At 59.7% G+C, this 54489-nt stretch carries 54 protein-coding genes and 4 pseudogenes (1 of these 58 only partly in view); 44 read left to right on the top strand and 14 right to left on the bottom strand.

Annotated features, from left to right (window positions below):
- Positions 1 to 2072: the 5' portion of a phenylalanine--tRNA ligase subunit beta gene (gene pheT, locus ACW9UQ_RS04950; RefSeq protein WP_458929891.1), read on the bottom strand. It extends 334 nt beyond the left edge of the window; the window shows 2072 of its 2406 coding nt (coding positions 1-2072); the start codon lies at positions 2070 to 2072; its stop codon lies beyond the left edge, outside the window.
- A gap of 245 nt (positions 2073 to 2317) precedes the next feature.
- On the opposite strand from pheT, the gene ACW9UQ_RS04945 reads away from it, so the two are divergent.
- Positions 2318 to 2509, top strand: coding sequence for a hypothetical protein (locus tag ACW9UQ_RS04945; RefSeq protein WP_458929890.1), 192 nt, complete (start codon positions 2318 to 2320; stop codon positions 2507 to 2509).
- 224 nt (positions 2510 to 2733) lie between these two features.
- On the opposite strand, the gene pheS is transcribed toward ACW9UQ_RS04945, so the two are convergent.
- A complete protein-coding gene (gene pheS, locus ACW9UQ_RS04940) occupies positions 2734 to 3807 on the bottom strand; it encodes a phenylalanine--tRNA ligase subunit alpha (RefSeq protein WP_458929889.1) in 1074 nt (357 codons plus the stop codon).
- A gap of 130 nt (positions 3808 to 3937) precedes the next feature.
- Here pheS and ACW9UQ_RS04935 point away from each other — a divergent pair, with 130 nt between their 5' ends.
- From ACW9UQ_RS04935 to mscL, 3 genes are all read left to right on the top strand, one after another.
- Complete coding sequence (locus ACW9UQ_RS04935) at positions 3938 to 4567, top strand: hypothetical protein (RefSeq protein WP_458929888.1); 630 nt, start codon at positions 3938 to 3940, stop codon at positions 4565 to 4567.
- A 42-nt stretch (positions 4568 to 4609) separates the two neighbouring features.
- Positions 4610 to 5065: a YtoQ family protein gene (locus tag ACW9UQ_RS04930; RefSeq protein WP_458929887.1), complete on the top strand. Its 456-nt coding sequence runs from the start codon at positions 4610 to 4612 to the stop codon at positions 5063 to 5065.
- A gap of 586 nt (positions 5066 to 5651) precedes the next feature.
- Positions 5652 to 6080 carry a large conductance mechanosensitive channel protein MscL gene (gene mscL, locus ACW9UQ_RS04925; protein WP_458929886.1) on the top strand — a complete coding sequence of 143 codons (429 nt, stop codon included), beginning with the start codon at positions 5652 to 5654 and terminating at the stop codon, positions 6078 to 6080.
- Positions 6081 to 6384: 304 nt separating this feature from the next.
- On the opposite strand, the gene ACW9UQ_RS04920 is transcribed toward mscL, so the two are convergent.
- Both ACW9UQ_RS04920 and ACW9UQ_RS04915 read right to left on the bottom strand, forming a co-directional pair.
- The gene (locus ACW9UQ_RS04920) at positions 6385 to 6708 is read right to left on the bottom strand and encodes an AzlD domain-containing protein (protein ID WP_458929885.1); all 324 of its coding nucleotides are present in this window, start codon (positions 6706 to 6708) and stop codon (positions 6385 to 6387) included.
- Positions 6705 to 7415 carry an AzlC family ABC transporter permease gene (locus ACW9UQ_RS04915; RefSeq protein ID WP_458929884.1) on the bottom strand — a complete coding sequence of 237 codons (711 nt, stop codon included), beginning with the start codon at positions 7413 to 7415 and terminating at the stop codon, positions 6705 to 6707. Before ACW9UQ_RS04915 ends, ACW9UQ_RS04920 begins: the two co-directional genes overlap by 4 nt.
- Before the next feature lie 102 nt (positions 7416 to 7517).
- Between ACW9UQ_RS04915 and ACW9UQ_RS04910 the strand changes: the two genes are divergently transcribed.
- From ACW9UQ_RS04910 to ACW9UQ_RS04885, 6 genes are all read left to right on the top strand, one after another.
- On the top strand, positions 7518 to 8384 hold the full coding sequence (locus ACW9UQ_RS04910) for a formate dehydrogenase accessory sulfurtransferase FdhD (protein ID WP_458929883.1): 867 nt from the start codon (positions 7518 to 7520) through the stop codon (positions 8382 to 8384).
- A complete protein-coding gene (locus ACW9UQ_RS04905) occupies positions 8377 to 8904 on the top strand; it encodes a hypothetical protein (protein ID WP_458929882.1) in 528 nt (175 codons plus the stop codon). Before ACW9UQ_RS04910 ends, ACW9UQ_RS04905 begins: the two co-directional genes overlap by 8 nt.
- Before the next feature lie 76 nt (positions 8905 to 8980).
- The gene (locus tag ACW9UQ_RS04900; RefSeq protein ID WP_458929881.1) at positions 8981 to 9475 is read left to right on the top strand and encodes a hypothetical protein; all 495 of its coding nucleotides are present in this window, start codon (positions 8981 to 8983) and stop codon (positions 9473 to 9475) included.
- Positions 9472 to 10074 (top strand): molybdenum cofactor guanylyltransferase MobA, encoded by a 603-nt coding sequence (gene mobA / locus ACW9UQ_RS04895; RefSeq protein ID WP_458929880.1) that lies wholly within the window; start codon positions 9472 to 9474, stop codon positions 10072 to 10074. The genes ACW9UQ_RS04900 and mobA overlap by 4 nt, the downstream gene beginning before the upstream one ends.
- Positions 10071 to 10562, top strand: coding sequence for a molybdopterin-guanine dinucleotide biosynthesis protein B (gene mobB / locus ACW9UQ_RS04890; RefSeq protein ID WP_458929879.1), 492 nt, complete (start codon positions 10071 to 10073; stop codon positions 10560 to 10562). The genes mobA and mobB overlap by 4 nt, the downstream gene beginning before the upstream one ends.
- The gene (locus ACW9UQ_RS04885) at positions 10559 to 11809 is read left to right on the top strand and encodes a molybdenum cofactor synthesis domain-containing protein (RefSeq protein WP_458929878.1); all 1251 of its coding nucleotides are present in this window, start codon (positions 10559 to 10561) and stop codon (positions 11807 to 11809) included. Before mobB ends, ACW9UQ_RS04885 begins: the two co-directional genes overlap by 4 nt.
- Before the next feature lie 227 nt (positions 11810 to 12036).
- Here the strand turns inward: ACW9UQ_RS04885 and ACW9UQ_RS04880 are convergent, their stop codons facing one another.
- The 5 genes from ACW9UQ_RS04880 to ACW9UQ_RS04860 form a co-directional block, all read right to left on the bottom strand.
- Positions 12037 to 13014 carry a hypothetical protein gene (locus ACW9UQ_RS04880; RefSeq protein ID WP_458929877.1) on the bottom strand — a complete coding sequence of 326 codons (978 nt, stop codon included), beginning with the start codon at positions 13012 to 13014 and terminating at the stop codon, positions 12037 to 12039.
- Between the two features lie 21 nt (positions 13015 to 13035).
- Positions 13036 to 13506, bottom strand: coding sequence for a transcription elongation factor GreA (gene greA, locus ACW9UQ_RS04875; protein ID WP_458929876.1), 471 nt, complete (start codon positions 13504 to 13506; stop codon positions 13036 to 13038).
- A 113-nt stretch (positions 13507 to 13619) separates the two neighbouring features.
- Entirely contained in the window at positions 13620 to 14582 is a 963-nt protein-coding gene (locus ACW9UQ_RS04870; protein ID WP_458929875.1) for an HpcH/HpaI aldolase/citrate lyase family protein, read from the bottom strand.
- Positions 14583 to 14699: 117 nt separating this feature from the next.
- On the bottom strand, positions 14700 to 15926 hold the full coding sequence (locus ACW9UQ_RS04865) for a multidrug effflux MFS transporter (protein WP_458929874.1): 1227 nt from the start codon (positions 15924 to 15926) through the stop codon (positions 14700 to 14702).
- Between the two features lie 78 nt (positions 15927 to 16004).
- Positions 16005 to 17180 carry a MalY/PatB family protein gene (locus ACW9UQ_RS04860; RefSeq protein WP_458929873.1) on the bottom strand — a complete coding sequence of 392 codons (1176 nt, stop codon included), beginning with the start codon at positions 17178 to 17180 and terminating at the stop codon, positions 16005 to 16007.
- A 106-nt stretch (positions 17181 to 17286) separates the two neighbouring features.
- Between ACW9UQ_RS04860 and def (ACW9UQ_RS04855) the strand changes: the two genes are divergently transcribed.
- Genes def (ACW9UQ_RS04855) through ACW9UQ_RS04840 form a run of 4 tightly spaced genes read left to right on the top strand, consistent with a single transcriptional unit; the run spans position 17287 to position 19522 of the window.
- Positions 17287 to 17805: a peptide deformylase gene (def, locus tag ACW9UQ_RS04855; protein WP_458929872.1), complete on the top strand. Its 519-nt coding sequence runs from the start codon at positions 17287 to 17289 to the stop codon at positions 17803 to 17805.
- A gap of 55 nt (positions 17806 to 17860) precedes the next feature.
- A complete protein-coding gene (gene def, locus ACW9UQ_RS04850) occupies positions 17861 to 18364 on the top strand; it encodes a peptide deformylase (RefSeq protein ID WP_458929871.1) in 504 nt (167 codons plus the stop codon).
- On the top strand, positions 18364 to 19266 hold the full coding sequence (gene fmt / locus ACW9UQ_RS04845) for a methionyl-tRNA formyltransferase (protein ID WP_458929870.1): 903 nt from the start codon (positions 18364 to 18366) through the stop codon (positions 19264 to 19266). Before def (ACW9UQ_RS04850) ends, fmt begins: the two co-directional genes overlap by 1 nt.
- A gap of 25 nt (positions 19267 to 19291) precedes the next feature.
- Entirely contained in the window at positions 19292 to 19522 is a 231-nt protein-coding gene (locus ACW9UQ_RS04840) for a GlsB/YeaQ/YmgE family stress response membrane protein (RefSeq protein WP_458929869.1), read from the top strand.
- Between the two features lie 42 nt (positions 19523 to 19564).
- Here ACW9UQ_RS04840 and ACW9UQ_RS04835 read toward each other — a convergent pair whose 3' ends face one another.
- Positions 19565 to 20152, bottom strand: coding sequence for a DUF1285 domain-containing protein (locus ACW9UQ_RS04835; RefSeq protein WP_458929868.1), 588 nt, complete (start codon positions 20150 to 20152; stop codon positions 19565 to 19567).
- 108 nt (positions 20153 to 20260) lie between these two features.
- On the opposite strand from ACW9UQ_RS04835, the gene ACW9UQ_RS04830 reads away from it, so the two are divergent.
- The 14 genes and pseudogenes from ACW9UQ_RS04830 to ACW9UQ_RS04765 all read left to right on the top strand — a co-directional run.
- Entirely contained in the window at positions 20261 to 21265 is a 1005-nt protein-coding gene (locus tag ACW9UQ_RS04830; protein WP_458929867.1) for an AAA family ATPase, read from the top strand.
- Entirely contained in the window at positions 21262 to 22167 is a 906-nt protein-coding gene (locus ACW9UQ_RS04825; protein ID WP_458929866.1) for a DUF58 domain-containing protein, read from the top strand. Before ACW9UQ_RS04830 ends, ACW9UQ_RS04825 begins: the two co-directional genes overlap by 4 nt.
- The gene (locus ACW9UQ_RS04820) at positions 22168 to 24999 is read left to right on the top strand and encodes a DUF4159 domain-containing protein (protein WP_458929865.1); all 2832 of its coding nucleotides are present in this window, start codon (positions 22168 to 22170) and stop codon (positions 24997 to 24999) included.
- A gap of 1 nt (position 25000) precedes the next feature.
- Positions 25001 to 27097, top strand: a complete 2097-nt coding sequence (locus ACW9UQ_RS04815) for a hypothetical protein (protein ID WP_458929864.1) — start codon at positions 25001 to 25003, stop codon at positions 27095 to 27097.
- Complete coding sequence (locus ACW9UQ_RS04810; RefSeq protein WP_458929863.1) at positions 27097 to 27762, top strand: thioredoxin family protein; 666 nt, start codon at positions 27097 to 27099, stop codon at positions 27760 to 27762. Before ACW9UQ_RS04815 ends, ACW9UQ_RS04810 begins: the two co-directional genes overlap by 1 nt.
- 99 nt (positions 27763 to 27861) lie before the next feature.
- A complete protein-coding gene (locus ACW9UQ_RS04805; RefSeq protein WP_458929862.1) occupies positions 27862 to 29295 on the top strand; it encodes an FAD-linked oxidase C-terminal domain-containing protein in 1434 nt (477 codons plus the stop codon).
- Entirely contained in the window at positions 29292 to 30410 is a 1119-nt protein-coding gene (gene glcE / locus ACW9UQ_RS04800; RefSeq protein ID WP_458929861.1) for a glycolate oxidase subunit GlcE, read from the top strand. The genes ACW9UQ_RS04805 and glcE overlap by 4 nt, the downstream gene beginning before the upstream one ends.
- A gap of 18 nt (positions 30411 to 30428) precedes the next feature.
- Positions 30429 to 30800, top strand: coding sequence for a hypothetical protein (locus tag ACW9UQ_RS04795; RefSeq protein ID WP_458929860.1), 372 nt, complete (start codon positions 30429 to 30431; stop codon positions 30798 to 30800).
- Positions 30731 to 31201 (top strand): hypothetical protein, encoded by a 471-nt coding sequence (locus ACW9UQ_RS04790; RefSeq protein ID WP_458929859.1) that lies wholly within the window; start codon positions 30731 to 30733, stop codon positions 31199 to 31201. Before ACW9UQ_RS04795 ends, ACW9UQ_RS04790 begins: the two co-directional genes overlap by 70 nt.
- A gap of 46 nt (positions 31202 to 31247) precedes the next feature.
- Positions 31248 to 32540 carry a glycolate oxidase subunit GlcF gene (gene glcF, locus ACW9UQ_RS04785; RefSeq protein ID WP_458929858.1) on the top strand — a complete coding sequence of 431 codons (1293 nt, stop codon included), beginning with the start codon at positions 31248 to 31250 and terminating at the stop codon, positions 32538 to 32540.
- 214 nt (positions 32541 to 32754) lie between these two features.
- Positions 32755 to 33573, top strand: coding sequence for a trypsin-like serine peptidase (locus tag ACW9UQ_RS04780; RefSeq protein ID WP_458929857.1), 819 nt, complete (start codon positions 32755 to 32757; stop codon positions 33571 to 33573).
- 61 nt (positions 33574 to 33634) lie between these two features.
- Positions 33635 to 34477 carry a trypsin-like serine peptidase gene (locus ACW9UQ_RS04775; protein ID WP_458929856.1) on the top strand — a complete coding sequence of 281 codons (843 nt, stop codon included), beginning with the start codon at positions 33635 to 33637 and terminating at the stop codon, positions 34475 to 34477.
- 130 nt (positions 34478 to 34607) lie between these two features.
- The gene (locus tag ACW9UQ_RS04770) at positions 34608 to 35060 is read left to right on the top strand and encodes an Hsp20 family protein (RefSeq protein WP_458929855.1); all 453 of its coding nucleotides are present in this window, start codon (positions 34608 to 34610) and stop codon (positions 35058 to 35060) included.
- Between the two features lie 153 nt (positions 35061 to 35213).
- A pseudogene (locus ACW9UQ_RS04765) lies at positions 35214 to 35597 on the top strand (dimethylarginine dimethylaminohydrolase); the annotation flags it as partial.
- A 146-nt stretch (positions 35598 to 35743) separates the two neighbouring features.
- On the opposite strand, the pseudogene ACW9UQ_RS04760 reads toward ACW9UQ_RS04765, so the two are convergent.
- Positions 35744 to 37336 (bottom strand): annotated as a pseudogene (locus tag ACW9UQ_RS04760) (vWA domain-containing protein); the annotation flags it as partial.
- Between the two features lie 1439 nt (positions 37337 to 38775).
- On the bottom strand, positions 38776 to 39318 hold the full coding sequence (locus tag ACW9UQ_RS04755; protein ID WP_458929854.1) for an RNA polymerase sigma factor: 543 nt from the start codon (positions 39316 to 39318) through the stop codon (positions 38776 to 38778).
- A gap of 184 nt (positions 39319 to 39502) precedes the next feature.
- Here ACW9UQ_RS04755 and ACW9UQ_RS04750 point away from each other — a divergent pair, with 184 nt between their 5' ends.
- From ACW9UQ_RS04750 to ACW9UQ_RS04680, 15 genes are all read left to right on the top strand, one after another.
- Entirely contained in the window at positions 39503 to 40000 is a 498-nt protein-coding gene (locus ACW9UQ_RS04750) for a hypothetical protein (protein WP_458929853.1), read from the top strand.
- Between the two features lie 176 nt (positions 40001 to 40176).
- Positions 40177 to 40713 carry a DUF2799 domain-containing protein gene (locus tag ACW9UQ_RS04745; RefSeq protein WP_458929852.1) on the top strand — a complete coding sequence of 179 codons (537 nt, stop codon included), beginning with the start codon at positions 40177 to 40179 and terminating at the stop codon, positions 40711 to 40713.
- 99 nt (positions 40714 to 40812) lie between these two features.
- On the top strand, positions 40813 to 42768 hold the full coding sequence (locus tag ACW9UQ_RS04740) for an AMP-binding protein (RefSeq protein ID WP_458929851.1): 1956 nt from the start codon (positions 40813 to 40815) through the stop codon (positions 42766 to 42768).
- Entirely contained in the window at positions 42765 to 43388 is a 624-nt protein-coding gene (locus tag ACW9UQ_RS04735) for a hypothetical protein (protein WP_458929850.1), read from the top strand. Before ACW9UQ_RS04740 ends, ACW9UQ_RS04735 begins: the two co-directional genes overlap by 4 nt.
- A gap of 174 nt (positions 43389 to 43562) precedes the next feature.
- The gene (locus ACW9UQ_RS04730; protein WP_458929849.1) at positions 43563 to 44360 is read left to right on the top strand and encodes an ABC transporter ATP-binding protein; all 798 of its coding nucleotides are present in this window, start codon (positions 43563 to 43565) and stop codon (positions 44358 to 44360) included.
- A complete protein-coding gene (locus tag ACW9UQ_RS04725) occupies positions 44353 to 44997 on the top strand; it encodes a hypothetical protein (RefSeq protein ID WP_458929848.1) in 645 nt (214 codons plus the stop codon). The genes ACW9UQ_RS04730 and ACW9UQ_RS04725 overlap by 8 nt, the downstream gene beginning before the upstream one ends.
- Entirely contained in the window at positions 44998 to 45999 is a 1002-nt protein-coding gene (locus tag ACW9UQ_RS04720) for a branched-chain amino acid ABC transporter permease (protein WP_458929847.1), read from the top strand. It begins immediately after the preceding gene.
- Between the two features lie 44 nt (positions 46000 to 46043).
- Entirely contained in the window at positions 46044 to 46277 is a 234-nt protein-coding gene (locus ACW9UQ_RS04715) for a hypothetical protein (protein WP_458929846.1), read from the top strand.
- 113 nt (positions 46278 to 46390) lie between these two features.
- Positions 46391 to 46741: a hypothetical protein gene (locus tag ACW9UQ_RS04710; RefSeq protein ID WP_458929845.1), complete on the top strand. Its 351-nt coding sequence runs from the start codon at positions 46391 to 46393 to the stop codon at positions 46739 to 46741.
- A gap of 6 nt (positions 46742 to 46747) precedes the next feature.
- On the top strand, positions 46748 to 47914 hold the full coding sequence (locus ACW9UQ_RS04705; RefSeq protein WP_458929844.1) for a branched-chain amino acid ABC transporter permease: 1167 nt from the start codon (positions 46748 to 46750) through the stop codon (positions 47912 to 47914).
- Positions 47915 to 47964: 50 nt separating this feature from the next.
- Positions 47965 to 49248: an ABC transporter substrate-binding protein gene (locus ACW9UQ_RS04700; protein WP_458929843.1), complete on the top strand. Its 1284-nt coding sequence runs from the start codon at positions 47965 to 47967 to the stop codon at positions 49246 to 49248.
- Positions 49249 to 49307: 59 nt separating this feature from the next.
- On the top strand, positions 49308 to 50126 hold the full coding sequence (locus ACW9UQ_RS04695) for an ABC transporter ATP-binding protein (RefSeq protein ID WP_458929842.1): 819 nt from the start codon (positions 49308 to 49310) through the stop codon (positions 50124 to 50126).
- Between the two features lie 235 nt (positions 50127 to 50361).
- Positions 50362 to 50625: a hypothetical protein gene (locus ACW9UQ_RS04690; RefSeq protein ID WP_458929841.1), complete on the top strand. Its 264-nt coding sequence runs from the start codon at positions 50362 to 50364 to the stop codon at positions 50623 to 50625.
- The gene (locus ACW9UQ_RS04685; protein WP_458929840.1) at positions 50603 to 51817 is read left to right on the top strand and encodes a phenylacetate--CoA ligase family protein; all 1215 of its coding nucleotides are present in this window, start codon (positions 50603 to 50605) and stop codon (positions 51815 to 51817) included. Before ACW9UQ_RS04690 ends, ACW9UQ_RS04685 begins: the two co-directional genes overlap by 23 nt.
- A gap of 95 nt (positions 51818 to 51912) precedes the next feature.
- Positions 51913 to 53490, top strand: a complete 1578-nt coding sequence (locus ACW9UQ_RS04680; RefSeq protein WP_458929839.1) for a peptidoglycan-binding domain-containing protein — start codon at positions 51913 to 51915, stop codon at positions 53488 to 53490.
- Between the two features lie 48 nt (positions 53491 to 53538).
- On the opposite strand, the pseudogene ACW9UQ_RS04675 reads toward ACW9UQ_RS04680, so the two are convergent.
- Positions 53539 to 53844, bottom strand: a pseudogene (locus ACW9UQ_RS04675) (transposase); the annotation flags it as partial.
- A 16-nt stretch (positions 53845 to 53860) separates the two neighbouring features.
- The gene (locus ACW9UQ_RS04670; RefSeq protein WP_458929838.1) at positions 53861 to 54130 is read right to left on the bottom strand and encodes a hypothetical protein; all 270 of its coding nucleotides are present in this window, start codon (positions 54128 to 54130) and stop codon (positions 53861 to 53863) included.
- Positions 54131 to 54371: 241 nt separating this feature from the next.
- On the opposite strand from ACW9UQ_RS04670, the pseudogene ACW9UQ_RS04665 reads away from it, so the two are divergent.
- Positions 54372 to 54489 (top strand): annotated as a pseudogene (locus ACW9UQ_RS04665) (IS91 family transposase); the annotation flags it as partial.

Raw genomic sequence — 54489 nt, 5'->3', positions numbered from 1 at the left:
TTCGGCTGCGGCACGGCGTCGGGGAAGACGGTGAAGGCCACGGCGGTTCCCTTGACCCCCATGGCTTTCAGGACCTTTGGGTGAACCTCGCCAAAGGCGGCCAGCGGGTTTTTCGGGCCAAGGCTGAGCACGCCGGAGCGGCCCGGGTGGAACCAGCCGGGGGCGGTGCGCAGGGTCATGAGTTTGGCCGGGGCCCCGATGGCGGCAAGTGCGGCTTCGGCATCGGCTTTGGCATCATAGAGGTCCACGGCGCGGCGGCTGCCATGAGGGTCGCGCGCGCTGGTGTGGCCGATGCAAAGACCGGTGACGTTCAGGCTTTGATCGTCAGGCTCGCCCCCGGCCCAGATCGGGCCAAGCTCGAACAAGGACAGGTCGCCGAAGCCGCGTGCCTGATTGCGGGCGGCTGCGGAGAGCAGGCCGGGCAGCAGGGATGGGCGCATATGGCTCATATCGGCGCTGATCGGATTGGCAAGGCGCACCGTATCGTCATCGTCGCCGAATAGTGCTGCGGCTTTCTGGTCGATGAAGGAATAGGTGACGCATTCGTTATAGCCCAGCGCGGCAATGGTGCGGCGGATGGTGGACTGGCGCTTTTGCGTTGTGGTCAGCACCGGTTTGGCAACCCCTGCGGGGCGCGGCATCGGTTTGCCCTCAAGCTTGGTCAGGGAGGCGACGCGCGCCACCTCTTCCACGAGGTCAGCCTCGCCCAGAACATCCGGGCGCCAGGAGGGCACGGCGACGTCGAACACATCGCCTTTTGTGACGCTGAAGCCGAGGGTTTCGAGGATGCGAGCTTGTTCGTCTGCCGGGATGTCCATCCCAACCAGCGAGACGACCCGCGCCGGGGTCAGCTGATAGCTGCGGGCGGTGTCGGGGACGGATCCGGCCGTGACCATGTCAGAAACCTCGCCGCCGCAAAGCTCCAGTATCATCGCGACGGCCATGTCCAGCCCTTGCGGGGTGAAGGCCGGATCAACGCCGCGTTCAAAGCGATAGCGCGCGTCGGAGTTGATCTTTAGCTTGCGCCCGGTTTGGGCGATCATGATTGGGTCCCAATAGGCGCTTTCGACAAAGACATTGACGGTGTCGTCGGTGCAGCCGGTATCCAGCCCGCCCATGATACCAGCGATGGATTCAGGGCCGTTGTCGTCCGTGATCACCATCATGCCGGGGGTGAGGGTATAGTCGTTCTCATCCAGTGCGGTCAGCGTTTCGCCGCCTTCGGCGAAGCCGACACGCAGATCGCCCTTTACCTTGTCGGCGTCGAACACATGCAGCGGGCGGTTGCAGTCGTAGGTGAAGTAGTTGGTGACATCGACAAGGGCCGAGATCGGGCGTAGGCCGATGGCCTTTAGCTGGTCCTGAAGCCATTGCGGCGATGGGCCGTTTTTGACGCCTTTGATCAGGCGGCCGCAAAATAGCGGGCAGCCTTTGGCCTGAGTTTCCGGGGCGATGGTGACGTTGATCGAGGTTTTGAAGGAACCGGCGATATCGGCCGCTGGCAGCGGCTTGAGCGTGCCAAGGCCGCGGGCCGCCAGATCCCGGGCGATGCCGTGAATGCCGAGCGCGTCGGGCCGGTTCGGGGTGATCGCAATCTCGATCACCGGGTCGTTTTTGCCCGCATAGTCGATATAGCGGTCACCGACCTGTGCGTCGTCGCCCAGTTCTATGATGCCGTCATGTTCGTCGGAAAGTTCCAGTTCCCGCTCGGAACACATCATGCCGTAGCTGTCGACGCCGCGAATCGTTCCGACCTGAATTGTGGTGTCGATCCCCGGCACATAGTCGCCGGGACGGGCAACAACCACGCGAATCCCCTGCCGCGCGTTGGGCGCGCCGCAGATGATTTGCTGGTCTCCGTCGGCGGTTTCGACGGTGCAGACGCGCAATTTGTCGGCATCCGGGTGCTTCTCCGCCGCCTTAATATATCCAATTTTAAACACGCCCAGCCGCTCTGCCGGGTCCTCGACGCCTTCGACCTCGAGGCCCAGATCGGTCAGCGCGTAGACGATTTCCTCAAGCGAAGCCTCTGTCTCGAGGTGCTTTTTCAGCCAGGACAGCGTGAATTTCATCGGTCATTTCCGTGTTTTACGTGGTCGGAGATGCTTTTAGAGGATGATGCGGCGCAGTGAAAGGGCGCATCTTGCGCGGCCTTGGCCAAGGCCGCGGTCGACGCTTGCAAACAACTAATTATTTGAATGTATTGGATAAATTTACCTGACGGAAAGCTTTTGATCGGACCCTAATCACAATCTTGCCGCTTTTATCCGTAAGGATAGTCGGGAATGCGACAGTAGGTCTTGGAGGTGCTTTCGCTATGTTGGGAAAGCTAAAGTTAAAACTCGCCGACGAAAGTGGTGCCGTCACCGTTGATTGGGTTGTTCTGACTGCGTCTATCGTCGCGATCAACGTCGTTGTGATGATCGGCTGGTTTCAGGGCGCTATGGAAGAAGCTGGTGAGCATGTCGGAAGCCAGGCCGCCAAGGCGGTTGACGGTGTTGATGAGTAGTTTTCTACTCTGACGCTCGGCTAAAGCGTTTCGGGACAAATCCGAAACGCATCGTGCTTCAAAATTTAATAGATGCTGATATGTAGCGAGCGCTGCGGCTTTGCTTATAGCATCTCGCGAAATACCCGAGACATAACGCATCATCTAATGCGTTGAAATCGAAACGAAGTGAAGTTTCCCGAGATAACCCAGGTTTAAGTTGACCTGCGACGTTTCAGACAGTTTTACCCAGCATACCTTGTCGGCACCCGCAGCGCTGAAAAGCCGTAGTGGCGCAGCCATCGCAGATCGGATTCGAAAAATGCCCGCAGGTCGGGGATGCCGTATTTGAGCATCGCAATGCGATCAATGCCCATGCCGAAGGCAAAGCCCTGCCATTTTTCCGGATCAACGCCTGCTGCGGCCAGCACCTTTGGATGCACCATGCCGGAGCCGAGGATTTCCATCCAGTCATCGCCCTCGCCGATCTTCAGTTGGCCGTCCTGCCAGGAGCAGCGCAAATCCACCTCGGCGGAGGGTTCGGTGAAGGGGAAGTGGGAGGCGCGGAAGCGCAGTTCGACCTGATCAACCTCGAAGAATGTCCGGCAGAATTCTTCCAGCGTCCATTTCAGGTTGGCCATGGAGATATCGCGGTCAATCGCCAGCCCTTCGACCTGATGGAACATCGGCGTGTGGGTCTGGTCGTAGTCGGCACGATAGACGCGGCCGGGCGCGATGATCCGGCAGGGCGCGCCATGCGCTTCCATATGGCGGATCTGCACCGGTGAGGTATGGGTGCGCAGCACATGCGGCGGTTCATTATCGCCATCGGGCCGGTGCATGTAGAACGTGTCATGTTCCTGCCGGGCGGGATGTTCCGGCGGGATATTGAGCGCGTCGAAATTGTAGAAATCCGTTTCGATCTGCGGGCCTTCGGCCACCGCATATCCCAGATCGGCAAAGATCGAGATCACCTCTTCGGTGACCTGGCTGACCGGGTGGATCGAGCCTTGGGCGCGGGGGCGGCCCGGCAGGGTCACATCGGCCCATTCGCCAGCAAGGCGGGCATCAAGGGCGGCATCGGCGATGGCCTCTTTGCGGGCGTTGAGGGCGTCGTTCAGTTCCGTTTTCAGCGCGTTTAGCGCGGGCCCGGCGACCTGCCGTTCCTCGGGGCTCATCTTGCCCAGCTCGCGCATTTTCAGGCTGACCTCGCCCTTTTTGCCAAGGGCGGTCAGGCGCACCTCTTCCAAGGCGGCTTCATCACCGGCACTTTCGATTTGTGCCAGATATGTCTGCTTGATGCGATCCAGATCGTCCATGTTCCCAGCGCCTCAGTCCGTACCGGTCGCGAGACGTAGCACAGCGCCGGAGGAATGCAAACGCTGACCTTAAACTAGTCTTAACCAAAACCGGTCAGGAAAGACGGATCATCAGGAGCAGGAGGCCGGAATGCCCAACATCATCGCCGATATCGCAGGCACCAATCTGATGCGCGGCAAGCCCGGCGCGGATGTTTTTGATTTGTTGCGCGACGGCTTCAAGGACTACATTCGGAATTTTCAGGATGGTGTGGATCGCATTGATCTGACGCGGTTTGATGTGACATGGGACTCGGTGATGGTGCAGCAGATCAGCGTGACGGAGTACAAGGTTTTTGTGCGGGACGAGTTTGTTCGGGTCACGTTTGAGATGCCTGCCGTGGTGCCGCCCGGCGGCAGCCTGCTGGACGAGACGGATTTCATCTTTGACACAGGTCGGCCCGAACCGCCTGTGCAGTCGATCTTCGAAGACACACCGGGCTTGGTTGAGGTGCTGCGGGGCACGCCGCTGCCGGATGTGTTTATCCTGCAGCAGGACATGACCCGCGACAATATCGAAGGGTTCGAGCCGGGCAAGGACCGGATCGATTTGAGCGATTACAATGTCTCGTTCGGAGAGTTGCGGATACAGCAGCGGGCCAATGGCAAGGTCGGGATCGTGATCATTGACGAGATGGGCCAAAGGGATGCGCTGGTGGTGCGCAACCCGGATAAGGACCTGACAGTGGCGGATATCACGGCGGATATGTTCATCTTCTGATCCCGGTTGTCGGGGCGGCGTCGGCGCGCTATGTCCCAAGGCATGACACTGACCCTTTATCTTTCCGGTGAGATACACACCGATTGGCGCGACCAGATTGCGCACGGCATTGCAAAGGCCGGTCTGGATGTGACGGTGACGGCACCTGTTACGGATCATGCGGCCTCGGACGATTGCGGTGTGCGGATCATGGGGGCTGAAACAGATAAGTTCTGGCATGACCATAAGGGCGCAAAGCTGAACGCCATTCGGACCCGGCGCGGGATCGAGGCGGCCGATATCGTCGTGGTGCGGTTTGGCGATCAGTACAAGCAGTGGAACGCCGCGTTTGATGCGGGTTTTGCGGCAGCCTTGGGCAAATCGCTGATCGTGATGCATGGCGCGGATCATCAGCATGCGCTGAAAGAGGTGGATGCCGCGGCCCTTGCGGTGGTGGAAACACCTGATCAGGTTGTGCAGATTCTGGATTATGTGCTGAACGGTCGGTTGCCTGTCTAAGGGCGAGACCCGGAGGTAGGTGGCTGAGGGGCTCTGGATTGCTGCTCGCAATGCCGTTTCTGACCGGTCCGGTTTGGTGACTTGGCGTCAGATTTCTTGAAATTTAGCGGATTTTTCGTGTCCTTTTCGTAGGAAATTGCCGCCTTGTCGGGCGAAAACTGAGAAAAAGTGCATCAATCTGTGGGTTTTTGCCGGGTTGAAAACGGCGGCGGGAATTGCCTGTCAGGCGGGTGCTTCGGAGCATTTGGACATTTTGGTACTGATGATATGCATCCAGGAGCTTAGATTTAAGTATTTGAAAATGTGGCTAATTCTAGGCTAAAGGCGCGGTGGTGATGCGGACAAGAGCCGATAGGACGAGATTGGTCAAACTGGCAGGAACGCGCCGTCAATCCGTGATCGCTCTGGTATCAAAAAACACGCATAAACGGCGCGATTGCACCACATGTTGCACAAAGCGCGCGGTTTGGGGCCTGATCTGGTTTCAGCTTGCCTGAGAGACCCGTTTTGCGCGCACACTCGTGTTACGTCGCGCGATCTGGCAAGGTGGCGCTGCATACATGGGGCTGAAAAAGGAGTAACCGCGATGATAAAAGAGTTTCGCGACTTTATTGCCAAAGGCAATGTAATGGATATGGCAGTCGGCATTATCGTCGGCGCCGCGTTTACCGCAATTGTCACCTCATTGGTGGGTGATTTGATTCAGCCGATTATCGGCCTGATCCTGGGCGGTGTAGATTTCTCGAACTACTTCATCACGCTTGATGGTGGCGAGTACACGACGCTGGCAGCTGCGCAGGACGCCGGTGCGGCCACGTTTAACTACGGTAACTTTATCACCGCGCTGATCAACTTCCTGATTATCGCCTTCGTTGTGTTCCTGTTGGTCAAGATGGTGAACCGGGTCAAGGATGCGGCCACGAAGAAAGAGGAAGAAGAGGCGTCTGATGAGCCGCCAGCACCGACCGATGTCGATCTGCTGACAGAAATCCGCGATCTTCTGGCGAAAAACTGACTCTATTGCGCCCCGGCTATCATTGCCGGGGCGCATTTCGGTGCGTTAGCGCACAGCGCCCCACCTGACGGGGACACTACAATCCCTTTGGCCCACTTCACCAAAGGAGATTGTTCTCACTGAAACACTTAGGCTCGATATTGCGAATGACACCTGGCAGGGATTGGCCCGCCGGAACGATATCACCTGAAGCATCATGCGAAAAAACTGAATATCCAACGCGGCCTGAAATCAGAGATTTCAATGCGCCCGATGATACCTGATGTCTCAGGTATTTCATGTGATGCTATAGGCCAGCGTCAAGCTAAAGCAGGGCTTGGGTCAGGTACAGCGTTGCCATGCCGCCAAAGATGGCGCCAAGGACAGAGCGCGTTATGACACCGATCCCAAGTGCGACACAGGCGGCGGCCAGCCGGGGGGTATCTGGCACGCCGCCTGTGGCGTCAGGCCAGACCACCATAGGGGCCACCAGTCCGGGCAGTACTGCAACCGGCACGTAGCGCAGCAGCCGCAGGGCCCATTGTGGCAAGTCGCGATCCCCGATAATTCCGATGAACGAAAACCGGATCAGATAGGTGCCGATGCCCAACAGGACGATCACCGGCCAGATCAGCGTGTCGGGGATCATGTGCGCCGCCTTTCCAGCCAAAGTTCAACACAAGCACCGGTTGCCATGGCCAGTGCGGCGGCGACCAGAAGTCCCGTTTTGTATGGCATCCAGGCAAAGAGCAGGGCAGCGGTGACGCTGACAAAGGCCGCCGCGATATGTGGCAGGGATTTCAGCCAGGGCGCGATCAATGCGATAAAGGTGATCGGCACGGCGAAATCCAGGGCATATTCCGGCGGAATGGCCGAGCCGACCAGCGCGCCGATCAAAGTCATTACGTACCAAAGCGGACAGACGGCGAAGGCCACGCCGAAGAAATAGGTGATTTTTTGCGCAGCGGTCAGGCTGACGTCTTCCTGAAAGCGTTGGACCGCCACGCCATAGGATTGATCCACCAGCAGATAAGCGGCCAGCGCCCGTTTCCACAGGGGTGCCGATCCGATATGCGGCGCGAGCGAGGCGGAATACATCGCCATACGCAGGTTAACCGCCAGCGAGGTGCCCAGCACGATCAGGATCGGTGTGTTTTCCTGCATCAGCGAAATGGCTGTAAACTGCGCGGCCCCGGCGATGACAAGAAAGCTCATCGACATGGTTTGCAGCAGGTCCAAGCCGGCCTCGGTCGCGACGACGCCGAACAGCAGCGCAAACGGTGCCACCACCAGAATAAAGGGGGACCCGGCCTTAACGCCTTGCCAGAATATGTGTGAGGAGCGCCGCTGTGTCATTCCCACTGACCTAACCCGGGCCATGATCAAGGTAAATCGACTTTTCGCGATCTTGCGTTTCACCGATTGGAATGGTTTCGTCCGGAGTGAAAGGTGCCTTGCATGACAAAACCCATCCTTCCTGATCCGGCCAACCCGAAATTGACCCGCCGTGTTGATGCGGTGGACCAGCATGGCGGGGTGCAGAGCATTGCTGTGGTCGAGGAACGGCCGCTGACCATCTATCTGAACCGGCAGGAAATCGTCACGGCGATGACCATTGGGGATTACCCGGATTATCTGGCTGTGGGGTACCTGATGAACCAGGGTATGCTGCGGTCCGATGACCAGATCACGGCCGTCGATTTCGATGAGGAAATCGAAACGGTGGTGGTGCGCACCGCGCGGGAGACGGATTACGAGGATAAGCTGCAGAAAAAGACCCGCACCTCGGGCTGCGCGGTCGGCACTGTCTTTGGCGACATGATTGAGGGGTTGGAGGGGCTGGAGCTGCCCCCCACCCCGGTTCGGACCAGCGACCTTTATGCCTTGGCGCATAAGATCAACACCATGCCCAGCCTGTATCTGGAGGCCGGTGCCATCCATGGCACGGTGCTGTGCCGGGGGGCGGAGCCGCTGATCTATATGGAGGATGTCGGGCGTCATAACGCTGTCGACAAGATCGCAGGCTGGATGCGGATGGAGGGTATGGGGCCAGAGGATAAGCTGCTCTATACGACGGGGCGTCTGACCTCGGAAATGGTGATCAAGACGGCGTTGATGGGCATCCCGGTGCTGGCCAGCCGATCCGGCTTTACCGCCTGGGGGGCAGAGATCGCCCGGCAGGTCGGTCTGACCCTGATCGGGCGTATGCGGGGCCAGCGGTTCTTGTGCCTGAGCGGGGACGAACGGGTGATCCGTGATGCTGATCTGTCAGCGGTGCGGGATGAGCCGAGGGCGGCGCGACGGAAGGGGGCAGGGGATGTTTGAGGAAATCCGCTACGACCTGACAATGGATCGCGAAATCGTCGATCGTTTTGGCGAGGTGTCCGATCCTGAGTCACTGGCCGTGGTCGTGATTGTTGTCGGGTTTATTCTGGTGCTCGGGCTTGGATATGCGCTGCTGTATTTCTGGGCCGGGACTTATGAGGCTGAAATGGCCGTGCGCGCTGCGCGAAGCTCTGGCCCCGTGGGGCTGGTCATCGGCCTGGTTGGGGCGGTTGGTGTCGCTGTCGCGGTTTCCTTTAGCACGGCCAAGACGATAGATGGCGCGATGCAAAACATCGGAAAGATGGCGGTGACGATTGATCAATACGGGATCAAGCTGCGCTCAGCACATGCTGATGTCGTGTATCGATGGGGGGCGGTGCAAAAGGTTGCGAGTATGGAAACCGGTATCGGTATCAACCTTTACGGCAGTAACTTTCTGGCTTTGCCGAATGAGTGCCTGCCTGAGGGGCTTGGCCATGACAGGGCGCTGGACCTGATCAACCGGTGGCGTGCGGCATGAAACAGTTGGTCGTTGTTGGCGGACAGGCGACACGAAGGACAGGGGGAGTCCAGTGAGGTCAGAGATAGACTGCAAGATGCGATGGTCGCGGGAGCTGTCGCGTATCTATTGGGTAGAGGTTGCGAAGTTCAGAAAGGGGATAGCGGGAGAGGATAGCTACGTCGGTCTTCTTACGTTCATTGCATCACTTGCCTTGTTCATCACGGCAGTGAGTTTTAGCCAAGTGACGTCGTTGGCGATGAGCCCGGCATTATGGGTGGTGATGGGGTATGCCCTATGCTTTGTGCCCAGCTATCTGAACGCTAAGGTGTTTCGCCGGAAATTCGACCAATATTTGTGCACGCGTCCCTTGGTCGAGGGTTGTTTTTCCAAGGATGGAATCCTCGCGATCACTGAGGCGGGAAGGTATGAGTATTCCTGGACGAATGTTCGAAATATTGTAGCCTCAGACACTGGTTTTGTTGTGTTGTTGCTTGGTGACGCTATGTTGCCTGTCCTTGCCGAGGATTTGCCGGAGGGTCTGACGCAGCAAGAGGCATTGGAACTCATTAGTGAATGGCGCGCGGCATGAAACCGCTTGGGGTGATTCTGGCTGGCGGGCAGGCGACGCGGATGGGCGGGGGTGACAAGTGTTTGCTGGCGCTTGGGTTGCGGACTTTGCTGGAGATCATTGTGGAGCGGTTGGGGCCGCAATGCGATGGGCTGGTCTTGAATGCCAATGGGGATCCGGCGCGATTCGGGGCGTTTGATCTGCCGGTTGTGCCGGACAGCATTTCCGGCTTTGCCGGGCCTTTGGCCGGGGTGCTGGCGGGGATAGATTATGCGGCGGCGCAAGGGGCGGAGGTGATTGTGACGGCTGCGGGGGATACGCCGATGCTGCCGCTTGATCTGGTTGCGCGATTGCAGGAGGCGCGGGCAGAGGCGGGCGTGCCCTTGGCGATGGCCATGACGCCGGATCCGGAGCGGGGATTGGCGCGGCATCCGACATTTGGTCTGTGGCCCGTCAGCCTGCGGGAGGATTTGCGCGCGGCGCTGGGTGCTGGCATCTCCAAAGTTGTCGCATGGACAGAGCCGCATGGCTGCGCCAAGGCGGTGTTTGAGGGCTCTCCGGACCCATTTTTCAATGTTAACACGCCAGAGGATCTGGCGGAACTCAGGGCAGGTTTATGAAGGTTTACGGGATCACCGGCTGGAAGGATCAGGGCAAGACGACGCTGGTGGCGGGGTTGGTGGCGCATTTCACGGGGCAGGGCCTGACGGTGTCCACCATTAAGCATGCGCATCATGCGTTTGACGTCGATCAGGAAGGGCGCGACAGCCATAAGCACCGCGTCGCGGGGGCGTCGGAGGTGATGCTTGCCTCGCGCAATCGCTTTGCCCTGATGCATGAATTGCGCGACGAGGATGAGTGGGAGTTGGAGCAGCTGTTGCCCAAGATGACCCCGGTCGATCTGGTGCTGGTCGAAGGCTACAAGAACAACGCTCATCCCAAGATCGAGGTGTTTCGGGAGGCCAAGGGGCGCGAGCCGCTGGCGCTGAGCATGCCGTCGATCCGCGCGGTGGCGGGCAACCCGGAGGGGTTTGCGGTGACGCAGCCGGTGCTGCCGCTGGATGATATCCCGGCGATTGCCGCGTTTATCCTGAAGGATCTGGGATGAAGAAGCTGGCCAATGACTGTTTCGCTTTGCCGCCCGGTGTTGACTGGACCCCGGTGGATGAGGCGCTCGCGCGGCTGCGGGATGGGCTGACCTGCATTGCAGGGGCGGAAACTGTGCCGGTGGGGCAAGCGGATGGGCGTATCTTGGCAGAGGCAGCTGTCGCGGCGCGGTCCAACCCGCCTTATGCCAATTCGGCCGTTGATGGCTATGGCTTTGCCGCCGACAGCCTGCCCGGAGGGGCGGAGATTTCGCTGCCGCTGATGCAGGGGCGCGCGGCTGCCGGGGTGCCGTTTGAGGGCAGCTTGCCTGCTGGGCAGGCGCTGCGAATTCTGACCGGGGCCATGTTGCCCGAGGGTGTCGATACCGTGCTGTTGCAGGAGGATGCGGAGGTTGACGGCGCGGTATTGCGGTTTGCGGCGGGCCTGAAGCCTTTCGCCAATACCCGTAAGGCGGGCGAGGATGTTCTGGAAGGGGTAGAGGTTCTGCCCGCCGGGCACAGGCTGCGGCCTGCTGATCTGGCTTTGCTGACAGCCTTGGGCTGTTCGACGGTTTCGGTGCGCACACCGCTGCGCATCGGTGTTATGTCCACTGGTGACGAGTTGGTGCAGGCGGGCGAGGTGCCGCTGGCGCATCAGATATTCGATGCCAACCGTCCGATGCTGTCGGCGCTGATCGGGCGCTGGGGCTTTGATCTGGTCGATCTGGGGCAGGCCCCGGACCGGGCCGAGGCGGTGACCGGGATGCTGGCCGATGCGGCCACGCGCTGTGATGCGATCCTGACCTCCGGCGGGGCGTCGGCAGGTGATGAGGATCATGTCTCTGCCGCCCTGAAGGCGCATGGTGCGATTGAGACCTGGCGTATTGCGGTCAAACCGGGCCGTCCGCTGGCGCTGGGCGTTTGGGACGGCACACCAGTTTTTGGTCTGCCGGGCAATCCGGTTGCGGCCTTTGTCTGTGCGTTGATCTTTGTGCGGCCCGCGCTTTGTCTGATGTCCGGGCAGGGTTGGTGTGAAGCGACCGCGCAGACCCTGCCTGCGGCGTTTGCGAAATCCAAGAAGCCGGGGCGGCGGGAATACTTGCGGGCGCGCCGTGTGGCAGGCGGGGTCGAGGTGTTTCAATCCGAAGGCTCGGGCCGGATTTCGGGTCTGAGCTGGGCGGATGGGCTGGTAGAGTTGCCCGATGATGCGCTGGATGTGCAGCCGGGAATGCCGGTGCGGTTTCTGCCTTATGAGGGGTTTGGGATTTAGGGATGCCGTTCCAGCGCGGAACAAAGGCCTAAGGCCGCCGCGCATCGCCGAGCCGTCCCGGCGGCACGGCGATTGGGGTGGTCTTGGTGCCTTGAGCGGGTGAAGCGCGCTGGTGCTGGGATAAAGCGATCTGAATAGCTGGTGCATCGCCGCACCACGGCTCGGCGATGCGCGGCTCAGCACTTTGCGGGTGTCGTCACTGCAGATGATTTACACAGCGGAACATATCAATCCAGCGACCCGTTGACCTGTGCAAACAGGACAAAGGCGCGGCCGGTACGGGTGTTCATCAGGTCGAGCAACTCGCTGTCATCGGCCTCGGCCGCGAAGACGGACAGGAAGTCGTCGAAGCGGCGTTGCAGCACCAGGGCGGTGTCGCGAAAGATCGGGTCGGCGCGCATGCGGGTGCGGACCTGGGCGAGCGCCTCTTCGTCGCGAATGCCCTGCATGGGCAGCAGCGAGGCGCGGGCCCGGCCGCCTTTGGCAAAGGCGCGCCAGTCATCGGCAGAGGCCGGGGCGATCAGCAGATCGTCCATATAGAGGGCGTCTTGCGACAGGAAATTCAGGCAATCCTCGGCCGCCTGCAAAAGCTGGGCGAGATGGCGGCTGGCCAGCGCCTGACGCAGCACAGCAAACCCGTCCGTATCTGCGGCATCCTGCGGGAAGTTCAGGGCGCGCACGATCTGGGGGCGCGACAGGGTGACATCGCCGGGCGGCTCGAAGATCGGCAATTCGGGCTGAGGGTCCGGCGATTTTGACGGTTGAGGCGGGGTTTTTGGTGTGACCTCATCAGGTGCTGCGGGCAGGCCTGGCTGCGGCGCAGGGGCCAGGCGGGGCAGGGCGGCGAGCTCTGCGACCTGTTTCTCCAGCGCCTCCAGCTTGTTGACACGCTTGCCCAGTTCCTCGACCGGGCGCATGTCGGGCAGCGCGGGTTTGACACCGGCGCGCTGGCGGATCTCGGCGTCCAGTGCCATCAGCTTGGCGTTGGTCTGGGCCAGCGAGCTGGCCAGACGTTCCACCCCCCAAATGGCGGCGATGGGGACGATCAGGACGACCAGCATCGCCAAAAGGGTCATCATGACCGAGACGATGCCCCCGCCCAGATGGCCAAAGCCATAGCCCAGCACAATCGCGGCCCAAAGCAGGCTGAGTACGATGGCGGCCTTGCGATAGATCGCTGGCGGTTGTGGTTCGTGCAGTTGCATCCTGCCCCCCGATGCTCTGCCTTAGACGTATTTCACCGACAGAATTTCATAGTCTTTCTGACCGCGCGGTGTGTTCACCTCGACCACGTCGCCCTCTTCCTTGCCGATCAGGGCGCGGGCGAGGGGGGATTTGATGTTCAGAAGACCGGCTTCGATATCAGCCTCGGCCTCACCGACGATCTGATAGGTGATTTTCTTGTCGGTGTCGCAATCGACAATCTCGACCGTTGCGCCGAACTTGATGGAGCCGGACATCTTGGTCGCATCAATCACATCGGCCAGCCCGATGATGCCTTCGAGTTCCTTTATGCGGCCCTCGATATGGCTCTGCTGTTCGCGGGCGGCGTGGTATTCGGCGTTTTCCGATAGGTCGCCGTGTTCGCGCGCCTCTGCGATGGCCCGGATCACATTCGGGCGGGCCTCGGATTTCAGCTGCTTCAGCTCTGCATCAAGCTTGTCGTAGCCCCGTTTTGTAAGGGGTATCTTTTCCAAATCTCTTCTCCGTGGATCGACTGTCCTGCTGGACCTTGGAACGATAGGCGCGCGGGCGCGCCAGTTCAAGCGCTGGCGACGCGTGGTGTGAGATTGGGCAAAGGTCGGGCGGTTTATCTGGCGGCGATCATCTCGGCCTGGCGGACGATCACCTCGGCTTGCCGGATTGAGGCCAGATCGACGAGGCGGCCCTTGTAAACGGCGGCACCCTGGCCGGAGGCTTTGGCATCCTCCATCGCGGTCAGAATTTCGCGGGCTTCGGCGACCTGATCGTCCGAGGGGGTAAAGACCTGATTGGCCAGCGCCACCTGTTTGGGATGGATGGCCCATTTGCCGACCATACCAAGTGTGGCGGAGCGCAGGGCCTGCGCGGTGAAGCCTTCATCGTCGGAAAAATCGCCGAATGGTCCGTCGACCGGCAGCACGCCATGGGTGCGGCAGGCGGCGACGATGGCGACGGTGACGGCATGCCACGGGTCGGCCCAGTGCTGACTGCCATCGGGGGCACGCATGAAATAGTTTTCCTGTGTCCCGCCGATCCCGGTGGTGGCCATGCCCATCGACGCAGCATAATCGGCGGCCCCAAGGCTCATCGCAGCAAGGCGCGGGGTGGCGGCGGCGATGTCGTTGACATGGGCAAGGCCTGCTGCGGTTTCGATGATGACCTCGAAATCGATTTTTTTCGACCGGCCTTTTGCGGTTTCCGCTGCGGTGACCAGCGCATCGACGGCATAGATGTCTGCGGCATTGCCGACCTTGGGGATCATGATCTGGTCCAGCCGCTCGCCCGTCTGTTCCATCAGATCGACGACGTCGCGATACCAATAGGGCGTGTCCAGACCGTTGATCTGCACGCTGAGGGTTTTCTGGCCCCAGTCGATATCGCCAATCGCCTGAATGACATTTTTGCGTGCCTCTGGCTTGTCATCGGGGGCAACGCTGTCCTCAAGGTCCAGGTTGATCACATCCGCGTCCGAGGCGGCCATCTTTTCAAAGATGGCCGGGCGGGAGCCGGGGCCGAACAGCTGGCAGCGATTGGGGCGCGGGCGGGGGCTGGGCTGGACCTTGAAGCTCATGGTAATCCTTGGGGTAATTTTATTACACTTTGATGGGCGTTGAGATCACAATATTACGCGTATATGTCAAGCCGAAAATGCTGCGACTGCGAAAAGGTCAATCGCTGATATTAAAGGTCAATCGCTGATATTGCTGGATCGGACCATGACATAGATCGCGGCGATTATGCTGAGCGCGGAGGACAGGCTGATCATGCCCAGTAGCGCGTAGGCCCCGGTTTCCTTGGTCAACAGCGCGCCGGTGACGGCGGCCAGTATGGCCCCACCGCCAATGGTCATTGCCCCACCAAGGCCCGAGGCGCTGCCCGCCAGCTTGGGTCGGACCGAGACGATCCCTGCATTGGCCGAGGGCAGGGTCAGACCGTTGCCGACCCCAAGAAATGCGACCGGTCCAAACAGCGAAAGTGGATGCACGATCCCGGCGGCAAACAGCATCAGGCCGATCAGTCCCGCCACCGTGGCGACAATGGCACCGGCCAACATCAGTTTGTTCATGCCCAGATGTTCGGCTGTGCGGCCGGATATGTAGTTACCCAAGATATAGCCAATCGCAATCATCGCGAAATAGAGGCCGACCCGGTCCTGAGAGATGCCAAGAATTTCGTTGGCAACCCAGGGCGCGCCACCCAGAAAGGCGAAAAAACCGCCGGAGGAAAAGGTTGCGACAAGGGTGTAGCCCCAGAAACGGCGGGAGCGGATCAGCTCGGGATAGCTGCGGAACTGGCTTGATAGGGACGAGGATTGCGATTGGTTGGTCTCGCCCAGATCCAGCCAGACCAAAACGATCACCATCAATCCGACCACGAATGTGAGCCAGAATGATGCCTGCCAGCCCAGATGTGCGCCAAGATATCCGCCTATCGTTGGCCCGATCATCGGGATCACCGCCATGCCCATGGTGACATAGGCAATCATCGAGGCTGCTTTATGCGATTCCACCATATCGCGCACCACAGCACGGGACAGGACCATACCGGCGGCAGCACTGGCCTGCAGCATGCGGCAGGCCAGGAACATCCAGATATTGGTGGACAGCGCACAGCCCAGCGAGGCGAGGATAAAGATGCCCAATCCCGCCAGCACCACCGGGCGGCGGCCAAACCGGTCAGAGAGCGGCCCGATAATCAGTTGCAGCGCCCCGGTCATCGCCAGATAGCCCGAGACCGCCAGCTGCACCAGCGCATAGTCGGTCTCGAAATAAGTTGCCATGGCGGGCAGCGAGGGCAGCAGGATGTTCATGGCCAGCGGCCCCATACCCGCCATCAGCACCATCGTCGCCAGATGCGGCGGCGACGTGCGCTGAAGCCAGACGCGGTCTGGCAGCGGGGCGGGTTTGGACGTCATGAAAGACCTCGTAACGGGACGTGGTTAACTTCAAATAAAACAAACGAGCCCCGGGACCAGTCATCCCGGGGGTAAAACCTATTGCAGGTCGGAAAACGCATCCTGCAGTCTGGAAATTGCTTCGCGCAGGCGGGGGCGCGGGGTGGCGAAATTGAACCGCAGGAACGTCTCGCCGCCCTTGCCGAAGGTCGGGCCGTGGTTTGGCACAACCCGGGCTTTGCCCTGCACACGCTCCAGCACGTCATCAAGGCTCATGCCGGTATCGGCGAAATCGACCCAGGCCAGATAGGTGGAGGCCATTTCCATGGATTTGACGCCGGGGATCGCATTGATGCCTTCGTCAAACAGTTTGCGATTGTCGTTGAGGTATCGCAGCAGGGCCTCTAGCCAGTCCTCGCCATAGGCATAGGCGGCGGTGGTCATCATGAAGCCGAACAGGTTGCCGCCATGGCCCAGACTGTCATTCACCTTGCGGAATTTTTCGCGCAGGGTGGGATCAGAAATGATCACATTGCCGGTCTGTCCGCCCGCAAGGTTGAAGGTCTTGGACGCGGCGGTCAGCATGATGATGCGGTCCATATGCTCGGGCGCGGCATTGGGCAGGACGGTGTGGCCGTGGCCGTCAAAGACCAGATCGTGGTGGATTTCATCCGAGAGTAGCAAAAGCTTATGCTCGGCGCAGAAATCGGCCAGTTTGCGCAATTCATCCACCGACCAGATCCGGCCTGACGGGTTATGCGGCGAACACAGGATCACCATCTTGTCGCGCTTGGTCAGTTTGGCGGCCAGCGCGTCGAGGTCCATTTCATAACGGCCGTCATTATTGACCAGTTCGGATTCTACGATCTTGCGGCCATTGGCTTTCAGAACCTTGGAAAAGGCATGATAGACTGGGGTGAACAGGATAACGCCATCGCCAGGTTTGGTGAAGGCCTGCACACAGATGGCCGTGCCATTGACCAGGCCGTGGGTGGTTTCGATCCAGTCCGGCTCGAGCCGCCAGTCCTGGCGGCGGCGCATCCAGTCGATGATGGAGGCTTTATAGGCGCGGTCATCGCCGAAATAGCCGTAAAGCCCGTGTTCGGCCATGTTTTTCAGCGTCTGTGTCACTGCGGGCGGGGCGCGGAAATCCATATCCGCCACCCACATGGCAATGCCATCCTCGGGCGAGACGCCGTAGATTTTCTCCAGCATATCCCATTTGACGCTGTTGGTTTTGCGTCGGTCGATCAGGGTGTCGAAATTGAAGTTCATGCCACCTACCTCACACGATTTGGTCCCAAGCTAGCCGCTGGGGCACCGGGCGCAAGTCCGAAAGCGCTGGTTGCGGCCCATCAGCGGATCGCCTAAATCCGGGGATATGACAGTACGGCCCATCATCCTGCACCCCGATCCCCGCCTGAAAAAGCCATGTGCGCCGGTAGAGGAGGTTGACGCATCCATTCGCCGCCTGGCGGATGATATGCTGGAAACCATGTATGATGCACCGGGTGTCGGGCTGGCCGGGCCGCAGATCAGGGTGATGCAGCGGATTTTCGTGATGGACTGCCATCGCGAGGAGCAGGGCAAGGAGCCGACGATCTGTATCAATCCCGAGATCATCCGTGCCTCGGACGAGGTGGTGACGGCGGAAGAGGGCTGTTTGTCGATCCCGGATATCTATGATGATGTGACCCGGCCCGCAGCCGTGACGCTGCGCTATCTGGATCAGGACGGCAAGCTGCAGGAGCGCGAGTGCGATGAGTTATGGGCGGTTTGTGCGCAGCATGAGCTGGATCATCTGAACGGGCGGTTGTTCATTGATTATCTGAGTGCGATGAAGCGCAGGATGATCACCAACAAGATGAAAAAGCTGAAGAAGGCACAGATGCGGGCGTGAGCGCCTGATTTTATGCCTCCGGCGGGGATATTTTGAGAACAATGAAGGGGCGGGGATGGCGCGGTCTTTTCTGATGTGGCCGGACCCCCGGCTGAAGCGGGTGGCCGAACCGGTGGATTCGGTTGATGATGCGGTCCGTGCGCTTTGGGAGGAGATGCTTGAAGCGATGTATGCCATGCCCGGTGTCGGCTTGGCGGCCCCGCAGCTTGGCGTGGCGCGCCGGGTGATTGTGGTGGATGCGGGGGCGGATCATGCGCCGTTGCGGATGGCCAATCCTGAGGTTTTGCATGCTTCGGTCAAATTGCGGGAGCATGAAGAGGCCAGCCCGAATTTGCCCGGATTTTCGGCGGTTGTTGCGCGTCCGCGGGCGGTGACGGTGCGGTATCTGGATCAGGATGGGCAAGTGGCCGAGACGGATCTGGTGGGGCTTTGGGCGACCTCGGTCCAGCATCAGATTGATCATCTGGACGGCAAGCTGTTTTTCGACCGGCTGAAGCCCGTGAAGCGGCGGATGCTGCTGGAGAAATACGCCAAGCGGCAGAAACGGGAGGCGCGTTGATGCGGATTGTTTTCATGGGCACGCCGGAGTTTTCGGTTCCTGTGCTGAAGGCACTGGTTGCAGCCGGGCATGATGTGGCGGCGGTTTATTGCCAGCCGCCGCGCCGGGCCGGGCGGGGCAAGCAGGAGCGGCCTTCACCGGTGCAGGCGCGGGCGGAGGCTTTGGAGCTGGAGGTGCGGCATCCGCTGAATTTCAAGGATGCGGCGGAGCGCGCGGCTTTTGCGGAGCTGGGAGCGGATGTGGCGGTGGTGGTGGCCTATGGGCTGATCCTCCCGCAGGCGGTGCTGGATGCGCCGAAATTGGGATGTCTGAATATTCATGCCTCGTTACTGCCGCGCTGGCGCGGGGCGGCGCCGATCCATCGGGCGATCATGGCGGGCGATGATCGGACCGGCGTGTGTATCATGCAGATGGAGGCGGGGCTGGATACCGGGCCGGTGCTGCGCTGTGCTGAGACGGAGATTGCGGCATCTGACACGACGGCCGTTTTGCATGATCGGTTGTCTGCGATGGGGGCGGATCTGATTGTGGATGTGCTGGCGGCGTTGCCTTTGCCTGCGGCAGCGCAGCTCGAAGAGGGCGCGACCTATGCGGCCAAGATCGACAAGGAGGAGGCGCGGCTGGATTTCAGCCGGTCGGCGGTTGATCTGGATCGGCATATCCGGGGCCTGTCGCCGTTTCCCGGAGCGTGGTTCGAGGTGCAGGGCGAGCGGATCAAGGTTTTGCAGTCGGAGATGGCTGAGGGCGCGGGCGCGCCGGGCACTGTGTTGCGCGGGACCACTATTGCTTGCGGGGCTGGGGCGATCCGGTTGCTGCGGTTGCAGCGGGCGGGTAAGGGGCCGATGGCGGCGGAGGATTTTCTGCGGGGCTTTGCACTGGAACCGGGGGTCTGCCTTTCCTAAGTTATAAGGGGAAAGGGGGCACGCCATGGGACTTATTTGGCTTTTGATTGTCGGTGCGGCAGCTGGATTTCTGGCGACGCGGGCGATGGGTATGGAATTGCCTGTGCCTCATACTGTTGCGCTGGGGGTTATTGGCGCATTGTTCGGGGGGATCGTGGTGCGGCTGCTTTTGGGCCTGTTCGGCGGGTTCCTTGGGGCTTTTATCGGGGTGATTCTGCTGATCTGGGGCTACAAGACCTTTATTGAGGGGCGTTAGCGGTCTTGGTGAATGGTGTTTGCGCGGCACCAGGCGCGGCGCTTAGCCGAGTTGATCGCTGGGGATCATTGGAAAGAAGGTTTTGTTGCTGGTGATGCCGAACCAGCTTTGATTGTCTTGTTGGCGATGCTCTCCCAGTTCTACCAGCCGATAGAAGCTTTTGCGGTCGATTAGCGCCTCTAGATTGCTGCGGATCAGGATATAGGGGCTGGGCTCACCCGTCTTTGGCGCAATTGCGACGCGGATCGGGTGGTCCGGGCTGGCGGTCACGGCATCGCCGACATTGGTGGTGAAGCGCAGGCCGTCCGGGGTGACATCAAAATCCACTGCGACAAAAGGCGCGTCATCTACGGTGATGCCGACTTTTTCTACAGGTGTGACAAGAAAATACTTGTCCCCCTCGCGTTTCAGGATGGTGGAGAACAGCCGCACCATCGGCGCGCGGCCAATCGGTGTGCCCTGATAGAACCAGGTGCCATCGCGCGTGATGCGCATGTCCAGATCGCCGCAAAAGGGCGGATTCCACAGATGCACCGGGGCCGGGCCGCGGGCTGAGGCCTGTTTTGCAGCCGCTGCCAGCGCGCCTGCATCGGGCATCACGGAGTTCTGATCAGGGGTGTTTTTGGTCATGTCCAGTTTGTCCTTCGCTATCGTGACAATAGTTTGCTAGAGTATTTGGTCAAAGCAGTTAGGAATTGGCGGCCGGTGATCCGGCGCGCCCCAGAACAGGATGGCCTTATGAGCACTGAAGACCTGGTCAGCGAAATGGAAAAAACCGCCGAGGCGCTGGTCAAGGCGCGCCAGATGGTGGGCCGTCGGGTCATCGGGCAGCAGACGGTTGTTGATCTGACGTTGAATGCGTTGCTGTGTGGTGGGCACGGCCTGCTGGTGGGCGCGCCCGGGCTGGCCAAAACCCGGCTGGTGGAGGCTTTGGGCACGGTGATGGGGCTGGATGCCAACCGGGTGCAGTTCACGCCGGATCTGATGCCCTCGGACATTCTGGGGGCCGAGGTGCTGGAGACCGGTCCCGATGGCAGCCGGACCTTCAAATTCATTCAGGGGCCGATTTTCTGCCAGTTGCTGATGGCCGATGAGATCAACCGTGCCAGCCCGCGAACCCAGTCGGCGCTGTTGCAGGCGATGCAGGAGCATGAGGTGACGATTGCAGGCGAACACCGCCCGCTGCCGCGCCCGTTCCACGTTCTGGCGACCCAGAACCCGATTGAGCAGGAAGGGACCTATCCCCTGCCCGAAGCGCAGCTTGACCGGTTCCTGGTGCAGATTGATGTGCCTTATCCTGATCGCGAGGCGGAGCGGGATATTATTCTTGCCACCACCGGCGTTGAGGAAAAACAGGCCGAGGCGGTGTTTGATGCGGCCAGCCTGCTGCAGGCGCAACAGATCATCCGGCGGATGCCGGTGGGCGAATCGGTGGTTGAGCAGATCCTTGATCTGGTCCGCGCGGCCCGTCCAGACACGGCGGATGCCGAGGCCGATATCGCGGCATCACTGGCCTGGGGGCCGGGGCCGCGTGCAGCGCAGGCGCTGATGCTGACCGTGCGGGCGCGGGCCTTGATGCAGGGGCGTCTGGCGCCCAGCACGGATGATGTCGTTGCCATGGCGCATCCGGTTCTGACGCACCGTATGGCGCTGGGCTTTGCCGCACGTGCAGATGGGCAGACCATTCATGGCGTGATTGACAAGCTGCTGACCACTGTTCTGAAGCGGGACGTTGCTGCGTGAGCGAAGCTGTGTCCGACACGGTCCGCTCTGCGGTCCTGCTGCGCCGCGACGCCGAGAAAATCGCTGGCTCTCTGCCGCCCTTGCTGGCTGAGGCAGAGCGTCTGGCGTTTACCGTGGCGATGGGCGTGCATGGCCGTAGACGGGCCGGGATGGGCGAGAATTTCTGGCAATATCGCCGGGCCGTGCCGGGGGATGTTCAGACGGCTGTGGATTGGCGGCGGTCCGGGCGGTCCGATAGCCTTTATATCCGGGAGATGGAGTGGGAAGCGGCGCAGACCGTCAGCATCTGGGCGGATGATGCGCAGGCGATGGACTATAAGGGCCCTAAGGCGGAGCGGTCCAAGCGGGATCGGGCGGTCTTGCTGAGCCTGGCGCTGTCGGTGCTGTTGGTCAAAGCCGGGGAGCGGGTGTCGCTGTTGGGCACCGAGGCGGCGATGCCGCGATCGGGCGAGCGTCAGTTGTCCTGTATGGCGATGTCCATGGCGGCTGAGCGCGAGGATCGCCCGGATTTTGGCGCACCGCCGATGGCGCGGTTCTCGACCAGCGGGCGGGCGGTGTTTTTGTCGGATTTCATGGGCGCGCGCGAAGATATTTTTCCAGCCCTGACCCATGCTGCGGACAGCAATGTGCAGGGCTGTCTGGTTCAGATTGTCGATGAAACAGAGGAAAGTTTCCCGTTTGACGGGCGCACGGTGTTCCGCTCCATGGGGGGCGGGGTGGAGTTTGAGACCCAGCGCGCGCGTGCGCTGCGCGATGCCTATCGTGACCGGCTGCAGGAACGCCGGGACGCTTTGGAAACCATGGCCAAGCGCACCGGGTGGCGCTGGATGGTGCATCGCACCTCGGACAGCCCGCGCAAGGCGCTGTTGTGGCTTTATATGGCGATTGGCGGGGTGCGTTAGATGCTGAGCGCCGGTCCTGTTGCTTTTCTGACCCCGGCTATTCTGGTCGCCTTGGCGGTGCTGCCGGTGCTGTGGTGGCTTTTGCGTGCGGTGCCGCCAGCCCCGGCCAAGCGGGTGTTTCCCGGGGTGCGTTTGCTGTTGGGGCTGCGTGACCCTGAGAAAGAGCCGGTCAGAACGCCCTGGTGGTTGCTGTTGCTGCGTATGGGGGCCCTTGCGGCGGCGATATTTGCCTTTGCCGATCCGGTGCTGAACCCGGATGTGCAGGCCCGGGGGGATAGCCCCGTTCTGGTGGCCATGGATGGCAGTTGGGCCAGTGCGCCGCGCTGGTCAGACCGGCAGGCGCGGGCGGCCGAAGTGCTGGATCAGGCGGCGCGGGCGGGGCGTCCTGCGGCGGTGATGCTGCTGACAGACCCGGTGCCTGGCGATCCGCGCATTCCGTTTCGTGATGCTGCCGCGCTTGCCAGCCGGGTGACGGGGCTGGTGCCGCAATCTTGGTCGGCAGACCGGCTTGGCTTTGCCGCTTGGCTGGATGAGGTGTCGGGCGCTGGTGACGAGACCGGGTTTGAAACCATTTGGCTGACGGACGGGCTGGCGGGCGAAGATGACGCGGCATTTCTGGCGGCGCTGATGGCGCGTGGACCGGTTACGGTGGTGTCCGATGATGCAAACCCGATTGCGCTGACCGCGCCGGAGTTTCGGGACGGAGCCGTTCGGCTGGAGGTGCTACGCGCCGAAGGTGGTGCGCGTGCGTCCCTGCAACTGTCGGCCATCGGCACCGATCCACGCGGGATCGAGCGGGTGCTGGGTCAGGATCAGGTCATGTTTGATCTGGACGCCGACGCGGTGCAGGAGGTTGCCCTCGACCTGCCGCTGGAACTGCGCAACCGGGTGACGCGGCTGGCTTTGCCGCAGGTCCGCTCAGCTGGGGCGGTGGCGTTGGCTGATGATGGGTTGAAGCGGCGCAAGATCGGACTGGTGGCCGGTGTCGCGCAATCTGAGCAGCAGCGTCTGAACTCACCCCTGTTTTTCCTGCGCAAGGCGTTGGAACCCTCGGCCGATCTGATCGAGGCACCGCTTGCGGATATCCTGACCGCCAACCCGGATGTGATTATCTTTGCCGATGTTGGCCGTTTGGGCGACAGCGAGCGTGAGGGGCTGATCGCCTGGATCGAGGCGGGCGGCTTGCTGATCCGGTTTGCCGGGCCGCGTCTGGCGCAATCGGGTGAGGGGCAGTTGGAGGAAGACCCGCTTTTGCCTGTCCGCCTGCGGGCGGGGGGGCGCAATGTGGGCGGCGCGATGTCCTGGGGGGCGCCGAAACAGTTGCGGCCCTTCCCGGAAACCAGCCCGTTCTATGGCCTGCCCCTACCGGATGACGTGGATGTTACAAGTCAGGTCATGGCGCAACCCGACCCGAATCTGCCTGACCGGGTGATGGCCGCGCTTGAGGATGGCACACCGCTGGTCACCGGGCGCAATCAGGGTGAGGGGCGCGTGGTGCTGTTCCATGTGACTGCCAGCGCGCAATGGTCGAATCTGCCGCTGACGGTGCTGTATGTGCAGATGCTGGAACGCCTGGCCGTGTCCACAAGGGGGGCTGCGCCCGAAGCGACCGATCTTGAGGGGCAAACCTGGACACCCGTGGCGGTGCTGGATGGCTTCGGCACGGTGCAAGAGCCCAAATTGCTGACCGGGGTGGATGGCGCGAGGCTGATCAACGAGCGGCCCGGCCCTGACATGCCGCCGGGGCTGTATCAGGCAGGCGACCGCCGGTTTGCTCTAAACCTGTTTCGGGCGGGCGATACGCTTTCGCCTTTGGCTCCGCTGCCCGCTGGTGTAACATCCGAGGCTATGGGTGTCGTTTCTGAAACAATCCTGAAGCCGTGGCTGATACTGGTCGCGCTGGGTCTGCTTGCGCTGGATATACTGGCGACCTTGTGGATTGGCGGGCGTTTGTCCGGTCCGCGGATGGCCCGTGCGGCGATGATCTTGCTGGCGCTGGGTCTGGTTGCAGCCCCGCCGCCGGGCAGCGCACAGACCGAAGCGGCCGAGATGACCGCAGCGGAGCAGCGTCGGGCCGATCAGTTAGCCCTGCGCGCCGCGACCGAGACAGTGCTGGCCTATGTCGTCACGGGCGATCCCAAAGTTGATCGCATCAGCGAGGCCGGGATGCGCGGGATAAGCACCATTCTTGGCCGTCGCACAGCGGTGGAGCCGGGCGATCCGGTGGCGGTTGATCTGGAAAATGACGAGATTTCTTTCCTGCCGTTTCTGTACTGGCCGGTTTCGGAGGCGCAGGACCTGCCTTCGGATGCGGCTTATGCCAAGCTGAACCAGTATCTGCGCTCGGGCGGGATGATCCTGTTTGACACGCGTGATGCCAATCTGGGCGGTGGCCCGGGGGGCGGAACGCCGAATGGGCGGGTCTTGCAGCGGCTGGCGGCCAAGCTGGACATTCCGGCGCTGGAACCGGCCCCGCCGGATCACGTGATGACCCGCACTTTCTATCTGCTGAAGGATTTCCCGGGACGCTACGCCAATACCGACGTCTGGGTCGAAGCCGCGCCGAATGCGGAAGAGGTAGAGGGCATGCCGTTCCGCAACCTCAATGACGGGGTGACGCCGGTGGTGATCGGCGCCAATGACTGGGCGGCGGCCTGGGCCATGGATGAACGCGGTGTGCCGATGCTGCCGGTCGGCCGGGGGACGGCTGGTGCGCGTCAGCGCGAGATGGCCTACAGGTTCGGCGTCAACCTGATCATGCATGTGATGACCGGCAACTATAAATCCGATCAGGTGCATGTCCCGGCCCTGCTGGATCGTCTGGGCAATTGATATGATCGACTCCATATCCTTCGCGCCACTGGTGCCCTGGCCGTTTGTCATCGCGGCTGCTGCGATCTCGGTCGCGCTGATCCTGTTGGCGCTGTGGCGTGGGCTGAGCGGCTGGTGGCTGCGAGCGCTGGCCGGTGCGGTGCTGGTTCTGGCGCTGGCCGATCCGTCGCTGAAGCAGGAGGATCGGGATTATCTGCAGGACATCGTGCTGATGGTGGTGGATGAGACCGCCTCGCAACGGATTGACGTTCGCCCGGATCAGATGAGCCGGGCAAGCACAGAGGTGAATGCTGCGCTGTCCGCCCTGGGGGAGCGCGCTGGTGAGGCGGGGATCGACATTCGGACCGTGCGCGTGACCGATGGCGTTGGTGAAGACGCGGATCGTGGCACGCGGCTGGCGGTGGCGCTGGCCTCTGCTGCGGCTGAGGTGTCGGCGGATCGCATTGCAGGGGCGATTATCCTGACCGACGGGCAGGTGCATGACCCGGATTTTCTGACCGAGTTTCCCGCGCCTGTGCATGTGATCCTGACCGGACGTCCGGGTGAATGGGACCGGCGCATTCGGGTGAAAACCGCGCCATCCTTTGCCATTGTCGGCGAAAAGATCGAGCTTGAGATGGAAGTTCAGTCGCTGGGCGATGCGCCCGATAGCGGCGAGATGATCCCATTGCTGATTTCGGTGAACGGTGAGAATCCCAGAGTGTTCGAGGTTCCCGGAAACCGCAATATCACCCTGCCTATTGAACTGGATCGCGGCGGCATGAACGTGCTGCAGATCACGGTTCCGTCGGCCAAGGGAGAGTTGACCGACCGTAACAACAGCGCAGTGATCTCGGTTAACGGTATCCGCGATCGGCTGCGGGTGCTGCTGGTTTCCGGCGAGCCCTATGCCGGGGAGCGGACCTGGCGCAACCTGCTGAAATCCGATTCGGCGGTAGATCTGGTGCATTTCACCATCCTGCGCCCACCGGAAAAGCAGGACGGCGTGCCGGTGTTTGAACTGAGCCTGATTGCCTTTCCGACCCGCGAATTGTTCATGGATAAGGTGCATGAGTTTGATCTGATCATCTTTGACCGATATCGCCGCCGGGGTGTTCTGCCGACCCTCTATATCGACAATATCACCCAGTATATCCGCGATGGCGGGGCGGTTCTGATCGCCTCGGGCCCGGCTTTTGGCGGGGCGGAAAGCCTTTATCGGACACCGCTGCGCGATGTGCTGCCTGCGATGCCGACCAAGCGTGTGCTTGAGCAGGGGTTCGTGCCGATGATCTCGGATGTTGGCCGTCGCCATCCGGTGACGCGCGGGCTGGAAACCTTTGCGCCGCGCCCTGCGGCAGAGGATGGCACACCGGGTTGGGGGCGCTGGTTCCGCCTGGTCGAGATGGAACAATTGAGCGGCAATGCGGTGATGGAGGGGCCGGGCGGTCGGCCACTGTTGCTGATGGACCGGGTGGGCGAGGGGCGCATTGCGATGCTGGCCTCGGATCATGCCTGGTTGTGGTCGCGCGGCTTTGAGGGCGGTGGCCCGCAACAGGAATTGCTGCGCAGACTGGCCCACTGGCTGATGCAGGAGCCGGAACTGGAAGAGGAAGTTCTGGTCGCCGAACCCTCGGGCAGCGAGGTGGTGATCACGCGCCGCACGCTGGGTGACAGTGTGGGGGATGTGGAAATCCGCACCCCCTCGGGCCAGGTTGAAGTTCTGCCCCTGACCGAGGTTGCCCCCGGCGAATGGAAAGCGCAGTTCCCTGCTGCTGAAAACGGGGTTTACCGGTTGCGCGAAGGCGATACCGAGACCGTTACCGCCATCGGGCCTGCCGCGCCTAAGGAATTCGAGAACCCGATCTCGACCGCCGCGGTGCTGGCACCGCTGAGCGAGGCGACGGGCGGCGGTATCTTCCGCATGTCCGACGGCCTGCCTGATATCCGCCGCATCCGTGAGGGCCGTATCGCGACAGGTCGTGGCTGGATCGGGTTGGAACAGCGCGAAGCCTATGACGTCCGCGATATCCGCCTGACCCCGCTGGCCCCCGGCTGGCTGGTCCTGCTGATTGCCGCCTCGCTGGTGTTTGTGGCCTGGAGAATTGAAGGTAGGTAATGACCAAACGGATCGCATCACTTTTTCTGCTGTCCTGCGCTGCTATTCTGGTTCCGGCAAGCTATGTCGCTGCGGAACAGGAGCTTTCAGCCTTTCCGTCGCAGATATCGCCGGATTGCCGCAATGGCCGGGCGAAGATCTTTGATGAGTGCAGTGATCAGGTCGCCCTGTTCAACGCGGCACTGGCTGAGGCAAATGAGCAGGGCAAGGTGCTTCTGGTGTCCTTTGGTGCAGAGTGGTGCATCTGGTGCCATGTGTTCGAGGCTTATATCCACGGCGAAGTGGATGAGTTCACGCACACATTTTCCAGCAGTTCCGAGGATGAATGGATGGAGGCCACCATCTATGAGCGCGCCGAAGAGGATATGTCGAAACAGGCCGCTGATCTGACAGGCTTTGTTGCGGATAATTTTGTTGTTGTGAATATAGATGCCTGGCACGCGCCGGGCGGGGTGGCGGCGTTAGAGCAGGCCGGTGCGCTGGAACGCTATGATGGTGGGTTGCCGTTTATATTCACGGTCGATGCAGAAGGGCGGTTTGCCGCAAAGCTTGACCCTAAAAGGGTCGAAGTGCGCCGCGATACTGCGGACTGGTTTCGCGGCTATGACCGGGGCAAATTGCGGCTGGAACTGCAGGAAATGCACGGGCTAGCGCGCAAAGAGTGACTGTTCGAACGGCATGATGTCACATTTGATGTCGTGCCGCTTCCCACTTGGCCTGGCGCGGGCTACTGTCGGGCGATTGCAGTTTTCTGGGTGCCCGAAATGGAAATGCCACAACCTGATCAGGTCGTTTTGTCCCGCAAAGCGCAGATCGTCGCGCGATTGCGGTTGGTGTTGCCGGGCGATGCCGTGATATCGGACCCGGCAGAGACCCGAGCCTATGAATGCGACGCGCTGACGGCCTATCGCTGCCCACCTTTGGCGGTGGTTTTGCCATCGACAACGGACGAGGTCGCGGCGGTTCTGAAGGTTTGCCATGAGGAGGGGGTTCCAGTGGTGCCGCGCGGCTCGGGCACGTCGCTGGCGGGGGGCGCTTTGCCGACCGAGGATAGTGTGATCCTTGGCGTGGCGCGGATGAATGCGGTGTTGGAAACCGACTATGAGAACCGGATTATCCGGGTGCAGGCCGGGCGCACCAATCTGTCGGTCAGCGGTGCTGTGGAGGAAGGGGATTTCTTTTACGCTCCGGACCCGTCCAGCCAGTTGGCCTGTGCGATTGCGGGCAATGTCGGGATGAATTCTGGTGGGGCGCATTGCCTGAAATATGGGGTTACCACCAACAATCTGCTTGGCGTCACGATGGTCACCATGGACGGCGAGGTGGTCGAGATCGGCGGCGCGCATCTGGATGCGCCCGGCTATGACCTGTTGGGTGTGATCTGCGGCTCTGAAGGGCAGCTTGGCGTAGTGACCGAGGCCACGCTGCGCATTCTGCGCAAACCTGAAGGGGCGCGTCCGGTGCTGATGGGGTTTGACGATAGTGAGGTGGCGGGTGCCTGTGTGGCCGATATCATTAAGGCTGGCATTCTACCGGTGGCGATTGAGTTCATGGATCGGCTGTGTATTCAGACCTGCGAAAACTTCGCCCAGGCAGGCTATCCCGATGTGGAGGCTTTGCTGATCGTCGAGGTTGAGGGATCCGAGGCGGAAATTCGCGAGCAGCTGGAAAAGATCACCGCGATTGCGCGGACCCATAATCCGGCAGAGCTGCGCGAAAGCGGCTCGGCCGAGGAGTCCGCGCTGATCTGGAAAGGGCGCAAATCGGCCTTTGGGGCGATTGGTCAGATCAGTGATTATATGTGCCTGGATGGCACAATCCCGGTTTCCGCCCTGCCGCAGGTCTTGCGCCGGATCGGGGAGTTGTCCGCCGAATATGGGCTGGATGTCGGAAATGTGTTTCATGCCGGGGACGGCAATATGCACCCGCTGATCCTGTTTGATGCCAACAAGCCCGGCGATCTTGAAAAATGCGAGGCGTTCGGGGCGGATGTGCTGAAGCTTTGTGTTGAGGTTGGCGGCTGTCTGACCGGCGAACATGGGGTGGGCGTGGAAAAGCGTGACCTGATGACGACGCAATATGACCCTGCCGACCTTGAGGCGCAGCTGGCGGTTAAGGATGTGTTTGATCCCAAATGGCTGCTGAACCCCGCCAAAGTGTTCCCGCTGACCGTCACCGCCGGGCGACGCGCCGTATGAGGCCCGCAGACGAGCAGCAACTGGCCGAGGCTGTCGCCAACGCCACGGGTCCTTTGCGGATCAAAGGCGGCGGGACGCGCGCCGGGCTGGGGCATCCGGTGGAGGGTGCTGTGCTGGAAACCAGCGGTCTGTCGGGTATTAGCCTTTATGAACCCGGGGCGCTGACACTGGTGGTCAAGGCCGGCACGCCAATGGCCGAGGTTGAGACCGCGTTGGATGCCGAAAACCAGCGCCTGCCGTTTGAGCCGATGGATCACCGCAGCCTATTTGGTTCTGAGGGCAGCCCCACCATCGGCGCGGTCGCGGCCTGCAATATCTCGGGCCCGCGCCGCATTCAGGCGGGGGCGTGCCGCGATTGCATGTTGGGTGTGCGGTTCGTCGATGGGCAGGGGAATGTCATCAAGAATGGCGGCCGGGTGATGAAAAATGTCACCGGCTATGATCTGGTGAAGCTGCTGGCGGGCAGTTATGGCACGCTTGGTGTGTTGACGGAGGTGGCCTTTAAGGTGCTGCCCAAGCCGGAGGTCTCCCGGACGATTGTTCTGCGTGGCTTGTCTGATGCACAGGCCGGGGCAGCGATGCGGGCGGCGTTGGCCTCCCCCTTTGATGTGACGGGGGCGGCGCATGACCCGAAGCCGGGGCATGAGGCCACATTCATCCGCATCGAAGGGTTTGCGCAGTCGGTCACGTACCGGGCCACGCAGTTGGAAGAGATGTTGGCCGCGTTCACGGATCAGATCGACAGCGATGGGGATGTGAGGACATGGGATGCGATCCGCGATGCCTCTGGTTTGCAGGGGGAGGGCGATGTCTGGCGGATCTCTGTCAAGCCGACGGACGGGCCTGCGGTTGTTGAGCAGCTGCGCCCGCTGGCGCATTGCTATGACTGGGGCGGCGGTTTGGTTTGGGTCCGCGTGGCCGCGGGCAGTGATGTACGCGCCGCACTGAATGGCATTGGTGGGCACGCGACTTTGCTACGTGCCTCGGATGAGACCAAAACCCGGCTGGGGGTGTTCCAGCCTGTTGATCGCGTGACGGCGGCTCTTAGCGCTGGATTGCGCGAAAAGTTCGATCCGCGCGGGGTGCTGAACCCCGGGCTGATGTATCCTCAATAGACGAAGGCGACCTTTACCATGGACCCTTATGATTTTGCGGCAACTATGCTGCCTCAGGACCAGCACGACGCCATCGCAGCGTTCTGGGAGGCCTTTGCGGCCGGGGCGGATACGCTGGATCATGCGTTTGAGTCGCGGGATGGTGATCTGGTGTCCCAGTCTGTCGGTGTGATGGACGCGCTGAAAGCGGTGTCAGAGAATCTGATGTGGGAATTCGGTCCGTCGGACCGGGGGCACGCATTGTGTGTAACCGCTGAATGGCGCAGTGAGTTGCGCGCGCTGGCGCGTCTGGTTATCCGCATGGCCCCGGATTTGCCACGATGGATGAGCGTCAGTATCTGTTGTTTCAACTGGAGCCGCCGCGCGAGGATAATCTGCGCCCTGACCTGATCACCTATTCCACATTGCATGAGATTTTCGGTCAGGCGGTCTTGTCCCGCGCGCCGTTTTCCTCGCGCTGTCACAGCAATTTCGACGAATGGTTCCTTTTGCTGAAGGTCGCGCGCAGCGATGCGCACCCGTTCAACGATGTCTCGGAACGTGGAGATATCGAAGAGATGCTGCATAAAGCACTGTCTGAGGATAAGCTTGGCGGCTATGTGGGCGGCGGGCATGGCATGGAGGCGATCTATATGGATTTCGCGGTGACGGATGTGGAGCGTGCGGTGGCGCGCATCCAGCAGGCGATGGCCGAGCAGCCCTTTGTGGCCGATGCGACCCTGCATTTTCTGGATGCCGGGCTGGAGGATCTTGTGATCCCGGTGCAGCCCGCCACGTCGCAGGTCCAGTAATCGTGTTTCTGGTCGCCGATATCCTGCCCTTACATGGTGCCTGCTGATGCAGACGAATTTCACCAAACAGCAGCTTCAGGATCCGGGGATTGAACGGGCGAATGAGATTTTGCGCACTTGTGTGCATTGCGGGTTCTGCACGGCGACTTGTCCGACCTATCAGGTTTTGGGGGATGAGTTGGACAGCCCGAGGGGGCGTATCTATCTGATCAAGGATATGCTGGAAAATGACCGCCCGGCGGATGAAAATACGGTCAAGCATATTGATCGGTGTCTGTCCTGTCTGGCCTGCATGACGACGTGTCCCTCGGGGGTGCATTACATGCATTTGGTGGATCACGCCCGGGCGCATATCGAAAAGACCTATAAACGGCCGTTTTCAGAGCGTGCGCTGCGCTGGTTGCTGGCGCGGGTTATCCCCTATCCCAACCGGTTCCGGCTGGCGCTGGTCGGGGCAAAGCTGGCGCGGCCCGTTCGTGGGCTGCTGCCTGACCGGCGGTTGCGCGCCATGGTGGGCATGGCGCCAAAGCGCATTCCGACACCCAGCCTGATGGATCGCCCTCAAATCCATGACGCGAAAGGCCCGCGTTTGAAACGCGTAGCACTGATGACCGGCTGTGCGCAGCGCGCGCTGAACACCGATATCAACGAGGCGACCATTCGCCTGCTGACCCGTCTGGGCTGCGAGGTGGTGATCGTCAAAGGTGCGGGCTGTTGCGGGGCGCTGACCCATCACATGGGCAAAGAGGATGAAAGCCACAGGATGGCAGCAAGCAACATCCGCGCCTTTATGGCCGAAGTGCGCGGAGACGGGCTTGATGCCATTGTCATCAACACCTCGGGCTGTGGAACCACGGTGAAGGATTATGGCCATATGTTCCGCAACGATCCCCTGGCAGAGGAGGCGGCAACGGTTGCCGGGCTGGCGCAGGATATCTCGGAATTGCTGGTGGCCCTGAAGCCTGAGGCACAGGCCCCAAAGCCCCTGACTGTGGCCTATCATGCCGCGTGCTCCCTGCAGCATGGCCAGAAGATCACCGATGCGCCCAAAGCGCTGTTGCGCGGGGCGGGCTTTGCTGTTTGTGAGCCGTCCGATCCGCATTTGTGCTGTGGGTCTGCCGGGACGTATAACCTGCTGCAGCCCGAGATTTCCGAGCAATTGCGTGACCGCAAGGTGGCGACATTGGACCGGTTGCAGCCGGACGTCATCGCGGCGGGCAATATCGGCTGCATGATGCAGATCGGCACGGCATCTACCGCGCCGGTCGTGCATACGGTGGAATTGCTTGACTGGGCGACGGGTGGGCCGGTCCCGGCAGCGCTGTCGGATTCGGCCTAGACAACTGGTTAGTTGGTCGCCTGTACCTTCGTATAGAGTGCGTGTGGCAGGTGTGGCGGGGCCGGTTTGGCTGTGTTCCGATCATGGGCCTAAAACCACAATATATATGGTTTTTCTGTTGTAGCTGCTGCTGTATTTAGTGCCTATAAGACACTTCAAAATTGCCATGCGGCGGTCTTTCTCGCGCCACAATCCCCCGCGATATCTGATCACCATGTTAAGAGTAGCTTTCTTTCTGTTTGCGATGCTGCCGGGTCTTGTCCTGGCCGATAGCCCGCTGCGCGCGCTTGATCATGTGGATGAGGCGCGTGACTGGGTTGCTGTTGGCCGGGTCAATATCGGGCATGACGGGTTTTGCACCGGCACGCTGATTGCGCCCGGGCTGGTGCTGACCGCCGCACATTGCTTTTTTGATCCGCAGTCGGGTGGCCGGTTGCCAGACAGCCAGGTCAGCTTTGTCGCTGGTTGGAGCGACGGGCATGCTGAATCCATTCGCGGCGCGCGCCGGGTGATGATCGACCCGGATTATCGCTATTCGCTGCATCCGAATAACGTGCAGATCACCAACGATCTGGCGCTGATCGAATTGGACCGCCCCATTCGCGAAACCGCTGCCCTGCCGTTTGAGCGCGCGACACGCCCGCGCACCGGCTCGGCCGTGGGGATTGTGTCCTATGCTCAGGGGCGCGCCGATGTGCCTTCGATCCAGGACAGCTGCACGGTGCTTGGCCAGCACAAGCGGGTTATGGCCCTGTCCTGTGATGTAACCTTCGGGGCATCCGGTTCGCCGATCTTTGATATGTCTGGCCCGCGTCCGCGGATCGTGTCTGTGGTTTCGGCCAAGGGGCGTCTGGCGGGTAAAACAGCAGCCTTCACCATGGCGATTGACGGCAAGGTCGAGACGCTGATGAGCCTGCTGGATGCGAATGAGCCTGAGCGCAAGACGGCGCAGGTCGGGACCGGCGAGCGTGCGGTTCCGATGGGCGGAGCGACAAACCTGCGTAATCGCCTGCCGCAAATCACGAATGACTAGTTTTTTGCCGGTTGGGCTGCCATAAGACACCAGTGAAGACCGGTAACATGTGGGATTGTTTTTGAGACGGTGCGTTCTGATCCTTGCAGCCCTTGGCGGCTTGATCCCCGGGTCTGCTCTGCTGGCAGAGGACGGTGCCGACCTCGTTGCCCTGGAAACCGCGGATGAAGCGCGCCTCTGGCAGGCGGTTGGTCGGCTGGATCTGCAGGATGAAGGCTTTTGCACCGGCACCCTGATCTCAGAGACGCATGTTCTGACTGCCGCGCATTGCATCTATTCACAGCGCACCGGCCGCAAGATCCCTGCCAATGAGATTTCGTTCTATGCCGGTCTGCGCAACGGACGCGCCTCGGCCAGTCGCCGGGCGCGCCGGGTCATGACGCATGAGAAATTCAGCTATCGCCTGAATGACCGGATGCTGCGGGTTGCCTTTGACATTGCCGTTGTCGAACTGGAACTCCCGATCCGCGATAGTGTCATCAAACCCTTTGAGCGATACCGTAAACCTTCTATCGGGGATAAAGTGACGGTCGTGTCCTATGCCCGCGGCCGAGAGGCGGCCCCGTCGCTTGAAGAAAGCTGCGAGGTGCTGGCGGGTCAGAAAAACGTGCTGGTCTATTCCTGCGATGTGAATTTCGGCGCCTCCGGTTCACCTGTCTTTGCGATGACGGAAGAGGGGCCAAAGGTCGCCTCAGTTCTATCGGCCATGGCTGAATGGAAAGATCAGGAGGTCGCGTTGGGGGCCGCGCTAGGCGAATCGCTGGATCAGCTTTTAGCTCAGTTGGAAGAAAGCGACCCCGTGTTCCGTTCGATCAACTCCGTCAGCAGCGGCAATGCGCCATCCCTGTCGGACCAGTTGGGCCGCGAGGGCGATCAACAGGGCCTGCCCCAGATCGGCAACTGACGGGTCTTGAACCCGGTCTTTTGACACCCCATATCGCTACTGTCGGACGCCAGACGGGTCCGGCGATCAACCATGGCCCGTCCGAATGGAGGGCCGCAAACCCACGCGTATCGCTTCTAGGAGGATGCACATGCGTACACTTGATTTTGCCCCGCTTTATCGTTCCACCGTCGGTTTTGACCGCCTTGCCGGTATTTTGGACAATGTGATGTCCAGCGACAGTGGCACCCAGTCCTACCCGCCCTACAACATCGAAAAGACCGGCGAAGATGCTTATCGCATCACGCTTGCCGTTGCCGGGTTTGCGGAAGGCGACCTGAATATCGAGGCCAAGGAAGGCCAGCTGATTGTCACCGGTAAGAAAGCCGAAGACGACAGCGACGACCGCAGCTATCTGCATCGCGGCATCGCCACCCGCGCCTTTGAGCGCCGGTTCCAACTGGCCGATCACGTGCGTGCCGAAGCGGCCACCACTGAAAACGGCCTGCTGCATATCGATCTGATCCGCGAGGTGCCCGAGGCACTGAAACCTCGCAAGATCGAGATTGCTAGCGCTCCGGCCATCGAAGGCCGCGCGAACTGATCACAAACCTGCCTCTTGTGAACCCTGGCCCGCCCGAAACGGCGGGCCTTTTTGTATGCGGCAAGTGCGCTTTGCCTCAGGGTGTTTGACCTCTGACCGGTTTCGTGGGCAGATCATCAAGATCAATCTTCAGGACAATGATATGAGCGCCAACGCACGAACCGCGCTGGCGCAGGGGCGCTTCGTCGTCATGTCGAGGAGTGGGGCTATACCGTACGGGTGGTGGACACGCCGCCTGGTGTTCTGCATTTCAAAACCGATTGTGCGCTGCTGGACGAAGAGACGATCCTTTCGACCCAGCGTTTGGAGGCGTCGGGTTGCTTTTCCGGCTATCGGGTTATTCATGCCGCCGATGGGGAAGATGCGGCGGCCAATGCGATCCGGTTCAACAATCTGGTGTTACTGCCTGCCGGATTTCCCGCGACGCGGGACCGGCTGTTGCAGGCGGGATACGAGGTGCGCGAGATTGGCAATGATGAAGCCGCAAAGGTTGATGGAGGCCTGTCCTGCCTGTCGCTGCGGTTTTCACCAAGCTGACGAATGACCATTTGCAGCGTTATGCGAAAAAACTGAATCACCCAACGCTGCCTGAAATCAGGAGTTTCAACAAGCTGTAACAAAAAATCCCCCGGTGTGGTGCCACACCGAGGGATCGCCGTCCCGCCTTTGGAGGGAAAGAACGGCTACTGGGCGGTCTGGGCCAAGCCCATCAGGCGAATGAACTCGGCCCGATACCCGAACCGATCCTCCCCCCTGTTACCGCCAGCCAGCGCCTGGAGCTCAGCAGGCCCCCACTCGCCAAGCCAGGCGCTTCCTCGCAGATACTCTCCAAAGCCTGCGACAGCTGTGGCAAATGCCACTTCCGAGGCCGGGATATCCGCACGATCCGCCAAAATCGGCGTTTCGATCAGCTTAGAGCGGCTTTCGCCGGGCAGTTTGTAGCGCAGCCGCAGGAAGCCGTATTCCGGGTTGTCATTGGACGCAGCAACCGGTTCTTCGGCCCCATAGCGCAGCGGATCGATACGGATCGCGGGGGAACCGACGGGGGTGACCTCATAGATCGCGGTCACGGTATGGCCCGCGCCAATCTCGCCCGCATCCACGGCGTCATTGTTGAAATCCTCGCGCTTCAGCGCCCGGGTTTCATAGCCGATCAGCCGGTATTCCGCGATTTGGGCAGGGTTGAACTCCATCTGGATCTTCACATCGTTGGCGATGGGGAAGAGCGCGCCGGAGGCTTCCTCGACCAGCACTTTCTGCGCCTCGGCCAGCGTGTCGATATAGGCCGCTGTGCCGTTGCCGTTCTGAGCCAGCGCCTGCATCAGCTGATCATTGGTGTTGCCCCGGCCAAAGCCCAGCACCGACAGATAGACGCCTGTTTTGCGCTTGTCCTCGATATAGGTTTTCAGCTCTTCGGTATCGGAAATCCCGACATTGAAGTCACCATCAGTGGCCAGGATCACGCGGGAGATGTCGCCATCTTTGCTCATGTCCTCAGCCAAAGCATAGGCCTGCTGCAGCCCGGCTTGCCCGGCGGTTGATCCACCAGCGCTCAGGCGGGTCAGGCTGTTCAGGATTTTGGCCCTTTCCAAGGCGGGTGTCGGTTCCAGCACCACACCGGCGCTGCCCGCATAGGTCACAATCGCGACCGTGTCGTTTTCGCCCAGCTTGGTTAGCAGCAGGCGGAAAGACTGGATCAGCAGCGGCAGCTTGTTGGCGTCCTGCATGGAACCGGACGTGTCGATCAGGAAAACCAGATTGGCATCGGGCCGGTCATCATTAGGCAGATCATAGCCCTGAATGCCGATCTGGATCAGCTTGGTGCCCTCGTTCCATGGGGTATCAGTGACCGAGACAGAGGTGCGGAACGGCACCTCACGGGTTTCGGGCATCGGATAGTCATAGTCGAAATAGTTGATCATCTCCTCGATCCGCACCGCCACTGCCGGGGGCTTCTGCCCAAGCATCAGGGACGACCGGATGAAAGAATAGGAGGCTGTGTCGACATCGATAGAGAAGGTCGAAACCGGGTCGGTCTTTACCTGCTTGAGGTTGCCCGGGGCCGCATCGGGGAAGCGTTCGGTGTTGGCTTCGGGAACTGGGGCAGCGATCTCGTCACCCGCAGGCGCGGCAAATCGCACTCGGTCATTTCTCTCAACTTGACGACCGTATTGCAGTCCACCTATTGGTCGCTGTTCAGCATCAGCTTCCCCTGCCACCGTACCGGCGAGGGCTTGGTCCACAACTTCCTCTTGTGCTCTTGATACTGTCGACGGTGTCGGTTTCGCGGGTTCGTTCTGGCCCCCTGACTTGTTAACTGGAACGCGAACGACCTCAACACCTCTTCTCACAGTCTCATACTGGATGGTCCCGTCGCTGGTGGTCACTTCTTCTATGCCAAGGAGGTCGTCCTGGGCAGCTTCGAGAACCTGGCCAACAATCATCTCTTCGTCATTGCCCCTTAAAGCCATGCTGAAGCGCCCAGACCGGGAGTTTTGTCTGAAGCTGGTATAAGCCTCGGCATCCAGTTCGATCTCAATACCGATGCTGACCGTTGGACCCTCAGGCGTGCCCTCGACCGGCAGCGGCTTGATACTTGACAACGCGACACTCTCAAGCACCAGTTTGGTGACTGGCCCGCCAGCATCTGTTTTACCGCTCCAGTAAATATCGATCAGGCTACCCGGCTTAACAAACCCTGCAACAGTTGTGGTTACATCAACTGTTAGATTGACCGGCACGGTGTTGGTCGCCAATGCGGCCAATTTGAAGGCTTCGGGCGAGCCTGGGCGGACAATGGTCAGCGTTCCTGTAGCCTGGGCCTGGGCTAAAGTTGCGACGACCAGCGGCGACACCTTTAGTTGGATTTCATCACTGTTTTTAGTTGCTGCCGTTTCACTTTGAGCGCTTATTTGATGGACCAGTGTTTCGGTCAGTATGATCTTGGTTGTCGGAGCACCATGCATCTGCCCTTCCCAATAGACATCGACAACCTCACCGGGACGCAGATTTTTTGAGGTGTCCTTTCCAAGCGAAGTGATCGTGAAATCGCGAAACTCTTCCGGCAGCTCGTCAGAAGTGTCGGTGCTTGTGCCCACTTCGGCCTCTTCCTCCACAATATCAGCTTCTGCCATCACCATCGATTCATCGACTGTGGCGGCGACGGCAGCTTTGGATGTCGTGGTGGGGCGGGGGGTGGCAGCAGCGTCGGCCATGCGGGCGCGGGACAGGTCGGTTTGGGGGCTTTGGCCGTCGTTGAACGGGGAGGGCGCGGGTGCTGGTGCGTTTGCGAAGGCGGCAGAGCTATCTGCGGGTTCGCGGCGCAGCTCGTCTTCCTCAACTGCGGCGATCTGGAATTCTTCGGATGATGCAGCGGGTGCCTGTGGCAGGGCGTCCGCGACAGGGCCGCCGGTGCGGACCGGGTCCAGGCCGGGCTGGTCATTCACAAGGAAAAGCGCAAGCGCAACAGCCGCAACCGAGGCGGTGCCCATCATTGCTGCACGGGTTGTCACGAGGTTTGTCATCGTCTTCAATCCTTCCAGTAAACGGGCCACCCCATGTGGCCGATCACTGTTAGGACGCGCCTCCTCCGCCGATCCTTGGGCGTGGGCTTGAAAATTTTCCATCGCGGCTTGCAGCGCATGTTCTTTGGCCCCGTCCGCGGGGGGCGGGGTCTGGCGGCGCAGCGCCTGTCCGAGTTTTTCGAGGTCGTCGGTCATCCGAACATCTCCTCTTCCTGTGCTTGCGCGCGCAGGGCTTTTTTCACTTCGCTCATGCGCCAGCTGATCGTCCCTTCGGAGACGCCAAGGCTTTCAGCGGCGGCGGCGTGGGTCATTTCCTCGCCCAGGACCAGCGCGACGGTTTCGCGCAGATCGTCGCTTAGGCCCTGCATCGCCTCGGTCAGCCAGTCCAGTTCGGCGCGGGTTTGCGTCGCTTCGGCCCGGCGCATCAATTCCACATCGCCCCAGCCATCAGCGGCTTTTGCCCGCGTCGCCCGGTGGCGTATCAGATCGCGCGCGGCATTCAGGACAATCCGGTGCAGCCAGGTGGTAAACTTGGCCTCTGCCCGAAAGCTGTCCAGTTTGCCGGGCAGGGCAGCGCAGATATCCTGCGCCAGATCCTCAGCCTCGGCCTGGTTGCCAAGCACCCGAAACCCCAGTCGGTAGACCAGGTCGTAATGCCGCGTGATCAGCGCGGCAAAGGCTGCCGCATCGCCACCCTGTGCGGCCCTGACTAAATTCTCATCACTGGTTTTCATGCGCATCTGTCCATTGGACGCGGACCGTAGCGCAATCCTTGGTCAAGATGCGAAATTTTTTTCCATATGAATGTCTGGTCCTTCAGGCCGACGTATAGGGTTTCCGGCAAGGTGTTTTGATCGTTCACAAAAGCCATATGATGCTGGCTGGTGCAGTCGCACCCAAAAGCTGTAAAAGCGTCGCATGAAAGAGGTCAGACTTACATACCATGATGACTTCATGCCAACGCCGATAAGCGGTTGGGCAGGGGCCAGATGGTATGGCTGGGTCAATCCGAAAGGCGCTGGCGGGCAGTATAGAAAGCCAGAATTTACGCGACATCCGTTTACCTCTCAGCGAAAAAAATGGTGCCTGCTGGAGGTCCATTTTGATGGCGTTGACCTTAGGTTTGTGATGCCAGAAGAGCTCGATCTCTTCCTTGATGTTATGTCCCAGAACCCATTGCCATCAGGCCAATCTTTGATTGCGGGCTGCCCCCTTGGAAGGCCAAATCGACATTGGCTTTCCAGGTTGCCGAAAAAGGCGAAGCCGCTGAAATTTCGCCAGGCGGTATGCCGTTACCTGAAAGATCATTCAGATGTGGCGCGGTTTCGGGATTTCTATTCGGGCGCTCCGATCAAGTTCGAATTTGACGGGTTTTATTCAACGCGAAACGACGCGTTGTTGGCGCGGTCAAAATAAACAGACATTTCTTCATGGTAGGGCGAAGCCGCTGGCCGTAAGTATTATTAGGGCACTGCTTCATTAATTGAACCAACCGATGGCCAACTGACACAAACTGACATCAAGTGTTCCCGCGCGCCCGTTTTCACGGCGCGCAGCCTCTGGCATTTTGTCGCCAAAGAAGGAGACAGACGATGTTGCGCATGACTATCATGTTATTCGGCCTTGCGGTGTTGGGCGGCTGTGCCAGCCTGACCGAGGGGGAATGCCGCGCGGGGGATTGGCGCGGGATCGGGTTTGAGGATGGCGTCAAAGGGCGCGGGCCAGAGCGTTTGGCCCAGCATCGAGAGGCGTGCGCCGGTATTGGCATCACGCCGGATCAGTCGGCCTGGCTTGCAGGGCGTCAGGAGGGGTTGCGTTATTACTGCCAGCCTCAAAATGCCTATCGTGTCGGGCGCGACGGCGACAACCTGACATCCTATTGCAGCGCCGGAGAACTGACCCGGATGCGCCCCGCGTGGGAGCATGGCCGCATGTATCATGAAATTACCGAGGATATCGAAGACCTGGAGGGCGAAGAGGATCGTCTTCTATCAGATTTGGCAGATCGGGATTCAGATACAGATCCCGATGATTTGCGTGATTCAATCCGCAGTTCATTGCTTTGGGTCAGGATGGAAATCCAGCAGTTGCAGCTAAGGCGGCTTAGATATGACACTTGGCCGCGCTAGATAATTCTTGGGTTTACCTGCGCAGTTTTATCGCTAACCTCGCGGCGCGGATAGGCGTGACATCAAAGATCATGCAGCCGGTGTCGGGAGGGCTATATAATGACTGCGAAGGACCCGTTGCAGAGCTATGCGTCTGTGCCTGCCTTGCTGAAGCGCAATGCGGCGGAATACGGCAATCGCCCCGCCTGCCGCTACAAGGAATTCGGCATCTGGCAAAGCTGGACCTGGGCTGAGATCGCCGAAGAGATCGAAGCGCTGTCTGCCGGGCTGATCGAGCTGGGTCTGGCCGAAGGCGATCATGTGGCGCTGATCGGCAGCAACCGTCCGCAGATTTACTGGGCCATGGTCGCCGTGCAAATGGCTGGTGCGGTTCCGGTGCCGGTTTATCAGGATTCTGTTGCCGAAGAGATGGCCTATGTGCTGGATCATTGCGGCGCGCGCTTTGCCATTGGTGAGGATCAGGAACAGGTCGACAAGGTTCTTGAAGTGCAGGAGAAGGTGCCGCATCTGGAGCAGATGCTGTTCATCGATCCGCGCGGCATGCGCAGCTATGGCCATGGGCATCTGCATCTCTATTCAGATGTGCAGGAGCGCGGGCGCAAGGCGGACAAGGCTGAGATGCGGCGCCGGACTGAGGCGCTGGGTGCGGATGATACCTGCGTGATGCTGTATACCTCGGGCACGACGGGGCGGCCCAAGGGTGTGGTTCTGTCGAATCGCAATATTATTTCGACGGCGGCGGCCTCGTCCGAATTTGATGATCTGCGCCAGACTGACAGCGTTTTGGCCTATCTGCCCTGCGCCTGGGTGGGGGATTTCATTTTTTCCATCGGGCAGGCCTATTGGACCGGGTTTTGTGTGGCTTGCCCCGAAAGCACCGACACGATGCAGGCGGACCTGCGCGAGATCGGGCCGACCTATTTCTTTGCGCCGCCGCGGTTTTTCGAGGGTCTGCTGACCAGTGTTATGATCCGGATGGAAGATGCCGGAAAGCTGAAAAAGCGGATGTTCGACCACTATATGGATGTGGCGAAACGGGTCGGGCCGGCAATTCTGGACGGCAAACCGGTCTCGGCCATGGATCGGTTTCGGTACTGGCTGGGCGGTGTTTTGGTGTACGGCCCGCTTAAGAATACTCTGGGTTTGTCAAAAGTGCGGGTCGGCTACACCGCTGGTGAGGCGATCGGCCCGGAAATTTTCGAATTTTACCGCTCGCTCGGGATCAATCTGAAACAACTTTACGGTCAGACCGAGGCCAGCGTGTTTATCACCCAGCAACCCGATGGTCAGGTGCGCGCGGATACGGTCGGTGTGCAGTCCCCCGGTGTGGAGATCAGAATCGCAGAGAATGGCGAGGTGTTTTACCGGTCTCCGGGTGTGTTTGTAGAATACTACAAGAACCCGGAAAGCACGGCAGATACCAAGGATGCTGAAGGCTGGGTTGCAACCGGCGATGCCGGGTTTATCGAGGCCGATACCGGGCATCTGCGGATCATCGACCGGGCCAAGGATGTCGGCAAGATGACCGATGGCCGGATGTTCGCGCCGAAATATGTCGAGAACAAACTGAAATTCTATCCCGATATTCTGGAAGCCGTGGTGTTCGGCAATGAGCGCGACCGCTGCTGCGCGTTTCTGAATATCGACCTGACTGCGGTGGGCAACTGGGCCGAGCGGAACAACATTGCCTATGCCAGCTATCAGGAACTGGCCGGGCATCTGCGGGTTCTGGAAACCATGCAAAAGCATGTCGAAGAGGTGAATAAGTCGGTTGCGGCGGATGAGATGCTTTCGGGCTGCCAGATCCATCGCTTTGTGGTTCTGCACAAGCAGTTGGATGCTGATGATGGCGAGTTGACCCGGACCCAGAAGGTGCGCCGCCGGATCATTGAAGAGAAGTTCGGTGATATCATTGCGGCCCTATATGACAACAAGGATCAGATCTCGACCGAGACGGAAGTGACCTATGAGGATGGCCGCAAGGGTGTGATCCGCGCAACGCTGGACATTCGCGATGCGGCTGTGGTGCCAACCAGTCATGAGGCTGCAGCATGAGGCTGAAGCCGCTAATTCTCTTGGGCTGTGTTGGGCTTGCCGCGCCGGGATGGTCTGATAGCTCGGTAGAGGCTTATGCCGAGAAGGCTGTGGCATTCGCAACAGAGCACTGTATCGACGCGATCCCAGATATCGAGGTGGCACGCGCCAGGGTGGAGCAGGACGATAGTGGTTATGAATTGGTAAACTCCTCGGACTTCTGGTGGGTCTATGAGGTCAACAGAGTAACTTGGCGTAGTCGTATTGTTTTTGTCGACCACGACGCGGATCCTGAGAAATTCCAGCCGTTTGACTTCGGACTTGCACGATGCGTTGTCACTCTCGACATGAAAGATGGTGGCGACTCTGCCGGGTTGGGCGCTTTGCGGGCCAAAGCGGCCGAGAGGATTCTGACTGTGCGTCATAAACTGGCGGAGAATCACCGGGATCCAAGGGTTATATGCGCTGTTTCGCTTTGGCCGCCGCTGGATGGGGATCCGGTGGCGGAGGCAGCTATCGAAGGGCTTTTAGATACACCGGAGGATAAATACTCCTCCTTCATCGTCTCTGTTCAGCGAAGCGGAACAGAGTTGAAGGTCACGTCCGCTCAAGTCGCTGGATTTGATGCGTGTTCGGCATGAAGGGATGAGTTTGGTGCTTTTGATTCAATGTTCGCTTCGCGGCCAGCCTGATTGCAGACCTGGCGATAATCTGCAGGTGGCGTTGCGGATGGTAAGCGGCGCTCGCCTTCGGCATCGCCCCGCCCACCATCCCGCAACGGCGTTTGCCGCAGTCTACAATATAGAGGTTAGCGTATGAGTGAAGCGGCACTATCCGCCGATCCGACACCGATGATGGAGATGCGCAACATCACCCTGCGTTTTGGGGGCGTTGTGGCGATCAAGGATATCTCGTTCGATATTCGCGAGGGGGAGATCCGGGCGATTATTGGGCCGAACGGGGCCGGCAAATCGTCGATGCTGAACGTGATCAACGGGTTTTACCATCCGCAGGAGGGCGAAGTTTGGTTCCGGGGCGAAGAACGCGGACCAATGAAGCCGAGCCAGATTGCGCATCAGGGGATCGCCCGGACCTTTCAGAACATCGCCTTGTTTTCCGGCATGTCGGTTCTGGACAACGTCATGACTGGCCGCTTTACCCATATGCGCGCGCCCTGGTGGCAGCAGGCAATCTGGCGCGGCCCGGCAGAGAAAGAAGAGGTTGAGAACCGCGTCGTTGTCGAGCGGATCATCGATTTTCTGGAGATACAGGCCATTCGCAAGACCCCGGTGTCGCGTCTGCCCTATGGTTTGCAGAAGCGTGTGGAACTGGCGCGCGCGCTGGCGGCTGAGCCAAAGCTATTGCTTCTGGATGAGCCGATGGCGGGCATGAATGTCGAGGAAAAAGAGGATATGAGCCGATTTATCCTGGATGTGAATGACGAGTTTGGCACCACGATAGCGCTGATTGAACATGACATGGGCGTGGTCATGGATATCTCGGACCGGGTGGTCGTGATGGATTATGGTCGTAAGATCGGGGATGGCACGCCCGATGAGGTGCGGGGCAATCAGGAAGTGATCGACGCCTATCTGGGGGTGGCACATGACTGATGGAATGATCCATGCGCGTCGGCGCCTTTACAGGCTGGGCGCGATCCTGATGCGGGCTGTTGAACCGAGCAAAAGTATATTGCGGGTCCGCCGCTGTGTTCCGTTGGCGGCGCTGTTGATTGGCTCTGCTGTGCCTGCGACTGGCTCGGAGGAAGCGCGGGGCTTTGTGGCCTTTGCTCTTGAGCGCTGCATTGGCCCGATGGAGCAGAAAGCGCCGCCCAGTAAGGAAGGGATGAAGTTGTCCGCGCGCTCTGTCGCGTTGATCCCGGGGCTGTCGAACACTGCCTTGGCCTATGAGACGCAGGATGGTCTGTATTTCATTTCGATCGACAAAGAGAAGTCGTTCAGTCGTTGCACCGTCGGCCTTCGCAACCCGAACCTTCGCCATATCGCGGAAGAGCATGCAGTGGTGATTGACGTGTTTCAGCAGGCCATAACCGTTTGGTTGGCGGAAAATCGCTATGAGGTCAGCAACCTTGTCGAGGAAGAGACCCGGCTGGAGATTGATCTGACCAGCACCGACTGGCGCGAACCACAACTGCAGATACATTTCTTTTCCGACCCGGAATTGGGGCGATTGCATCTGTTTGCTCAGGATATCAAGCTTGTTGTTGAGGAAGAAGCCGAGGAGAGTTGAATGAGTCCGTTTGTCCTCAACACCATGGAAGTGATCCTGAACGGCCTGATGGCCGGGGTGATGTATTCGCTTGTGGCGCTGGGCTTTGTCCTGATTTTCAAGGCTTCGGGTATCTTCAACTATGCGCAGGGCGTGATGGCGCTGTTTGCGGCGCTGACCCTGGTCGGGCTGCAAACCGGTCAGGTGCCGTTCTCGCATCTGATCAATGCGGTTTTCGGGCTTGAGGTGCATCACTTTGGCTGGACCATTCACACGCTGGTGGCGATCGTTTTGGCGTTTGGCGTCATGGTCCTGTTCGCGTTCCTTGTGGAACGCCTGATCCTGAAGCATCTGGTCAATCAGGAACCGATCATCCTGTTTATGGCGACCATCGGTCTGGCCTATTTCATGGAGGGCTTTGGCGACCTGATGTGGGGCGCGGATATCAAGGTTCTGGATGTTGGTTTGCCCTCGGGCGGGTCGTTCTGGTGGGAGGATGTGACCCGCGAATGGGCAAGTGAGGGTTCCGAGTACTACGGGATGTATATCGACCTTCTTGATGTCTGGGCGGCGATTATCGCGGTTGCATTGGTGGCTGGACTGACGCTGTTCTTCCAATACACCAAGACGGGCCGGGCCCTGCGTGCGGTGGCCGATGACCACCAGGCCGCCCTTTCGGTTGGTATCTCCTTGCGCGCAATCTGGGTGATCGTCTGGTCAATCGCTGGTTTCGTCGCATTGGTCGCCGGGATCATGTGGGGGGCGAAGTCCGGGGTTCAGTTCTCACTCAGCTTGATTGCGCTCAAGGCTCTGCCGGTACTGATGCTGGGCGGGTTCACTTCGATCCCCGGGGCCATTGTTGGTGGGCTGATCATCGGTGTCGGTGAAAAACTGTTCGAGTTCCTGATTGGTCCAATGATTGGTGGCGCGACCGAAAACTGGTTTGCCTATGTGTTGGCGCTGCTGTTCCTGGTCTTCCGACCGCAGGGCCTGTTCGGTGACAAAATCATCGAAAGGGTGTGACCGATGCGGCGCGGCTTGTATGCTATGAACTGGAGGTATCCTTGATGGCCAATGCGGTGCGACGGATAAGACTGGTTCTGTTGGTGGTGATCGGCCTTATGGCGGTTATCGGGATATTCCCTGGGATTTTGCTGCGTCTTTTGGGGGTTGATAGCGTCAATGCCGACAATGACACCATGATCATGATCGCGGTTTACTATGTCGCTGTCTTTATGCTGTTCCTGGTCTGGATGTTCCTACTTGTGCTGGAGCGCCGCATGCGGGACGAAAATGGCTAAGATGCTTGAAGAATTTTGTAATGCGGGTGAAACTTGGGCGAAATAACTGATCACGTGGGGAAAATATGGAAACTATGCTGAATAAGTTCTTCCCGGCCCAAGGGGTCGGAAACATGAAACTGATCGTAGGTACGCTGTTTGCGGCGGCCGTTTTGACGGCTTTGCATCGGCTGGTGGGTGGCCTGGGGTTCATCTACTATCCGCTTGTCGTCATTCTTCTGCTGTTCCCGCTATATGCGGCGGTACATTACTTTGTGCCGCTGATGGACCCGCGCGACCCGGAGGTTGACCGGTTTGTTATCTATGGCTCGGTCGCATCGCTGGTGCTTTTGGGGCTTGTCGCGTTTGGATGGCTGTTCCTGCCGGCACTTTTGCTGACCGGCGGTTTGGTCTTTTGGCGCGTGCCCGATCTGGCGGAGTTCCTGCCTTGGGTCGACACAGGTGATCACCAGGTAAAGATGTAAAACACAATGCTCTATCGTGAAGCAGGCGACTTTAAGACCAGTTACGCCAAGGACAACCAGACCTTCCCGATTGCGTTCGACCGGATCGCGTATGGGGTGCTTCTGATTGTAGCGTTTTTGGCTATTCCGTTTGGAATAACCGAGTATTTGGCCTCGGCCATTTTGGTTCCATTCCTGATCTGGGCGATCATTGCCATCGGGTTGAATATCCTGACGGGATATTGTGGTCAGGTCAGCCTGGGTACAGGCGGATTTATGGCTGTTGGGGCCTATGCCTGCTACAAATTCACGACCGGGTTTGATATCTGGTATGTGACCCAATGTGTTGATGGTACGAACCTGTTGTTGTTCTGCACAGGTGAGGCGACCTGGGATATTGCGGTCAAGCTGCCGCAGTTCAATATCCTGCTTGCGGTCCTGATGGGCGGTTTGACCACAGCATTTGTCGGATTGTTGTTTGGTCTACCCAGCCTGCGGATCAAGGGCTTCTATCTGGCCGTTGCCACGCTGGCGGCACAGTTCTTTCTGGTCTGGCTGTTTAACAAGTGGGAATGGACTTACAATTTCTCGGCGTCGGGACAGATAAGTGTCCCCACGCGAGAGTTTGTCGGTTTCGAGGTCACGGGACCCAGTGCTTCGCCAGAAGCCAGGTATCTGTTCTGTCTTGCCATTGTCTTTTTGATGGCCTGGTTGGCGCGCAATCTGACGCGAGGGCGGCTGGGTCGTTCCTGGATGGCCATTCGCGATATGGACATCGCGGCGGAGATCATTGGCGTAAACCCGCTGAAGGCAAAGCTGAGTGCGTTTGCCATATCGTCCTTCTTTGTCGGTGTCGGCGGCGCGCTCTATTTCTCGGTCTATCTGGGGGCCGTCGAAGTGGGTGAGGCTTTTGGCATTCAGAAGTCGTTCCTGGCGCTGTTCATGATCATCATCGGCGGTCTAGGCTCGATCTTTGGCTCCTTTGCCGGGGCTGCTTTTATGGTTCTGATGCCGGTTTTGCTGAAAATCCTGATGGTCGACACGCTTGATTGGCCCACGGATATTGCTGTGCATATAGAATTCATGATTGTCGGGGCTTTGATCATTACGTTCCTGATCCTCGAACCGCATGGGCTTGCTGCACTTTGGCGGACCATCAAGGAAAAATTGCGTCTATGGCCGTTCCCGCACTAGGGTAGGCCCAACCACCGGAGAATCCGGGTGTTCAAAACAGGGAGACAAAGATGAAATTCAAACGACTTGCGGCGGCCGTCACGGCAACCATGATGGCAGCCCCTGCGCTGGCCGATCTGGTGTTCCCGTCGCTCAGCTATCGGACCGGGCCTTATGCAGCTAACGGTATCCCGTTTGCGGATGGCTATGCTGATTACTTTACCCTGCTGAATGAGCGGGACGGCGGCATTGGTGGCGCAAAGATCAACCTGCTGGAATGCGAGACCGGGTATAACACCGAAAAGGGTGTTGAATGCTACGAAAGCACCAAGGGTGAAGGCGCGTTGATTTACCAACCGCTGTCCACAGGCATCACCTATCAGCTGATCCCGAAAGCTTCCGCCGATGGTATTCCGGTACACTCCATGGGGTATGGCCGGACATCGGCTGCCAATGGCAAGGTGTTTGAGTGGATCTTCAACTATCCTGCCAACTACTGGAACGGGGCCAGCCACGCTGTTAACCACATTCTTGAGATCAACGGTGGCAACATCGAAGGCAAGAAAATCGCGCTGGTCTACCATAACTCTGCCTATGGCAAAGAGCCGATCCGCACTCTGGAAGAGCTGGGTAAAAAGCATGGGTTTGAGCTGACCCTGCTGCCGGTTGACCACCCGGGTCAGGAGCAGAAATCCCAGTGGCTGCAAATCCGCCGCGAGCGTCCGGATTATGTCCTGATGTGGGGCTGGGGTGTGATGAACCAGGTCGCCATTCAGGAAGCGGTCAACATCCGTTATCCGATGGACCAGTTCATTGGCATCTGGTGGTCCGGGTCCGAGAATGATGTGATCCCTGCCGGCGACGGTGCCAATGGATACAAGGCCTTGACCTTCCACGCTGCAGGATCGGACTTCCCGGTATTTGACGACATTCAGAAATATGTCGTTGATGCAGGCAAAGCGGCTGGTGCAGGCGACCAGATCGGCAGCGTGCTTTACAACCGCGGCATGTATGCTGCGATGCTGGCAGCCGAAGCTGCCCGTAAGGCGCAGGAAATCCATGGGACGGCCGATATCAACGCAGCACAGATGCGTGACGGTATGGAAGCGCTGGAGATCAGCGATGCCCGCATGGAAGAGCTTGGCATGCCTGGTTTTGGCCCAGCATTCACGGTGACCTGTGATAATCACGGTGGTCCGGGCCTTGGTGCAACCCAGCAGTGGGATGCCAGCGCCAAGGAGTGGAAGATGATCTCTGACTTCGGCCCGTCCGATATGGAAGTCATCGGCGCTCTGATCGAAGAGGACAGTGCTGCTTTTGCGGCTGAGAACAGCATCGAAGCGCGCTGCAACTGAACCATGTGACCGACCCCGCCGTGCTTTTGCGGCGGGGTTTTTCTGCCGGGACGCCTGACATGAGCGAGACACAGCAAGAGACCCTGCTTGAGGTCAACAATATCGAAGTGATCTACAATCACGTCATTCTGGTTCTGAAAGGCGTCAGTCTGAAGGTGCCAAAGGGCGGGATCACCGCCCTTTTGGGGGGCAATGGGGCTGGCAAGACTACGACGCTGAAAGCGATCTCGAACCTGTTGAAATCCGAACGCGGTGAAATCACCAAAGGCGCGATCACCTATCGCGGAGAGCGTGTAGGGGAGTTGAACCCCGCCGCACTGGTCCGCAAGGGCGTTATTCAGGTGATGGAAGGCCGCCACTGTTTTGAACATCTGACCATCGAGGAAAACCTGATGACCGGGGCCTATACAAGGGGCGACGGGCATGGGGCGGTGAATGCCGATCTCGACATGGTTTACACTTATTTTCCGCGCCTGAAGGAGCGCCGCAAATCACTGGCGGGCTATACCTCGGGCGGTGAACAGCAAATGTGTGCGATTGGCCGGGCGCTGATGTCGCGCCCCGAAACTATCCTGCTGGATGAGCCCTCAATGGGGCTGGCACCGCAGTTGGTGGAGCAGATCTTCGGTATTGTTCAACGCCTGAACGAAGAGCAGGGCGTGACCTTCCTGCTGGCTGAACAGAACACCAACGTCGCGCTGCGCTTTGCGCATTACGGGTATATCCTTGAGTCTGGCCGCGTCGTCATGGACGGCCCCGCAGCCGAGTTGCGCGAGAACCCGGATGTGAAGGAGTTCTATCTGGGCATGGCCGATGAGGGCCGCAAAAGCTATCGCAACGTACGCAGCTATCGCCGCCGCAAGCGCTGGCTGAGCTGATGGAGCGATGGTCCGCCGACTGGACTTGTCCGGCCTGTGGTACCGCAAATAGCAAGGAACTTAATAAGTTTCAGGCTGTCTTCTTTGATGCACTCCGGTTTCGCTGAATTGCAAATCTTGCCGTGCTTCTACGGAATGGCCGGAGAGGGTCAGCGCCCCGGAACTGGATGACGAGATACTGGGAGAATGGATAGACAACGACCAACGGTTTTTCTATCAACAGGATGAGGACCTGATGCTCACCTTCCTCACTTTTGATGTCCTGATGATGCTTTGGCCGCGGGCTAAGTCCACCACTGCCAAGGACAAGGTTCTGTCTGTCATGCTGGTTAAGTTCTATGACGATGATTTCTCATCTAGAGAAGAGCGAAGCGCCTGCGCGGATTGGCTGTATTCGCACCATTCAAACTGGGATCATGATATGGTCTCCCACAACTATGTTCGCCGTCGGGTGAGAAGCAAGCTGAGGAAGTCACATGGTAAACTACGAAGTGCTTGAAACCCGCGATCCGTCGGCGCGACAGGCGGCGCAGTTTGCAGAACTGCGCGAAATTCTTGGTAAGGGACTAGCCACCGCACTGGGGCTGGCTGCGCATCTCGATGGGTTTGATGCAGACTATATTCATGGCCCGGAAGATCTGGCCAAGCTGCCTGTTTTGCGAAAGTCCGAGCTTGGGGCCGCACAAAAGGCGCAACCGCCGCTGGGTGGGTTTTCGGTGATCCCGGCCACAGGGTTCAAGCATCTGTTTATGTCCCCGGGTCCGATTTTTGAGCCGGGTGGGGATAGTGTAGATTGGTGGCGGTTGGGGCGGTTTTTGAACGCTGCCGGGATTGGCAAGGGTGATATTGTGCAGAACTGTTTCTCTTACCACCTGACGCCCGCCGGAATGATGTTCGAGAATGCCGCCAAGGCCGTGGGGGCGACCATTATCCCCGCTGGGATCGGCCAGACCGAGATGCAGGTGCAGGCGGCAGCGGCCTTGGGGGCAACTGCCTATGCCGGAACGCCGGACTATCTGAACTCGCTGCTGGAAAAGGCGGAGGATTTGGGCCTGACCCTGTCGATTACCAAGGCCACGGTTTCGGGTGGGGCGCTGTTTCCCTCCCTGCGGCAAAGCTATGCGGATCGCGGGATCGCCTGCACGCAATGCTATGCCACCGCTGATGTCGGCCTGATTGCTTACGAGTCAGAGGCGCAGGAGGGCATGGTCCTTGACGAGGGCGTGATCGTTGAGATCGTCCGTCCCGGCACGGGTGATCCTGTGCCCGAAGGCGAGGTGGGCGAGGTTCTGGTGACCGCGCTGAACCCCGACTATCCGCTGATCCGATTTGCCACCGGCGATTTGTCCGCCATTCTGCCGGGCGAAAGCCCCTGCGGGCGCACCAACACACGGATCAAGGGCTGGATGGGCCGCGCGGATCAGGCGACCAAGATCAAGGGCATGTTCGTGCGCCCCGAACAGGTGGCGGAGTTTGTGCGCCGCAATGATCTGAGCAAGGCACGCGTCACGGTAACCCGCGAGGGCGAACAGGACGTAATGCATGTCCAGATCGAAGGGCAGGGTGATATCGCAGCCCTTGAGGCGTCGGTCGCCGATATCCTCAAATTGCGGAGCAAGGTTGAGATCGTGGCCAAGGACAGCCTGCCCAATGACGGTAAAGTGATTGATGATCAGCGGAATTATGACTGACACAAACCTGTTGTAACAGGGTGTTGCGTGATGTGAGTTGAGCTCTGCCTGGCCGCATGCACAATGAACGTCAAAAGGTATGGAGGGACCCTTTTATGAAACGCGCCGTTCTGTCGCTGCTTGCGCTGTTTGCAACACCCGTCCTGGCCAACGACATGGCTTTAATCATCAGCAATCCGAATACATCGGGGCGCGATGATTATCGCAGCATCGCGATCAGTCATGAAAAGATCGTCGAATCCTATCTGCAAAAGGGATACCGCGTCTTTGAGGGTGAGGGGATTAACCTTGAGCGGATGCGCGAACTTCTGGTGCAGCTGGAAACCGCCATGGACGAGGATTCCGAGGGTCGGGTTGTTCTGCATTTCACCGGGAATGCGGTGTCCTTTGGCGATCAGGTGTTTCTGGTGCCCGATGACGTGGATACGCAAAAGACCCTTGGCCTGACTTTGAAGACCATTCCGCTGGGCACGCTGATCAGCCTTGCCAAAGCGCGGGAAGACAACGGCGCGGTGGTTCTGGGTATTGCCCCCAGCCCGCGCCGGGCGCTTTCGGACCATCCTGCAGACCTCAGCGCATTGACATTCCCTGAGGATATCCTTGCCATTTATGGCCCCCACCGGGCTGTGACCGACGCGGTGCGGGACGATCTGCTCAAAGATGGCAAGGACGTCGCTGAGGTGGCAGAGCGCAGGCAAAATGTCCGCTTCACCGGCCGGGCGACACCCGGCACGCGGCTGGTCGGCTCTACCCCGGGCGGCGGCAGTTCTGCTGAAGAGACGATGTGGTCGCTGGCCAGTGAATCGCGTTCAGAACTGATGATCCGGGCTTATCTTGAGCGGTTCCCCAATGGCGCACATGCCGATGAGGCGCGGCGGTTGCTGGAGGCTAATCCGGGCCAGTTGGACGAAGAGGCGCTGCAACTGAACCGCGGCGAGCGGCGCGAGATACAGCGCAAACTTACGGTGCTTGGGTTCGATACACGCGGCATTGACGGTATCTTCGGACGCGGCACCCGGGCGGCCATACAGAAATGGCAGCGCAGCACGCGTTTTGAGCCGACGGGATATCTGACCGCGCCGCAGCTGCGCCGGCTGGATCGCGACGTGGAAATCCGCCAGGCCGAGATTCGCGAGGAAGAGCGGCGCGCCCGGTTTGCAGATGATGACTACTGGTCGCGAACCGGTGCCAGCTATCTTGAGGATGACCTCAGACGCTATCTCGATAAGTATCCCAACGGCGCACATGCAAAAGAAGCAAAAGATGAGTTGAAGCGGATCGAGGATGCAAGGCTCAGCCGGGCCGAACGGGAGGATCGTGACGCCTGGAATGCGGCCAAGGATGCCAACACGATCGAGGCATTCGAAAGCTACATCCGCCGCTTCCCGCAGGGGCGCTATGTCAGCAACGCGCGGGAGCGGATTGAAAATAAGCGAGGCCGCGATACCAGCCGCCTGTTGGCCGAGGAACGCGCCCTGGGTTTGAACGGGGCAAGCATCGCTGTTCTGGAACTGCGGCTTGCGACGATGGGCTATAATGTGGGGTCCGCGGACGGCAAGATAACCGACCAGACCCGCCGGGCGATTGCTTCATACCAGAAGCGAGCCAACCTGCCATCGACGGGATATCTGAACAAAGCAACGGTGCAAAAACTGCTTTTGTCGGGGTTCTGATCCGTTATCCGCGACGCATCACTTTAGGAGTATCTGAAACCGCATGGGCCGGGCCAGATACACAAAGTTCAGGACACTCCCCTCGGGCCCACCAAATGGCGGTTTGGCATACACGACCCAGTCGACTTTGCGCAGTGGAGCCATCCATTCGGCGAAGGTGCTGGCATCTGCCAATCCAGCAAGGTCGGCGAAGAACTTCAGCTGTCCTGCACCGTGCAAGGCCATCAGACCTTCCAGCAACAACCTCCTGAACAGCCGTGATAGAACGTGCACATGTAGAAAGAACCCGGGTTCAGCAACTCGAACACTTCCTCGATACTCAGCACGACAGGCAGTCTGCGCGGTTCCGTGCGGAAGTGCAGACACTGCTTCATCTCGGGCTTCTGGCATGTCGTCTCGAAAAGAAGCGCAACCCAACGAGCCGCGCGTTGTACGTTGATGGCGTGACGTTCGTGTTCACCATGTGAAGCTGATAGGCGCGCAGGTCTTCCGCAGTCGCCGTGTCGGGTGAGCGGCTGAAAACTCTGCCAAATAGCGAACCGCCCGAATATGCGCTTTCTGGGAGCTCTCCCCCCAGGCCTTTGATCCGCATATCTTCTATCATCCGTTCGCGCAGTGGCGTGGTCTTTTGATCCACCATGGGATCCTCCTGTCCGTTGATTGAGAGGTCCCAATCGTCAGACAGACGCGCCCATTTCCAAAATCACGATACTCAGATCAACGCGCCAACCTCACCACACGCGCCCCTGCCGCAGTAGCGGCTTCGTCCTCGGGCTCGTTCAAGACCTTCGCTGCGTGCTGGTGAAAGGTCTGCTTCATCCCAAAAGCGGTGTGTTCGGAAAATTAGCTATGTGGCCACTTACAATTATTGAATCCTGTGGCGTTCAGAAGACCTGCTGCCAGTTGAGTACTGCCATGTAGTCTTTACGCTGCCCGCGGAGATCGCGCAGATCGCCCTCTGGAACAAGCGGGCAATCTATGGGCTTTTGTTCAAAGCGT

This window comes from Halovulum sp. GXIMD14793, from assembly GCF_054457435.1.
Note: the sequence above shows the minus strand (reverse complement) of the source record. Positions and strands in the feature narration are given on the sequence as shown.

Excerpts from the sequence above, each read along its gene's own strand:
- ACW9UQ_RS04900 (WP_458929881.1), top strand. The coding sequence starts at position 8,981 with ATGCGATGGTCGCGGGAGCTGTCGCGTATCTATTGGGTAGAGGTTGCG.
- ACW9UQ_RS04835 (WP_458929868.1), bottom strand. The coding sequence starts at position 20,152 with ATGACCAAAAACACCCCTGATCAGAACTCCGTGATGCCCGATGCAGGC.
- ACW9UQ_RS04830 (WP_458929867.1), top strand. The coding sequence starts at position 20,261 with ATGAGCACTGAAGACCTGGTCAGCGAAATGGAAAAAACCGCCGAGGCG.
- ACW9UQ_RS04690 (WP_458929841.1), top strand. The coding sequence starts at position 50,362 with ATGCTCACCTTCCTCACTTTTGATGTCCTGATGATGCTTTGGCCGCGG.
- mscL (WP_458929886.1), top strand. The coding sequence starts at position 5,652 with ATGATAAAAGAGTTTCGCGACTTTATTGCCAAAGGCAATGTAATGGAT.
- ACW9UQ_RS04710 (WP_458929845.1), top strand. The coding sequence starts at position 46,391 with ATGAAACTGATCGTAGGTACGCTGTTTGCGGCGGCCGTTTTGACGGCT.
- ACW9UQ_RS04735 (WP_458929850.1), top strand. The coding sequence starts at position 42,765 with ATGAGGCTGAAGCCGCTAATTCTCTTGGGCTGTGTTGGGCTTGCCGCG.
- ACW9UQ_RS04920 (WP_458929885.1), bottom strand. The coding sequence starts at position 6,708 with ATGATCCCCGACACGCTGATCTGGCCGGTGATCGTCCTGTTGGGCATC.
- ACW9UQ_RS04700 (WP_458929843.1), top strand. The coding sequence starts at position 47,965 with ATGAAATTCAAACGACTTGCGGCGGCCGTCACGGCAACCATGATGGCA.
- ACW9UQ_RS04930 (WP_458929887.1), top strand. The coding sequence starts at position 4,610 with ATGACACTGACCCTTTATCTTTCCGGTGAGATACACACCGATTGGCGC.
- ACW9UQ_RS04915 (WP_458929884.1), bottom strand. The coding sequence starts at position 7,415 with ATGACACAGCGGCGCTCCTCACACATATTCTGGCAAGGCGTTAAGGCC.
- ACW9UQ_RS04730 (WP_458929849.1), top strand. The coding sequence starts at position 43,563 with ATGAGTGAAGCGGCACTATCCGCCGATCCGACACCGATGATGGAGATG.
- ACW9UQ_RS04810 (WP_458929863.1), top strand. The coding sequence starts at position 27,097 with ATGACCAAACGGATCGCATCACTTTTTCTGCTGTCCTGCGCTGCTATT.
- ACW9UQ_RS04935 (WP_458929888.1), top strand. The coding sequence starts at position 3,938 with ATGCCCAACATCATCGCCGATATCGCAGGCACCAATCTGATGCGCGGC.
- ACW9UQ_RS04770 (WP_458929855.1), top strand. The coding sequence starts at position 34,608 with ATGCGTACACTTGATTTTGCCCCGCTTTATCGTTCCACCGTCGGTTTT.
- pheS (WP_458929889.1), bottom strand. The coding sequence starts at position 3,807 with ATGGACGATCTGGATCGCATCAAGCAGACATATCTGGCACAAATCGAA.
- ACW9UQ_RS04865 (WP_458929874.1), bottom strand. The coding sequence starts at position 15,926 with ATGACGTCCAAACCCGCCCCGCTGCCAGACCGCGTCTGGCTTCAGCGC.
- mobB (WP_458929879.1), top strand. The coding sequence starts at position 10,071 with ATGAAGGTTTACGGGATCACCGGCTGGAAGGATCAGGGCAAGACGACG.
- ACW9UQ_RS04805 (WP_458929862.1), top strand. The coding sequence starts at position 27,862 with ATGGAAATGCCACAACCTGATCAGGTCGTTTTGTCCCGCAAAGCGCAG.
- def (WP_458929871.1), top strand. The coding sequence starts at position 17,861 with ATGGCGCGGTCTTTTCTGATGTGGCCGGACCCCCGGCTGAAGCGGGTG.
- ACW9UQ_RS04945 (WP_458929890.1), top strand. The coding sequence starts at position 2,318 with ATGTTGGGAAAGCTAAAGTTAAAACTCGCCGACGAAAGTGGTGCCGTC.
- ACW9UQ_RS04840 (WP_458929869.1), top strand. The coding sequence starts at position 19,292 with ATGGGACTTATTTGGCTTTTGATTGTCGGTGCGGCAGCTGGATTTCTG.
- ACW9UQ_RS04705 (WP_458929844.1), top strand. The coding sequence starts at position 46,748 with ATGCTCTATCGTGAAGCAGGCGACTTTAAGACCAGTTACGCCAAGGAC.
- glcE (WP_458929861.1), top strand. The coding sequence starts at position 29,292 with ATGAGGCCCGCAGACGAGCAGCAACTGGCCGAGGCTGTCGCCAACGCC.
- ACW9UQ_RS04820 (WP_458929865.1), top strand. The coding sequence starts at position 22,168 with ATGCTGAGCGCCGGTCCTGTTGCTTTTCTGACCCCGGCTATTCTGGTC.
- glcF (WP_458929858.1), top strand. The coding sequence starts at position 31,248 with ATGCAGACGAATTTCACCAAACAGCAGCTTCAGGATCCGGGGATTGAA.
- ACW9UQ_RS04910 (WP_458929883.1), top strand. The coding sequence starts at position 7,518 with ATGACAAAACCCATCCTTCCTGATCCGGCCAACCCGAAATTGACCCGC.
- def (WP_458929872.1), top strand. The coding sequence starts at position 17,287 with ATGACAGTACGGCCCATCATCCTGCACCCCGATCCCCGCCTGAAAAAG.
- ACW9UQ_RS04720 (WP_458929847.1), top strand. The coding sequence starts at position 44,998 with ATGAGTCCGTTTGTCCTCAACACCATGGAAGTGATCCTGAACGGCCTG.
- ACW9UQ_RS04815 (WP_458929864.1), top strand. The coding sequence starts at position 25,001 with ATGATCGACTCCATATCCTTCGCGCCACTGGTGCCCTGGCCGTTTGTC.
- mobA (WP_458929880.1), top strand. The coding sequence starts at position 9,472 with ATGAAACCGCTTGGGGTGATTCTGGCTGGCGGGCAGGCGACGCGGATG.
- ACW9UQ_RS04745 (WP_458929852.1), top strand. The coding sequence starts at position 40,177 with ATGTTGCGCATGACTATCATGTTATTCGGCCTTGCGGTGTTGGGCGGC.
- ACW9UQ_RS04715 (WP_458929846.1), top strand. The coding sequence starts at position 46,044 with ATGGCCAATGCGGTGCGACGGATAAGACTGGTTCTGTTGGTGGTGATC.
- ACW9UQ_RS04685 (WP_458929840.1), top strand. The coding sequence starts at position 50,603 with ATGGTAAACTACGAAGTGCTTGAAACCCGCGATCCGTCGGCGCGACAG.
- ACW9UQ_RS04740 (WP_458929851.1), top strand. The coding sequence starts at position 40,813 with ATGACTGCGAAGGACCCGTTGCAGAGCTATGCGTCTGTGCCTGCCTTG.
- ACW9UQ_RS04885 (WP_458929878.1), top strand. The coding sequence starts at position 10,559 with ATGAAGAAGCTGGCCAATGACTGTTTCGCTTTGCCGCCCGGTGTTGAC.
- ACW9UQ_RS04680 (WP_458929839.1), top strand. The coding sequence starts at position 51,913 with ATGAAACGCGCCGTTCTGTCGCTGCTTGCGCTGTTTGCAACACCCGTC.
- ACW9UQ_RS04670 (WP_458929838.1), bottom strand. The coding sequence starts at position 54,130 with ATGGTGGATCAAAAGACCACGCCACTGCGCGAACGGATGATAGAAGAT.
- ACW9UQ_RS04880 (WP_458929877.1), bottom strand. The coding sequence starts at position 13,014 with ATGCAACTGCACGAACCACAACCGCCAGCGATCTATCGCAAGGCCGCC.
- ACW9UQ_RS04755 (WP_458929854.1), bottom strand. The coding sequence starts at position 39,318 with ATGAAAACCAGTGATGAGAATTTAGTCAGGGCCGCACAGGGTGGCGAT.
- ACW9UQ_RS04695 (WP_458929842.1), top strand. The coding sequence starts at position 49,308 with ATGAGCGAGACACAGCAAGAGACCCTGCTTGAGGTCAACAATATCGAA.
- ACW9UQ_RS04905 (WP_458929882.1), top strand. The coding sequence starts at position 8,377 with ATGTTTGAGGAAATCCGCTACGACCTGACAATGGATCGCGAAATCGTC.
- ACW9UQ_RS04795 (WP_458929860.1), top strand. The coding sequence starts at position 30,429 with ATGGACCCTTATGATTTTGCGGCAACTATGCTGCCTCAGGACCAGCAC.
- ACW9UQ_RS04780 (WP_458929857.1), top strand. The coding sequence starts at position 32,755 with ATGTTAAGAGTAGCTTTCTTTCTGTTTGCGATGCTGCCGGGTCTTGTC.
- ACW9UQ_RS04870 (WP_458929875.1), bottom strand. The coding sequence starts at position 14,582 with ATGAGCTTCAAGGTCCAGCCCAGCCCCCGCCCGCGCCCCAATCGCTGC.
- fmt (WP_458929870.1), top strand. The coding sequence starts at position 18,364 with ATGCGGATTGTTTTCATGGGCACGCCGGAGTTTTCGGTTCCTGTGCTG.
- ACW9UQ_RS04750 (WP_458929853.1), top strand. The coding sequence starts at position 39,503 with ATGAAAGAGGTCAGACTTACATACCATGATGACTTCATGCCAACGCCG.
- ACW9UQ_RS04860 (WP_458929873.1), bottom strand. The coding sequence starts at position 17,180 with ATGAACTTCAATTTCGACACCCTGATCGACCGACGCAAAACCAACAGC.
- ACW9UQ_RS04725 (WP_458929848.1), top strand. The coding sequence starts at position 44,353 with ATGACTGATGGAATGATCCATGCGCGTCGGCGCCTTTACAGGCTGGGC.
- ACW9UQ_RS04790 (WP_458929859.1), top strand. The coding sequence starts at position 30,731 with ATGGATGAGCGTCAGTATCTGTTGTTTCAACTGGAGCCGCCGCGCGAG.